The organism is Acidobacteriota bacterium, assembly GCA_016195325.1.
In the GTDB taxonomy this organism is placed as follows: Bacteria; Acidobacteriota; Polarisedimenticolia; order JACPZX01; family JACPZX01; genus JACPZX01.
On sequence record JACPZX010000011.1, the window covers coordinates 1 to 57,671 of the forward strand.

Consider the following 57,671-nt stretch of genomic DNA (forward strand, 5'->3'; position numbering starts at 1 on the left):
ACGGCGGCTGGATCTTGTGGTCCAGTGGGAGCGGCCCCAGGGCGGAAGCTTGAAGCTCCGGATGGTGCTCTCCTGGAATCCATCGACGAAGCAGTTCATGGTCCTCGTCACCAACGTGGGCCGGAGAATCCTGACGGCCAAACAGACGTGCGACGTCTACCGGTTGCGCTGGCAGATCGAGCTCGTCTTCAAGGAGTGGAAGTCGTTCTCGAACCTCCACGAGTTCGCGAGCGCGAACGTTCACCTGGTGGAGGGGCTCATCTGGGCGAGTCTGTGCGCTGCGGCGCTGAAGCGGAGCCTCGCGCACGCGAGTCAGCGGGCCGGCCGAAACGTCGCGATCTCCACCCAGCGTGCCGCGAAGTGCGGTGTCCAGATCCTCGGCGACCTGACGCGCTGCATCCTGGACAAGTTCCACGATCTGCACTCAATCCTCGACGACGCTGTCGAGTTCCTGCTCAACAACGCCGCCCGCGCTCATCCGAAACGAGATCGCGTGTCGGGACGCATGCGCTTCGGGCTCGAATACGTCGGTGTCAGGGCTTAAGGACTACCCTATGAGAGGAAGTAAAGAGGCGCCTCCCCGTTCAGAAGGTAGTTGAGATTCTTGGTGGTGACTCTGACACGAATGCTCCCGTCATCGGTCGCTTGGGTGCCTGATCGGGCCTTTAGCTGACACCTGGCCCGGCAGTTTGTGGGATGTCCTTCATAGACGACTTCGAGACTGAAGTCGACGCCGAAATCATTAGCGCGATCATCACGGGGAATGAGTTGATCCGCAGGGAGACAAGCCTGAAGTGCCTGCCAGCTCTTACGCTCCAGGTCGCTAGATTCTGGCGATGAAGGTAAAGGGCCCAGTGAGCGTCGAGCGCGTTCGCCCTTCTCGTCGCTCACGGTGTTGGCCCCCTCCTCGTCGTCGTGACCGACAAGCCAATGTCGGCCAAGTCCTTCCGGTCGCGCACCGTCGCAAACAATGGGCGTCCCGCGTGACCATCCGAAGCGCCACGCGGTTCTTGGCCGTACATCAGTTCTTCTGTCTTGGCGAAGCGAGTGGAACCCAGAGCGCCGATCGAACCCTGCCCATTGCTGTCACGAGGGGAGTTGCCAGTCGGCCCTTGAGCAAGAAGGCGAGTCGTCATCTGGGCCCGTGTAGTGCCTCAGGGGCCTTCTCCTGCGTGCCCTGCTTCAGCAGCAGGTCAGTCAAGTCTAGAAAGTCGTCGGCTTCCAGTCGAAGCTCCGGACTGAGCCCATTGTTCTTAAAGAACGCGACGAAGACGTTTCGTCCCAACCGCCTGACCTCCTGGATGAGCGGAACGTAATCGCCATCTCCGGCGACGAGCACGCACGCTTGGTAGCTGCCCTGCTGAGCGTGGGCAAGGACGTCCGTCGTGAGGCTCACATCGACACCCTTGGACCTCCCTCCCTTTGGCTTGCGAAAGACCTTGGGTGAGAACGCGAGCGCGAGAAGAGCCTCGCGGACGTCATCCAACTTGATGTCGTCTCCTTGCACCGCAGTGTAGAAGTAGGAACGAAATGATCGGAGGGCGAGATTCAGCCGCCCGAAGGCGAGCTTGCGGTCTCCTGAAAGGCCTTGGCCCGGAAACCAAAAATGGGTGTCCTTCAAGTAGTGCTGACCCGGAATCAGGACTCGTCCGGTCGAGGACGCCACTTCCTGCGCTCGTATGGTGAAGTTCTCGCCATCGACGAACATCATCCACGGGTGGCCCAGACTCGCGGATGTAATCGCATTCGAAACCATGGCCTGGGACCTCCGGAGCGTGCCCAACGTCAGGATACCACGCTGTCGATTATGGCTCGGAAGTTGCGATGCCGGTCAGGGAGTGAAGACGTCGTCTTTGGTAAAGTTGCACCCGTGGGCGAACGGCGCGACGGGCGCTGGTCGATGTTGGCAGCGGGAAGTCATTGACCGTGGATACGTTTTGGAGTATAAGAGAGGCTCCTGCCCGCGAGAGGCGTCGTGGATAGTCTCGCTCTCTCGTTCCCTGGAGACCGCATGCGCCCCGCCGGATGCGTGACGATTTCGATGGCGTTCGCTTGCTGCGTGCGCTTGCCATTTGGGTTTCGCGCCGTTGTTGATTTCACGTCTGCTCCTCCGCTGCAGCATCGCTGCAGGGTATCCTTGGAGCTATGAGGACAACCACGCCGTTCTGTCGATGGAACGTGCCGCGGAGCGCTTTCCTGCTCCTCTTGTCCATCGTGGTTGGGACGACCCTCGCTGCCGCCTCTGTCGGGTGGGGGAACGTCGGTCCAAAGCCACCCGACCGCCATTTTCACGCCATCGCCTACGACAGCGCGCGCGGTCGCGTGGTTCTGTTCGGGGGCGTAGGTGACAGCGGTCTACTTTCCGACACGTTGGAGTGGGACGGCACGGCGTGGGTGAACGTCACGCCCGCGGTCAGCCCGCCCGCCCGCTACGGTCATGCTCTCGCCTACGACAGCTCGCGTGGCCGGGTGGTTCTGTTCGGCGGCAACGGCCTGAACGGTTTCCTTGCCGACACATGGGAGTGGGACGGCACGGCGTGGGTGAACGTCACGCCTGCGGTCAGCCCACCGGCGCGTTTCGTACACGCGTTGACCTATGACAGCGCGCGGGCTCGGATCGTTCTATTCGGGGGACGGTCAGCGGCCGCCCCCTACTACCTTGCGGACACTTGGGAATGGGACGGCACCACGTGGGTAAACGTTACGCCTGCTGTCAGCCCGCCCGCCCGCAGCAACCATGCCATGGCCTACGACAGCGCGCGCGGCCGGGTGGTTCTGTTCGGGGGCAGCAATGGCAGCCACCTTGACGACACGTGGGAGCGGGTCGGGACCGTATGGGTAAGAGTCATGCCCGCGGCGAGTCCGCCTGCCCGAATGACCTATGCCATGGCCTACGAGAGCGCGCGTGGCCGGGTGGTTCTGTTCGGTGGCTATGGCAATGGTTTCCTTGCCGACACTTGGGAGTGGGACGGGGCGGCGTGGGTGGACGTCACGCCCGCAGTAAGCCCGCCCGCACGGTACGGTCATGCCATGGCCTATGACAGCGCGCGTGGCCGCGTTATCCTGTTCGGGGGCCTGAGAGAGGTTTCCCCCTACTACCTTGCCGATACATGGGAATGGGATGGCAGCGCGTGGGTGGGCGTCGCGCTCGCGGTTAGTCCGCCCGCCCGATCTGATCATGCGTTGGCCTACGACAGCGCCCGGGGTCGCGTCGTCCTGTTCGGTGGGAGCCAGAACTACTTCAGTGGACCTTTCCTTGCTGACACGTGGGAGTGGGACGGCACGACCTGGAGCGACGTCACCCCCGCGGTGAGCCCCCCTGCCCGCTCCCGCCATGCCATGGTCTACGACAGCGCACGGGGTCGCGTGGTCTTGTTCGGGGGATGGACGGGGTACAGCCAGTTTTTTGCCGATACATGGGAGTGGGATGGTAGTTCGTGGGTCAAGGTCACTCCGTCGGTGAGTCCACCTCCCCGGGAGGGTCATGCATTGGCCTACGACAGCGTACGGGGCCGCGTGGTCTTGTTCGGCGGTTACAACGGCAACCAATACCTTGGCGACACGTGGGAGTGGGACGGCACAACCTGGAGCAATGTCTCACCCGCGGTGAGCCCCCCCCCTCGAGATTCGCATGCCGTCGCTTACGACAGCGCACGGGGCCGCGTGGTCTTGTTCGGGGGCTATCCCTCGGGTGTCGACACGTGGGAGTGGGATGGTGCTTCTTGGGTGAACGCCACGCCCGCGGTGAGTCCACTCCGCCGCTATGCCCATGCCATGGCTTACGACAGCGCACGGGGCCGAGTGGTCTTGTTCGGGGGATGGACCGGCTCTAACGACTTTTTCGCCGACACCTGGGAGTGGGATGGCACGGCGTGGGTGAACGTGACGCCCGCGCTGAGTCCGCCCGCCCGATCAGATCATGCGTTGACTTACGACGTCGCACGGAGTCGCGTGGTCTTGTTCGGGGGCTGGAATGGCGACCCAGTGGCCGACACGTGGGATTACCCAGGAACGGAGTTCCTGTGCGACGGCCTCGACGACAACTACAATGGAAGTATTGACGAAGGCTGCGATGACGACTTGGATGGTTACTGCGATGCCGCTATGACAGTCGTCGGCTCACCCGCGGTGTGCTCGCTGGGCGCAGGAGATTGTGACGACACGAACCCCTCAATTCACCCATCTGCGACCGAGACTTGTGATGGCAAGGACAACGACTGCGATCTAGTTGTGGATGATGGAAATCCAGGCGGCGGCCTGTCGTGCAACACGGGGCTACAGGGGATCTGCTCGATCGGCACGACGAACTGCGTGGCTGGTTCCATTGCCTGCACTCAGAACCTGCAGCCAGCGGCCGAGGTCTGCGACAATCTCGATAACAACTGCAATGGTCTCATCGACGAGGACGCGGCCGGGCTCGATTCCGATTCCGACGGCGTCCACAACGCCTGCGACAACTGCCGGTTCGCGTTCAACCCGAGCCAGTCCGACACCGACCACGACCGAGTGGGCAACGCGTGCGACAATTGCCTGACCACCTACAACCCCAGCCAGACGGACACGGATTCGGACCAGCGAGGCGACGTCTGCGACAACTGCCCGGCGGACTACAACCCCTCCCAGGACAACGCGGACGGCGATAGGGCGGGAGACGTGTGCGACAACTGCGCGTTTACCCCGAACGATGACCAGGCCGATTTCGACCACGACTTCGAGGGAGACGTCTGCGACCTGAACGACGGCTTGATCATGGTCAACTCGCCGGCCTCAACGTCGGTCCTATACCAACGCGAGCAGGGGTTCTCCTCCTACAACGTCTATCGAGGCGACATGAAGACGTTGAGGACCACCGGGATCTTCACACAAGACCCTTCCTTGGTGCCTGCGGCTGATCAGTTCTGTGGCATGACGACTGGGTCGCTGTTCGATCCGTTCGTACCAGGTCTGGGGAGGGTCGTCTACTACCTCGTAACCGGCGTCAGCGCGGGCTCGGAGGGCTCCCTCGGGAACCGGAGCAACGGGACGCCGCGGCCGAATGACAATCCTTGCCAGTAGACATCAGCCCGCGATCCTCCTTGCCGCCGCGATCGCCGCTCCGAGCAACGAACCCCCCGTCTCCGATCCGGGTAGCATGAGACCACTTCGCTGACGGGAAGCCTTCCACTCCGCACTTCCGAGCGCGACGCCCCGACCCGAGACCCCCTTCCCCTAAGGCTTCCCATGCCCGTGCGGCGGCTTCCCCGCACACGGCCCCGTCGAATCGACAAGCGCACCCTGGTCCACGCAGCTCGCGTGCTTCCCCCGATCGTGCGGCACGCACACCGACACCGTGCCCGAGCACTGCCCCCCGTTGCCATCGTCGGCGGTAAACCCGACGTGGTACACGCGACCATCGAGACGCCCGCTCCGCTCGACGCGCAAAGACGCCGTGTCACCCCCCACACCCGAAGCATCGGGACACTTGTGCCCGTCCCCCGGCGCGACAAGAGGCTCATCCTGCGAGATCGAGTTCACCGTAATGGAGACAGGATCCCCATCCGCGTCGGTGACCCCCCCAACCGAGACGGACTTGAACTTGTGATTCGGCGGCCAGAGAACGCTCGAGGAAGGCGCCGCCGCGCTGCAGTCGGGCGGCGTGTTGAGACAGTCCGGATCGGCCCCATCCACCAGACCATCACTATCGTTGTCGATGCCGTCCGAGCAGGACGGATCCCCCGGCGGACCCTCCACGCCGGAGGGCAGGAACGTCGGCGGCGCGCCGGGCGCGTAGGCGAAGATGTAAGCGGTGACGGAAACCGTCTTGTGGCCCGCGATCGTGAGGGCGTCGCCCGCGGAGTCTCCCCACCAGGAGGCAACCCCCGTGTCGTCGACCGAAGTGAGGCAGGAACTGACGTCCACGCCGAGCGTGGCGTAGTCGAAGGCGTTCAACGCCGAGATGACGCCGCCGACCTTGGCGGCGAGCCCCGAGGCGTCGGGCCACGAAACGTACGCGAGGCGCGTCGGCGGCGTCGGCGCCAGCAGTGCCGGGCCGTTCACGCTTCCCTGGACCGCGAAGAAGGGGAAGGGGGAGTTCCCGACCCCCAGGCAATTCGATGGATCGTCGTCGTCGATGATTTCGAAAGTCGAGAAGGCGGGGGAGGAGAGGACGGCGTCGGTGGCGAGCGGTGCACCGGTGGGGCCGAGGGTCTTGAACGAAGGGCCGTCGTCCTCGGATCCGATCTGGAAGTCCCAGAGGTACCTCACGCCGACCGAGACCGGGATGTCCGCGTTGTTCGTGATCTCGGTCCTCAGCATGACGGCGGAGTCGTTGAACACCGTCCCGACGACGGCGGCCGTCTGCCGGATGAGGAGGAGGTCGGGGGCCGCGGCGACGTCACCGAGGCGGTAGATCGTCGTGAACCCCGTCGGGTGGTTGGGGTCGCCGACCGGGAGCGCCTCCTCGCCGGCGGCAACGTACCCCTCGAGCTCGATCGTCGTCGGCGCGTTGGGATCGAGCGTCAGCCCGTTGCGCTGGACGTAATCGGTTCCGGAGGTGTACGAGCGTATCGTCGTGTACGAGGTGCCCGGGATCCCTCCGCCGAAGAGGACGTTCTGCGATCCGAGCGAGCCGAAGACGGGATGCGTCGAGCCGGTGGTCGCCGTGTAGACGCCGACTCCCACGCCGGCTGGGCTGCTCTGGACCGAGACCCGGTAGATGCCGTCGCCGCTCGTCGCGGCCAGGGCGACGGCGAGGCTGAGCCCCAGCGACGCGCTGCAAAGAAAGATTCGACCCACGATGCGTCTAGTCATCACACCTCACCCCCCGGCGGCCGGACGGAACCCCCTGTCCCATTGCGCGAATTGTATCCAAGTAGGTACACCGGATAGGAGGCGCGGTCAAGTCGAGATATCGAACCCTCTACCGCTTTGGGTGCAAGAGCCCCGCGCGATCGACCGCCTCACCGGCGAGATAGAGCCGCGCGATCGCCTTCAGATTTCCCAGGTCCTCGACCGGGTTTCTGTCCAGCACCAGCACATCCCCCCGGCTCCCCGCCGAAAGACTCCCCACATCGCTCCACCCGAACAGCTCCCGAAAGTTTCCCGTCGCGGCCGCAATCGCCTGACGCGGCGTCAGCCCGATGCGGTGGAGCATCGCGAGCTCCGTGTGCAGCGAGATCCCCGGCATCGTCCCGAACGCCGACGTCCCGCTCCCCGCCAGGTAATGAGCCCCGGCCTGACGGTAACGCTCCTCGATGCGCAGCAACGTCGCCGCGAGAACCGAAGGGGAGTAGTCGGCGGCGATTCTCGGATCGGGCCTGCGCTCCCCCGTCAAGGGATCCGCGGGGAGATGGATGCCGTTCGGGTCCAGGATCGCGGCGACCGGCTCCTTCCACGGGTTCGCGTGCCCCGGAAGGTCCAGATACCCCAGGCTCATCGTCGGGATGAGGCCGACGCGCGACCTCCCGAGGATTGAGGCGTAACGCGCGAGACCTGGGTCGTCCGCGGGAAGCTTCGATAGGAGATCGTAGAACTTCGCCTTCGGCGGGCCGAAGGGATCGGCGGCGACCTCCGCGTGGAGCGCGTCCGGGGCAAGCTGCAGGGAGTACCGGCTCGTGTGCACGAAGGCCTGGACGCCGCACTCGATCGCGGCGGGATAGGGCGTCACGCCCAGCTCGCCGATCGTCGCCATCCCGAGCTGCTTCGCCCGGGCGACGAGCGAGCGCGCCAGCGGCGGCGGGATCGGGTAGTAGACGAGGAGGACCTTGACCCCGCGCCGCGAAGCCGCTTCGAGGTCCGCGAGCGCTTCTCCTTCCGGAAGCGCCACGGCCTTCCCGTCCTTCTCGGCAATCCCGGCGGTGTCGAGCGGGTAGATCCGCGGAGACGGATGCGCGTCGAGGAGCAGCTCTCCGCGACGCTCGTCCGACATGCCGACGATCGACGTCACCCCCATATAAAGGTAGGCGTTCGCCTGCGCCTGGCTGTTCAATCCCGCGAAGCCGTCGATCAGGCCGGGGAGGAGGTACTTGCCGTGGACGTCGACGATGTCGGCGTCGCCGGGGATCGGGACGTCGCTCCGAGCGCCGGCGGCGACGATCCGGCCGCCGCGCAGGATCACCACGGAATCGGGAATGTCGCGCGTCGAGTTCCCGAAATTCGACACGTCGACGATCGTGCCGCCCGCAAGCGCCATCGCGCGCGGCTCGGCGGCCCGAAGCGCCGGGGCGGAGAAGAGGAGAACGAGAGCCGCAAAGGCCGCGGACCGACGCGAGCGGCTCATGGCTCCCCCTCGATCATCCGCGTTCTCGCGACATCGACGAGACGAGGGCGGGCAATTCCTGCCAGGGGATCGCCGTGACGCGCCGTCCCAGCCGGACCGGCCTCGGCGTCGTGCAGACCACGAATCCCCGCTTCGCCCCGTATTCCGCAAGGAAGACCATCAGATGCCGCGCGTCCCGCTCGGAGGGTCGGTCCGTCAGCTTGACCTCGATCGGAAGGTAGCGCCCCTCGTGCTCCAGGACCCAGTCCACCTCCGGGCCGCCAGGGTCGCGCCAGAACCGGAGCCGCGCGGCTGGCGCGTGGATGCGGCAAAGACGGATCAGCTCCAGGCCCACGAACTGCTCGAAAAGATCGCCCACTCGCGAAGGGTGCAGCCGGCGGCCCTCGCCCGCCGCCAGCCGGCGGACGCCGAGATCGAACAGGAGGTGACGGCTCGCCTTCGTCAGCTTCTTACGGGTGGCGCTTCGGGTGACGGGATCGACGCGCTCCGCGACCAGGCAATCGCACAGAATCTCGTAGTAGGTGCGCACGCTCACGGCTGAAACGCCGATCTCCTGCGAGATCTTCGTGTAGTTGGCGATGCGGCCGGATTCCTGACCCGCCAGCTCCACGAACCTTCCGAACAGCCCCACGTTGCGGACGAGGGCCTCCTGCCTGACCTCTTCCTCCAGGTAGGTCTCGACGTAGGAACGGAGGTCGGTTTCCCGGTCCTCCCGGACGCGAAGCCGGCGGATGGCCGGGAGGGCTCCGAAGAGGAGGGCCTCATCCAGGCTTGCCGGGAGGTGCTCTTCAATCGTGAGCGGATCGAGGCGCAGCGCCACCAGCCGGCCGGGAAGCATGTTGAGGTCGCGGCCGCGCCGCAGCTTGCGCGCGGACGAGCCGGTGAAGACGAACCGGGCCTCGTCGCGATCGATGAGATCCTGTGCGACGTCCATGAGGGCCGGCACCTTCTGGACCTCGTCGATGGTCACGAGCGGCTTCCGGCCGCCTCCCCGGGGCCGCGGCAAGGCTCGGATCTCACCGGCCAGAAGGGAAGGGTCTTTCTCGTAACGCTGCCTCACCGTCGGCGCGACCAGGGAGAGGTTGAGGTCCGCCGCCATCTCCGAGAGAAGCGTCGTCTTGCCGGTCTGCCTGGGCCCCAGCAGGAGGATGCTCTTGCCCCGGCGCAGGTGGCGATCGAGAGCGCCCTGGATCGTGCGGCGAAAATGCAACATGTCACTTTGGATTTTCCCAGAAAATCCAAAGAGTGTCAACCCTGCGTGGCGAGGTTCCGCAGCCGTGCGTCGCCGGGGTTCGGCGTTTTCGACGCCGCGATGCCGGCGCCCATGGCGGGCTGCATGACGAACCAGGGGGCCACGATCGTTCCCAGGCCGATCAGAAGAGGCGGCCAGAGCGCGGGAGATCGAGCCCAATCGAGCCCCTGGATGTCGAACGCGCGTCGCGCGACGAGCGCCGGGGCGTCCATCAGCGCGGCGGCTCCCGCACCGATGAACGCTCCGCGCGTGAGGAGCTCGACCATGAACTCAGGTTATCGCCGAGGTTGCGTTCCCCCGTGGCGCGTCGTATACCGGACGTGTGAGAGACACCTTCCCGGAAGTCGAGAAGGTATACCGCGACATGCTCATGCGGCGCAGCGGTGAGGAGCGCGTCCGGATGGGCGCCGACATGTTCGAGGCGTCCCGCGAGATCGTCCTCGCGAGCGTGAAGGCCGAGAGCCCTGACGATCTGCGCGTGCGCCTCTTCGTGCGCTTCTACGGCGCCGACTTCGAGCCCGCGGAGCTGGCGCGGATCGTCGAGGCCATCCGCCGCCACGACTCGTTGACACTTCCGTCCGCCCCCACCGTAGAATAGCCCGCACCATACCCAGGAATGCCCATCCAGGAGAATCCCTCCCTCCATGTCCAAGACCAAGAAGCGCATCATCGTCCTCGTCGTGGTCGGCGCCGTCGCCTGGGGAGGCTTCGCCGCCTGGCAGCGCCAGAAGAACAAGGGAACTCCCGTCACGGCCGGCAAGGTCGGGACGGAGGACATCGTCTCGAAGGTGACCGCCAACGGAAAGATCCAGGCCGAGAACCGGGTGGAGCTGTCGGCGCTCGTCATGGGCCAGATCCTCAACCTCGCGGTGACCGAGGGGGACAACGTCACGAAGGGGCAGTTCCTCCTCCAGATCGACCGGAACCGGGCGGCCGCCGACGAGGCGGGATCGAGCGCGGCGCTGAAAGTCAGCCTCTCCGACCGCGACTCCGCGAAGGCGACGATGGAGCAGGCCGAGCGCGACTTCGAGCGCGCCCGCCGCAACTACGAGGCGCAGATCACCTCCGAATCCGAGTTCCAGAAGGCCCGATCGTTCCTCGAGACGGCGCGCGCGACGTTCGAATCGGGAGAGAACCGCGTCGAGCAGACGCGCGCCGGGCTCGACGCGTCGCGCGACACCCTCTCGAAGACGACCATCCGCGCCCCCATCGACGGCGTCGTCACGACGCTGCGCGTCAAGGCCGGCGAGGTGACGGTGATCGGCACGATGAACAACCCAGGCACGCAGCTCATGACGATCTCGGACATGGCCAGCGTCCAGGCGGTCCTGATGGTGGACGAGACCGACACGCCGACCGTCAAGGTCGGGCAGAAGGCCGTGTTGCACGTCGACGCGTATCCGGGCCGGAGCTTCGACGGCCTGGTCACGGAGGTCGGGCACTCGCCGATCCTCAAGGACGACACGGATCTCCAGGGGCTGACGACGACCTCGGACGCCATCAACTTCAAGGTGAAGGTCAAGGTGCTCGAGCCGCCGGCTGAGATCCGGCCGGGCTTTTCCGTCACGGCCGACATCATCACGGGGCGGAAGGAGAAGGTGGCGGTCGTGCCGCTGGCCGCCGTCGTCGTGCGCGACTCGACGAAGGGTGAGAAGACCGAGGCGGGGACGCTGAAGACGGAGGAGGGGCTCTACGCCCTGCGCGACGGCAAGGCCGTCTTCGTCCCCGTGAAGACGGGGCTGTCGGGAGGGCTGATGGTCGAGCTCTCGGCGGGGCTCAAGCCGGGCGAGGAGATCGTCACGGGGCCCTTCAAGGCGCTTCGCGAGATCAAGGACGGCGACCAGGTGAAACGCATGACCGACGAGCAGCGGAAGGCCGCCGAGAAGGAAGCCGGCGGGTGAGCCTGAGGGATCTCCTCGCCGTCGCCATCCAGGCGCTCCGCGCGCACAAACTGCGCTCGGGGCTCACGCTCCTCGGCGTGATCATCGGCGTGATGACGGTCGTCTCGGTCCTCTCGGTGATCAGCGGCCTCAATGACTACGTGCTCAACAAGGTCGTCAATCTGAACCCCGACGTCCTGGTCTTCACGAAGTACGGCCTCATCCGCAGCCGGAGCGAGTTCATCCTGGCCCGCAAGCGCAAGCCCGTGACGGCGCGCGATCTCGACGTCGTGCGCGCCGAGTGCCGATCGTGCGGCGCCGTCGGCGGGCAGGCGGACCAGGTCGCGACCGTGCACGCGGGGGCGGCGAAGCTCGCGGACGTTCCCTTCACCGGCTACACGGCCAACGCCTCGACGCTCCTCAAGATCGATCTCCAGGCGGGGCGCTTCTTCAACGCGGTGGAGGACGAGCACGCCGCCGCGGTCGCCGTCATCGGCTACGACGTGAAGGACCAGCTCTTCCCGAACCTCGATCCCATCGGGAGGACGCTCTACGTCCACGGATATCCGCTGCGCGTGATCGGCCTTCAGACGAAGCTGGGGAACGTCCTCGGCCAGAACCGCGACAAGGTGATCTTCGTGCCGCTGTCGTTTCTGCAGAAGGTCATGACGTCGAACGACGGGATCTCGATCCTGGTGCGCCCCGCCCGCGGGATGCCGGGGCTCGACGAGACGGAAGGGGAGGTGCGGACGCTGCTGCGATCGCTGCGGAAGACCCCCTTCCTCGCCGAAGACCCCTTCGGGGTCGTGGGCGCCGAGGCGATCCAGTCGCTCTGGCGCTCGATCTCGGCGGCGGCCTTCATCGTGATGATCCTGATCGCCGGCATCTCCCTCGTCGTCGGCGCCATCGTGATCGCCAACACCATGTTCGTGTCGGTCGTGGAGCGCACGCAGGAGATTGGCCTCCGGATGGCCCTCGGCGCGAAGAGGCGCGACATCCGGCGGCAGTTCCTGCTGGAATCCTCGCTCCTCGCCACGCTGGGGGGGGCCGGCGGGGTGATCGGCGGCGCGCTCGTCGCGCTTGCCGTCAGCCAGATCTTCCCGGCCGCCCTCAAGCCCGCCTTCGTGGCCCTCGGCCTCGCGACGGGGACGCTCACGGGGCTCGTGGCGGGCCTGGCCCCGGCGGCCGCGGCGGCGAAGCTGCCGCCGGTCGAGGCCCTGCGCCATGAGTAAGCCGCGCGGCGCGAGGCTCCTCTGGGCGGCGCTCCGGCGCGGCCTCGCCGCCAACGTGCGCTTCGCGATGGGGGCGCTCCTCGAGTACAAGCTGCGATCGGGGTTGACGATCCTCGGCATCGTCGTCGGGGTGACCACCGTGATGGCGATGGTCGCCATCGTCACCGGATTCAACAACAACGTGATCGGCAACTTGCAGGCCTTCGGCGCGAACCGGATCCAGTTCCAGAAGTACGAGGACCGCTTCGGCCCGGGCGGACCGCGGAGCGACGAGGATCGGCGCAGGCACAACCTGACCGTGTAGGACGCCCAGGCGCTGCGCGACGCGATTCCCGAGGCCACCGTGGCGAGCCTCGTGGGCTACTTCGACGCCGTGATCCACGTGAAGAACGGGAGCCTCGAGGCGAACTCCCCGTACCTCCTCGGCGCCGACGAGTTCTACCCGACGGGCACGGCCTACAACGTCGGCCGGGGGCGCTTCTTCACGCACGAGGAGGTCGAGCACAGCGCGCTCGTGGCCGTGGTGGGGTCCGAAGTCCGGGACGCCATCTTCCCGGGGCAGGAGCCGATCGGCAAGGAGATCACGATCGAGGGGCTGCGCTACCGCGTCATCGGCGTCCTGGAGAAGAAGGGGGCGCAGTTCGGATTCTCGCCGGACAACAAGGTCGTCCTGCCGTACGGCGCCTTCGACCGCCAGTTCGGCTTCCAGGTGCGCCGCGACGGCGTGAGCCTGAACGTCGTCCCCGCGCGCACCGAGGACCTCGAGAGCGTGATCGAGAAGTCGGTCGCGGTCCTGCGCGCCCGCCGCAAGGTCCCCTTCAACAAGCCCAACGACTTCGGCCTCGTCACCCCCGACCAGCTCATCTCGCAGTTCCGCGCCATCACCGGCGGCGTCACCGGAGCCATGGTCTTCGTCGCGCTGATCTCGCTGCTGATCGGGGGGGTGGGGGTGATGAACATCATGCTCATCTCGGTCACGCAGCGCACGCGCGAGATCGGCGTGCGCCGGGCCCTCGGCGCCATGAAGTACGACGTCATCGGCCAGTTCCTCATCGAGGCCATCACGCTCAGCTCGATCGGCGGCGCCGTGGGGGTCGCTCTGGGGCTCCTCATCTCGGCGGCGGTGAAGTTCACCATCCCGGCCCTCCCCACCGCGATCCCGCTGTGGTCGCCGCTCGTGGGGCTTCTCGTTTCGGTGGGGGTGGGGGTCGTCTTCGGCTCGTACCCCGCGGTGAAGGCCTCGCGCCTCGATCCGATCGAGGCGTTGCGCTGGGAGTGACGGGGTCGTGCCGGCACGAACCTCTGATACAATCGCTCCACGAACCGTCGTCACGTCCCTGGGTCTTCGCGTCAAGCGATGGGAGGTCAGTGATGTCGAGACACGCGCGTTCGGGAAGTCTGGTGATGGGGATCGCGGTCATGGTTCTTGTCGCCGGGGCCGTGCTGAGCTCGGGGGTCATCGCCCGTGCGGCGACCCCTGAGAGGTGCGCCGTCGCTCCGGCCGGCATGAGCCAGGAAGCGCCGGCGTCAGGAAGCCAGGCCGCTCCGCGGCTTCTGCCGGTGCGGCTGCTCCTTCACACCCGACTGCAACACGAGCGCCGACTGCGGCGGCGGCGTGTGCAGCAAGGCGCCGAGCTGCTGCTGAGCTCTTGACGAGGGCGGGCGCGTGCGCCCGCCCCATTCTCCCACTCTGTCGCCGCTCGAGGTGAGAGTTGCTGATCCTCGCGTCCGTCCTCGGTCTGCTCGCGGCCTCGCACCCTCCTGCGAGCCCGACCGGCGCGACGGTCGTCCCATTCATCGTCTCGCCGTCGCGGCTTCTCTACCCGAAAAGCGCGCGTCGCGCCGGGTTCGTCGTCACGGTCCGGCTGGATCCGGCCTTTCGCGACCAGACCTCGAATGATCCGGAGGAGCATCTCGTCCTAGAACTCTCCACTGATGATTGGACGCCGAAGAGCCTCGGGGCGCTTCCGTTCTACTCGTCCTACGGCATGTTCAGTCTCGGACTTGTCGATCTGACGGGGGACGGCTTCGAGGAATTGGTGCTCGTCACCGGATCGGGGCGCGGGACCAACGTGCGCCAGGAGACGCTCGTCGTGTATCAATGGGTGGAGTCATCCTTCCATCCGATCCTCTCGACGCCGTTCTCCGGATTCTTCGGTCTTGGCACGTGGCGATATGAGCCCCATTTCCTCGACGTGACGGGAGATGGGACCACCGATCTCAGATTGGTGCTCTCCCACGACGATCCGGATCAATCGCCGCTGAACAACCCCGAAGCGATTCCGAAGATCACCCTGCGCGAGTTCGCGTGGGATCGTCGCATGGGCACGCTGAAGCTCGTCCGCGAGGAAGGCGCGCCCGAAGGAGAGGCGAAGGTCGCGCCCGCCCCAACCGGGACCGATTGCGGCCCGCCGAGCATGACCTTCGGGGTTTCGATCCGCGGGCGGAGACAGGATCTCGTCCTCACGCAACAGGAAGTCGACGCTTCCGCCCGGTGGAAGCCCGGTGACGAGGGGCAGGCTCCTCTCTCGATCGGTCGCGCCGCGCAACTCGCGTTCGCCGAGGTGCGCCGGTACTTCCATCATCCGGAGGCGTGGCACCTCCACGAGATCACGTTGATGCCCTACTGCTCCGCGCGCTGGTTGTACCAGGTGTCATGGGGTGGCAACTCCCGGAATGATACGAGCCGGCTCACGCTTCCCGTCCTGATGACCGGCGCCGCGGTATCGCTTGACGGCCTCACGTCTCTGAGCGCGGGTGAAGGACAGGCGACTTCGGCGGCTGACTTTCAGGTGGAGGCGAACGAGGCCAGGCCGTGCGTGCGGCCCCCCTTCGGCCTCCCCAACCTGGTCGACGGTCGCCTGAGACAGATCGAGGTCCCTGCCAAAGACGTCGAGGCCTCGCCGGCGTGGGATCCTGCAACAGGAGCAGAGATTCCTGTTTCAGTGGATCTGGCGGCTCGCCTCGCGACCGCGGAGTTTCGTCGGAGCTTTCCGAATCGCGAGAGCTGGCGCCTCGGCTCGATCTCGCTCCGACCGCTCTGCGACAGCCGTTGGCTGTACGAGGCGTGGTGGAGTCCCGAGGGGACGGGCGAGGAGGGCCAGATCGCGATTCCCGTCCTCCTGTCGGGGAAGGCGGTGCCGCTCGACAGCCTGCGACAGTGAGGTGATCCTGGGTGAGGCCTGCGGAAAATCGAAGAGGTGGAGCCGGGGCCGAAGCCGTCAGATGCCTGCGCGGTGAGCGTGGCTGTGATTGACCCCGCATCCAGTTCGCGGTATATGTACGAAGCCCGCTGAGACACACTCCCGCCGTCGCCATGCTCCCACCACGCCGAACACAGTTGCCCTCTCTCCTCCTCTCACTGCTCATCTTCGCCACGACCGCGGCCCCCGCCGCGGTGGGATGGCAGAAGACCGATCGAAGCCCGCCAGCCCGGAACGCTCACTCCCTGACCTACGACAGCGGGCGGGGGCGCACGGTTCTCTTCGGCGGGTTCACCGGCACCGACTTCCTCGCCGACACTTGGGAGTGGGACGGCGACAGATGGACGGAGCGGACGCCCGCGACGAACCCCGAGCCGCGCTACTGGCACGCCACGGCCTACGACGGCGCGCGAGGGCGAGTGGTCCTCTTCGGGGGGGAGAACGCCACCTTCCATCCCCTTGCCGACACCTGGGAATGGGACGGCTCCGTCTGGGCGAAAATCACACCTGCCGTGAGCCCGCCCGGCCGCGAGCATCATGCGATGGTCTACGACAGCGCGCGGAAGCGCGTCGTGCTCTTCGGCGGGTACGACGGAAGCGCTCTCGGCGACACGTGGGAGTGGGACGGTTCCGTCTGGCTGAACGTCACGCCTGCTGTGAGCCCGCCCGGTCGTCGCGGTCATGCCCTTGCCTATGACAGTCGGCGGGACCGCGTGGTGCTCTTCGGCGGGTACAACGGGATCACCCTCGGCGACACGTGGGAGTGGGACGGCTCCAACTGGATGAACGTCACCCCCGCAGTGAGCCCACCCGCCCGAGCCGATCATTCCCTGAGCTACGACGCCGGGCGCGGGCGCGTCGTGCTGTTCGGGGGCGGTGTCAACGGCCTCGACGACACGTGGGAGTGGGATGGCGCCGCGTGGGCGAAGCGGACGCCCGCGGTGATCCCGCCGGCACGATCCGATCTCGCTCTGGCCCACGACAGCGCGCGCGGCCGGGTGCTTCTCTTCGGGGGTTCCGGCAATCACGCCCTCTTCGCCGACACGTGGGAGTGGGACGGAGCGATCTGGGTGAACCGCACGCCGGTGGTGAGCCCGCCTTCCCGCCTTGCGTCGGCCATAGCGTACGACAGCGGGAGGGGCCGCGTCGTGCTGTTCGGGGGTTCCCGGGGCGGCCCGGTGGGCGATACCTGGGAGCTTCGCGGGGACGCGTGGATACATCGCGATCCCGCGGCGAGCCCGCCGGATCGTTTCGAGCACGCCCTGGCGTACGACAGCGGGAGGGGCCGCGTCGTTCTGTTCGGCGGATCCAACGGGAGCGATCTTGGCGACACATGGGAGTGGGACGGCGCCACGTGGCTGAACCGCATGCCGGCGGCGAGCCCGCCCGCTCGCCAGGGCCACGCCCTCGCGTACGACAGCGCGCGGGGGCGGGTGGTTCTCTTCGGTGGATACCTTGCCAGCGGCACCCCCCTCGGCGACACGTGGGAGTGGGACGGCGCCGTATGGGTGAACGTCACCCCCGCCGTGAGCCCGAGCGCCCGGCGGGAACATGCCCTCGCCTTCGACAGCGTGCGGAAGCGCGTCGTTCTGTTCGGTGGATACGGCGGCAACTATCTCGACGACACGTGGGAGTGGGACGGCGCGACGTGGGTGGCGCGTGAGCCTGCGACAAGTCCACCCGCCCGCGCCTTCCATGCCATGGCGTTCGACAGCGTGCGGAGCCGCATGGTCATGTTCGGCGGGTGGAACCGGGACGGTTTCCTGGCCGACACGTGGGAGTGGGACGGCGCCGCGTGGGTGGAAGTCACGGCGCCAGGGGGCCCTCACGACACCTTCGAGCATGCCATGGCCTATGACGGCGAGTTGCGCCGCGTCGTCCTGTTCGGGGGCGGGACTTTCTTCCGCGTCGGCGACACGTGGGAGTACGGCCCGCAGCCCGAGACGGCTTGCGACGGACTGGACGACAACGGCAACGGAGCGATCGACGAACGCTGCGACGACGACGGCGACGGCTATTGCGACGCCGGAATGGCCGTCACCGGGTCACCGTCGGTCTGCGTCCACGGCGGCGGAGACTGCGACGACGCGAATTCCGCCGTGCATCCGGGAGTCGTCGAAATGTGCGACGGCGTGGACAACGACTGCAATGGCCTCGTGGACGACGGCGTCCCCCCGGCTCCGACCACTTGCGGCGTCGGGGCGTGCGCGGCGGTCGGGCAGGCGACTTGCCGGAGCGGATTGTGGGTCGACGGTTGCGTGCCGGGGAATGCGGTTCAGGAGAGCTGCAATGGCGTGGACGACGACTGTGACGCGACCGTGGATGGGGGGAACCCTGGAAGCGGCGCCGCGTGCAGCACCGGTTTGCCGGGGATCTGCGCGTCGGGAAGGACGGACTGCCGTGACGGAGCGCTCGCGTGCACGCCGGATCGCCCGCCGTGGACGGAAACGTGCAACGGCCTCGACGACGATTGCGACGGTGTCACCGACGACGTCCCGGGGGGTTGCACGCTCTTCCTGTCGAACCCTCTCGACGATGACATTCTTGACTGCACCTCCCCGATGACGTCGCAGCCGACGATTTCCTGGAACAAGGCCCAGTTCGACAGGCTCAAGGTGTTCATCAGCACCGCATCGAGCTTCAAGGCGTCGAAAGGGATCTCGAGCCCGACCATGACCACCACGTCGTGGACAGTGCCCCGAAAGAGCTGGGTCAGCCTCTGCAAGAAGGCCGCGAACGGCGGATTTCTCTTCATTACGGTCCAGGGGGTCGACGTCGACGCGCCGGCGAAGGATCCCCTCAAGAGGTTCTTCAGTCCCGTCGTCGTCGCGGTCGTGCGGAAGTGACCTGACATAACCTGTCGATGGCCGTCCGAACCTTCTGCGGCGAATCGAGCCCGCGTGCCGCATCCGCGCTGGTGTAACCTTGCCGCGCGACCCATGACTCTCTCCCGCGGACACCGGCTCGGCCCGTACGAGATCCTCGACCCGCTCGGGGCGGGCGGCATGGGCGAGGTCTACCTGGCGCGCGACACGCGCCTCGAGAGAACGGTCGCCATCAAGATCCTCTCGGCGCACCTCTCCGACAAGCCCGGGGCGCGGGAGAGGTTCGAGCGCGAGGCGAAGATCATCTCCTCGCTGAACCACCCTCACGTCTGCCGCCTCTTCGACGTCGGCTCGCAGGACGGCGTCGCCTTCCTCGTCATGGAATACCTGGAAGGGGAGACCCTCGCACAGCGCCTGCGCAAGGGGGCGCTCCCCCTGGAGCAGGTGCTCCGTCTCGGGATGGAGATCTGCGAGGGGCTCGAGCAGGCGCACCGCAGCGGGGTGGTGCACCGAGACCTGAAGCCCGGCAACGTCATGCTGACGAAGTCCGGCGTCCGCCTGATGGACTTCGGCCTCGCGAAGCCAGTGGCCCCCCTGGGTGAAGCCTCCTCGATCGAGACGAGGGGCCAGGCCCTCACCGAGGAGGGGGTCGTCATGGGGAGCTTCCAGTACATGTCGCCGGAGCAGGTGGAAGGGCGGGACGTGGACACCCGGAGCGACATCTTCTCTCTCGGGGCGGTCCTCTACGAGATGACGTGCGGCAAGCGGGCCTTCGACGGGAAGAGCCCGCTGAGCGTCGCCTCGGCGATCCTCGAGAAGGAGCCCGAGCCCCTCGCCGCGCGGAGCCCGGCGCCGCCGCCCTTCGAGCACGCCATAAGGACCTGCATGGCGAAAGATCCCGAGAAGCGGTGGCAGACCGCCCGGGATCTCGCGCATCAGCTCGAGTGGATCGCTCGAGACGGGTCGAGAGCCGGCGCTGCGACGCCCGCGGTCGCGCGCGGGGCCTCGCGCGAGCGGTTGGCCTGGGGGCTGTTCGCGCTTCTGCTCCTCGCGGGGCTCGTGTACGCCGTCGCGGGGAGGCGCGTCGCGTCGTCTCCCAGGCAGGCGCGGCATTTCTCGGCCGCGCTCTCCGTCACCTCGCGCGATCTGGCCCTGACGGAGGACGGGAAGCTCCTCGCGTTCGTCGCCGCGGAACCGAGCCTGGGGCGGAACGTGATCTGGGTCCACGAGGTGGGATCGAGGACGGCGCGGCCGCTCGGCGACACGATCGGCGCCTCCTATCCGTTCTGGTCGCCCGACGGCCGCTTCATCGGCTTCTTCGCGGACGGAAAGCTGAAGAAGATCGACGTCGCGCGCGCGACCGTCCAGGTGATCGCCGACGCGCGCACCGGGCGCGGCGGGACCTGGAATCGCGACGGCGTCATCGTCTTCTCTCCGGACGCGAACACGACGGGGCTGTATCGCGTCTCCGCTTCGGGCGGCGTGGCGACCCCCTTCACGAAGCTCGACGGGACGACGGGTGAGACGAGCCACCGATGGCCCTGCTTCCTCCCCGACGGAAAGCATCTCCTCTATCTGGCGGCCAACTTCGGCGGGAAGTCCGAGGCGAACGCGATCTACCTCGGAGCGCTCGACTCGGACGAGCGGAAGATGCTGGTGCAGGCCGCCTCGAGCGTCGGCTACGCGCCGGGCTACATCCTCTACGTCCGGAACGGCGAGCTGGTCGCTCATCCGTTCGACGCCGATCGGGGGGAGATCCTCGGCGCTCCGATCCCACTCTCGGTGCCGATCGCGCGGGTGGGGACGGTTGCCCACGCCGCCTTCTCGGTCTCGCAGACGGGAACGCTGGTGTACCAGGGGAGCTCGGCCGCGGGCTACGCCAACCTGACCTGGTTCGACCGGGCGGGTCGAAAGCTCTCGACGCTGGGCGACGCCCGCGAGTCCTCGAACCCGAGGCTCTCCCCCGACGGAAAGAGGGTCGCCGTGGACATCGTCGACGGCTTGGGCAACATCGACATCTGGACGATGGACTCCGAGTCGGGAAATCTCGAGCGGTTCACGTTCGATCCAGCGCTGGAGGCCCTTCCGGTCTGGTCGCCCGATGCGAGCTCGATCGTCTTTTTCTCGCTCAAGGGAGGCCCCGGGAACCTCTACGAGAAACCGGTGGGCGGATCGGGATCCATCGAGCTGCGCCTGGCCTTCGCGAGGCGCGTCCAGACCAACGACTGGTCCCCCGACGGCCGGTTCGTCATCTTCAGCGCGCTTCGGACGGAAACGGGCTGGGATCTCCTTCTCCTGCCGAAGGAAGGGGAGGGCAAGCCCATCCCGTTCCTCGAATCGAAGTTCGACGAACGGGAAGGGCAATTCTCCCCGAGCGGGAGGTGGGTCGCCTACACGTCCGACGAGACCGGTCGGACGGAGGTGTACGTGACGTCCTATTCGGGCGGAAGCGTCGGCTCGAGCGGGAAATGGCAGGTCTCGTCGGCCGGCGGCTCCCAGCCCCGGTGGCGCCGCGACGGGAAGGAGATCTTCTACCTCACTCCCGACAACAAACTGATGGTGCGGGCGGTCGGATTGGCAAAGAGCCTCGAGCTCGGCCCGGCGATCGAGCAGTTCCAGACCCGGCCGCGCGAGTTCGTCTCGGCGCTCGACGTCTACACGTACGACGTCTCGCCGGACGGCCAGAGGATCCTCGTCAACTCCGCGCTCGAATCGGCCGCCCCATCGCCCATCTCGGTCGTGATCGACTGGGCCGCCGAGCTGGAGCGGCGCTGAGGCGGTTCGTGATCGCAGCAGGGCAGGGGACGACTCTATCGGACGCGTACGCCGTCGATCCTACCGATGGCCGCCACGCGCGTGACCGCCCCCGCCGCCACCCCCGCGGTATCCGCCACCTCCCGTCGGGCCGTGGAATCCTCCACCCGCAGGGCTACCGTGGAACCTCCCGCCCGTGGAGTAGCCGCGAAATCCTCCACCGGGCACGCCGTGGTAGCCGCCACCCGTGAAGGGGCGAGAGGGCGGCGCCATCATATGGGGGGCGCCGTGCGGCGGCGCGGAGAAGTGCGGTGGGCCCGAGAAGCGAGGCGCGGGCTGGAAGCGCGGTGCGGGGTGGAAACTCTGCGGAGGCGCGGCCCTGGGCGGCTGCTGGAGACGAGGCGCCGGGCCGGGACGCGCAGGACCGACTCTCGGCGCGACGGTGCCGATCGAACCGTGGCCGGTCGGCCCGCCCGGGCCGGACGGAGCGCGCATCGGAGCGGGATGAACCTGGGCGGGCCCCCTGAATCTTCCGCCACCGGGCCCGCCTCCCGGCCCCGGAAACCTTGGGGTCGAGAAGGCTCTCGCGTGCGAGCCCACGTAACCGCCGCCGCTGAAATGGTGGAAGTCGCATCCGTGCCCCACCACGATGAAGGAGCTATGGCAGGGGAAGATCGTGTGGAATCCGAAAGAGCTGACGAACCCGAACGAGAACCACGGCCCGTAGAAGCCGGAGAAGAATGGATTGTAGACGGGGTAATAGACCGGTGCGTAGAGCGGATAGAACGGGTAGCCGTAGTCATCCGGAGGAGGAGGTCCGACCGGCACGGGAACGTACTCCGTGACCGTCTCCGGCTCGGCGGCCTGATCCGCGGGCTCTGAATCGGTCGGGGTCGAAGTCTCCGGAGCAGGTGCGGTCGATTCGCCCGTGTCGATCATCGCGTCGATGATCGCCTGGCTCGCGCCGGCCTGGCGGAGAGCGGCGATGTCGTCGGCCGTCAGGTCGTAGGGGGTGCGGGAGCTCTGGATGGCGGCCAGGATGGACGGCTCGGATCGCCCGGACTTCAACATCTGGACGACGTCGTCGCGCGTGAACGGGGCGGCCAGAATCGCGCCGCAGAGGACGAGCGAAAGGAGGAGCGCTAACGGGGGCTTTCGAATTCTTTCAGCCATGGGCCTGACCCGATCCTGGCCGAACTCTAGGGGAGCACCTCCGTGGCGTCAACCCCGGCGGGGTCTATCATGCTCTTCGCGTCGCCGGCCGGATGGAGGCGGTTCACGATGTCCTACGGGAAAATCAGGATGAGCACGATGGTCCCGGCCCTCGCCCTCATGCTCTCGACCCTGGTTCCAGCCTCCGACGCCCCACCCCGTCCCACCCCTAAAGGAAGCGCCGACGAGATGGTGGCGGCGCTCAGGGCGAAGGCCCGGAAGCTCAACGGGTTCCTGGCCGACATGTCGGTCCAGGCGGGAGGGACCTCGCAGACGGGGACCCTCCTCTTTCTCGCCCCCGCCTCTCTCCACATGGAGATCAAGGTGGCCGGTCTGGGAGATCAGAAGGTGATGTCGGACGGCCGCATCCTCTGGACCGTCACCCCCGACGCGCACCTCGCGACGAAGATCGATCTCGAGGCCGTCCAGAAGGCGTGGCACCGGCCCCTCCCGAACCAGGCCTCGGCGATCAGGGACGTCTTCGAGGTGATGAAGCCCGGGACCGTGCGCTACGTGAGGGACGAGACCGTGGGCGGGGAGACGACACGGCTCTTCGAGGGGGTGCCCGAGAACGGCGTCAGCGGCCCGCACCCCGCGTCGCTTCCCGATCGGATCCGTGCGTGGGTCGGCGACGACGGGCTGCTCCGGCGCCAGGTCCTTCAGAAGGGGGAGCAGGTCATGATGGACGCCACGTTCCGCATCACCGACAGGAACCCGCGCATCGGCCCGGGTCTCTTCAGGTTCGAGCCGCCGGTGGACTATCAGATACAGGATCTGACCGACTCGACGGTGAAGGCGCTGCAATCGATCGAGTCGCCTCCCAGGTGAGTGAAAGCGCCGCGGGGCGGCAGGAGCCGGACCCGCGGCGAGAGAGGATCAGGAGCCGATCGGCTCCGTCAGCAGTGGTACTGGCAGCCGTACACCGGGCTGCAGCCGAGGAAGGTGCAACCCTCCGGCGGCGCAGGGCACTGGCACCTGTTGCCTCCGCCGGCCTCGACCCTGGACGCGGTGAGGAGCGCCGCCATGGTCACGGCGAGCATCACCAGGACGATGACCGCGAAGCGGTTCCGGACGAGTCTCTTCATCCTCGATCCTCCTTGTCCATGAGAGAGCCCGCGCCACGGACTCCAGTTCGCCGCGCGGCCTCTCGATGTTCGCGCGCTCTCCCCGCCGCGTTGGCCACGGCGCGGGAGGCGCGGCACGTCAACAGGGGCACAGGGTAGATCAGCCGCGACGGGAAGGCGCGGCTCCCAACCTCGGGAAGCCGGGCGCCTCGCCCTCGAGCCTCTCGGTCCGGGTCTTGCAGCGCAAGCTCCCGCTCCAGCTGAATCACACTTCCGGGGGACGAAATATGAACTCCGAGTCACCGCCGACAATCGGCTTCCAGCGAAGGCTCGGCCTCGACTCGGTCATGGCGTTCCTTGTCGGTCACGTGATCGGGATCGGCATCTTCCTGACGCCGGCGGGGATGTCGAAGTCGCTGGGATCGCCGGTGCTGGTCGGCATCGTCTGGGTCTTCATGGGATGCACCGCGTTCTGCGGAGCGCTGTGCTTCGCCGAGCTGGCTTCACGGCATCCCGACGCGGGGGGGCCCTACATCTATCTCCGCGAAGCGTGGGGGAGCCTGCCGGCGTTTCTCTACGGGTGGAAGAGCCTGTTCGTGATGGACCCGGGGCTCACCGCCGCGCTGGCCGCCGGCTTCGCGGCGAACGTGGCCGTGCTCGTGCCTCTGTCGCCGAGGGGGGCGCGGGGCGTCGCCGTGGCGGCGGTGCTGGTCCTCGCGATCGGGAACCTCCTCGGGACATCACGCGCCGTGGGCGTGGTTCGACTCCTGACGGCGGCGAAGGTCGCGTTGCTCGTTCTCCTCATCGTCTGGGGGTTCGCATCCGGGGCCGGACACTGGGGGCACTTCCTCCCGCTCCTTGGCCGGCGCCCCGGATCGAGCTCGCTTCCGGCGGCCCTCGGCGGCGCGATCGTGGCCGCGTTCTTCTCCTATGGAGGATGGTGGGAGGTCAGCAAGCTCGCGGGGGAAGTGCGGGAGCCCTCGCGAACGCTGCCGCGCGCCCTCGCACTCGGCATCGGCGCGCTCACGTCGCTCTACCTCCTGACGAGCGCCGTGTTCGTCTATCTGGTCCCCATGGACGCCGTCGGCTCCGGGGAGACCTTCGCCGCGCAGGCGGGAGCGGTCCTCATCGGCCCGCGGGGGGCGCAGATCTTCGCGGCCCTCGTCGCGCTGTTCGCCCTCGGCAGCCTCGCCCCCGTCATGACACTCTTCCCGCGCGTCTACTATGCGCTCGCGCGCGACGGCGCTTTCTTCCGCGCGGTGGGCACCTTGAATCCGCGAACCGGCACGCCCGCACGGGCCGTCGTCGTGCAGGCCGCGCTGGCGACGGCGTTGCTGGCGGTCGGGACGTTCGGCGAGATCGTGGCCTACTTCATCTTCGTGACCGTGGCCTTCCTCGGCCTGACCGTCGCCGGCCTCTTCGTGCTGCGGCGTCGCGAGGCGTCGCCGGGGTTCGCGGCGCCGGGCTTTCCGATCCCCGCCGTCGTCTTTCTGGTGAGCATCGCGGTCGTGCTGGCGCTGCTCGCGATGGGGGCTCCGAAGCAGGCGGCTCTCGGCTCGGGAGTGGTGGCCCTGGGAGTTCCGGCGTACTATCTGAGGAGGAGGTACGCATGACCTGGATCAGGACCGTGCCCATGCTCGAGGCGAGCGAGGAGTTGAAGGCCGCCCGGGAGGCGCAGCGGAAGCTCTACCCGAAGGAGTACGAGACGCCCGTCCATCCGACCGGCGACGGGAGCTCCGAGATCGTCGCGTCCCACTCGCTGATCCCGGAGGCGCTCCATCACGCCTTCGCGACCTTCGGCGCGCTGATGTCTCCTGACCTGCCGCTGACGCGCCGCCAGCACGAGATGATCACGACGGTCGTCTCCGCGACCAACCGGTGCCATTACTGAATCGAGTCCCACGCAGAGTTTCTGCGTCGCGTGACGATGGACGAAAAGCTGGTGGCGGCGGTCCAGAGGGACTTCCGGACGGCGGAGATCTCCGCGCAGGACCGGGCGATGCTCGAGTACGTCGAGACGCTCACGGTGGACGCGACGCGCATCGGGAGGGACGACCACGAGAGGCTGCGCGCCGCCGGTTTCGACGACAGGGGGATTCTGCAAATCACCCTGATCGCCTCGTGGTTCAACTACATCAATCGCGTCGCCGACGCGCTCGGCGTCGGCCGGGACTAGCCGCGCCCTCGGGCGGACCGGCCTCATAGACGCTACGCGTCTTCGGTCCGCCGATCGTAACTCCTCCTCATCGGCGAGGTCCGGGTCGAGTCCCTCCATTCCACCTCCATTAAGAATGTGAAGCTTCGGTGTCACTCCGCGCGGCGAAAGCTCTGGCCCGCGGCTTGCTGATGCTCACGCACTCTGCGTCCGTCTTCCCCTTCGACAACTGGAGATTCGACATGATGTTCCCGCGTCCGTCGCTCATGGCGACAATCGTTCTGGCCATCGCTCTGTCTGCCGCACCGTCGCAGGCCGCCGAGTCCGCGGATGCGACGCTCACAGGCGTCGTGCGCAGCCCCGCGAAGGCCCCGATCGCCGGCGCCACCGTGACCGCCACGAACCAGGCGACGAAGGCCTCGCAGACCGCGACCACCGGTGCCGACGGCAGCTACACCCTCTCGCTCCCGCCGGGCTCGTACAGCGTGAAGGCGGCGGCGTCCGGCTTCCGTGTGGAAGCGCGCCCGGCCGACGTGGCCGCGGGCGCTCCGGGCCATCTCGATTTCTCGCTGGACCCGATGCTGAGCGAGGTGGTCACCGTCACCGCCATGAAGCGCGAGACGGCTGCCATCGACGCGCCCATCTCGGTCGCGACGCGCACGGAGCAGGAGATTCGGGATCACGGGGTCGAGAACATCGAGGGGCTGGCCGCGGACGTCCCGGGCTTCACCGTGCAGAGCCTGGGCCCCGGTCAGAGCCAGGTCGCGATGCGCGGCGTCTCCGCCGGCCAGATCGCGCGCGACCAGCCCGGCGTGAAGGAGCAGGTCGGCATCTACCTGGACGAGTCGCCCGTCTCCCTCTCGCTCTTCACCCCCGACCTGGACCTGGTCGACGTGAACCGCGTGGAGGTGCTGCGGGGGCCGCAGGGAACCCTGTTCGGCTCCGGCTCGGTGACCGGGACCGTCCGCTACGTCACGAACCAGCCCCAGCAAGACTCGACCGACGGGTTCGTCGAGCTCGGGGGAGGCCTCGTCGAAGACGGGAGCGGGACCGGCGACATCAAGGCCGGCGTCAACGTGCCTCTGGGGCACACGGTCGCCGCGCGCGTCGTCGGGTACTACACCCATCTCTCCGGGTTCACCGACGCGGTCCAGCCCAACCTGAGCGTGGATCGGAACGTCAACGACGGCTTCCGCAAGGGCGCGCGGGCGGCCATCACGTGGGCTCCGAACGCCGGCTTCTCCATCACGCCGCGCGTCGTCTACCAGCGGGTCGAGTCGAACGGCTGGAACCTCTCGGACGCCTACAACATCCTCGCCAATCCCTTCACCACCACGCGCCCGCCCGTGGAGCTCGGCAAGCGGCAGGAGTTCACGCAGCTCGGGGAGCATTTCCAGGACGACTACGTGCTCGCCGATCTCGACCTCCGTTACAACTTCCGCGGCATGACCCTCACGTCGATCACCTCGTTCATCGACCGGGACATCAACATCGTCCGCGACACCACCGCGCTGACGGCCAGCTTCACGGGCGGCAACATCGGGTTTCCGGAGCCGATCTACACGCTGAGCTCGCCGCTGTTCGACAACACCCACGGGGAGGACTGGACGCAGGAGCTCCGCCTGTCGGGCGGGCAGAAGCGCGTGCAGTGGTTGGGGGGCGCCTTCTACAGCCACGCGGTCCGCGACTACGGCCAGAACGTCTCCGTGCCCGGGTTCGAGAATGCGACCGGCATCCCGACCAAGGGGCTTCTCGCCCCAAAGGACAGCATCTATTTCTCCCAGCTGGGGTACCACCTCGATCAGATCGCGTTCTTCGGCGAGGGCACGGTCTCGGCGACCCCGCGGTTCAGCGTCACGGGCGGCCTGCGCTGGTACCACTATGCGGAGGACAAGACGGAGCTGATCGACGGCGTGTTCGGCAACATGGCAGGGAACGGCGTCAACGTGATATCGCTGCCCGGCACGACCAGCGCCGACGGCCTGGCGCCGCGCGTGATCGCGACCTACAAGCTGTCGGACGACGCCAACTTCAACGCTCAGATCTCGCGCGGATTCCGCCTGGGCGGCATCAACGATCCGCTCAACACGGTGCTCTGCTCGCCGCAGGACCTGATCACGTTCGGCGGCCACGACACATGGGACGACGAGAAGGTCTGGAATTACGAGGTCGGCTACAAGTCGAGCCTCATGGGGGGCAGGGGATCGTTCGACGCTTCCCTGTTCTACATCGACATCCACGACCTCCAGACGACCGTCACGGCGGGCACCTGCTCGTCGCGTCTGGTCTTCAACGTGCCGCACGCCCGCAGCCAGGGGGTCGAGGTCGCCTTCAAGGCGGCGCCGGCCCACAACTTCGACCTCTCCGTCTCCGGCAGCTACAACGACTCCGAGATACGCTCGACGCTCACCTCGACCGATCCGAACGGCGTCGTCAGCGTCGTGTCGGGGATCGAGAAGGGGCGGCGGCTCCCGTCCGTGCCTCAGGTGCAGGTCGCGACCTCCGCCACCTACAAGTTCGACGTGTCGGGGGGCTCGCAGGTGTACGTCACCGGCACCTGGCAGCACATCGGCTCGCGCTTCACGCAGGTGGGCGACCAGGACCTCGGCAGGCTCGACCTCACCACGTTCGGGCCGAACACGATCGGTGGTCCACTGACGGCCAACGCCTTCAGGTACAACCCGGAGCTGCCGGCCTACGACCTGCTCAATTTCCGCGTGGGCCTGCGGCGCGTGAAGTGGGACATCTCGGCGTACGTGAACAACGCGACGAACCAGCTGGCCCTCCTGGCGCTGGACCGCGAGCGCGGGACGCTGGCCCGCCTCGGCTACCTGACGAACCAGCCTCGAACCTTCGGCATCACGACCCGCTACAACTTCTGAGGGGCGCCGGGAGCTCCGCGAGAGGGATCGATGGGTGAAGATCCTTGACAGATGAGGATATCCGGGTAATCTGGGACACCGCCCCGCGCTTTCTCGAAGGGGCGTGTCTCGTCCAGACAGAGGTGAATGCATGAACCACGTCCGACACAACGCGCTGATCGCGGGAGCGGCGCTGCTGTTCGTCGTCGTCGCGGGCCTGGCGGGAGCCAGCGAAGCCGGCCGCGACTACTCCACCTGCATCAAGACCTGCAATGCGGCCAACCAGATCTGCAACGCGCAGTGCAACACGGACTGCAAGGACCTGTGCGCCAACGTCACCAGCTGCGTGACGCCCTGCGTCACGAACTGCAAGGCCACCTGCGCGGCCGGGCTGACCGAGTGCAAGCTGGTCTGCCAGTCGATCAAGAACAATCCGTCACCGACATCGCCCTAGGTCTGCTCTCACGAGCCCCGAGCCGTCGCCGTCACGGCGAGGCTCGGGGTTTCCTGCGTTCGGGGGGCGCCGTCCCCCTCACGGTGATTCCGTCAGTCCCGGAGAACAACACCCCCATGCGCCCCCTCGATCCCGAGCTCGAAGCCGCGGTCCGCGCCCGCGATCTCATGACCGTGCGGAAGAAGCTGGACGACTCGTCGCCGGCCGACATCGCGACGCTTCTCACCGAGGTCTCCGCGGACGATCGCGCGCTGCTGTTCCGATGCCTACCGCGCCCCCTCGCGACGGCGACGTTCGAGTACCTGTCGCGCGCCACGCAGAGCGGCCTGCTGAAGGCGCTCGCGCACGAGGACGTCGCCACGATTCTCAACGCCATGGCCGACGACGACCGGACGATGCTCCTCGAGGAGCTCCCCGGGGCGGCGACGAAGCGGCTGCTGACGCTCCTCACGGACGAGGAGCGGGCGGTGGCGGTCAAGCTTCTGGGGTACCCGGAGCGGAGCGTGGGACGGCTGATGACGCCGCACTACGTCGCCGTCCGGCCCAACTGGTCGGTCCGTCAGGTGCTGGACTACGTTCGCGAGCACGGGCACGACAGCGAGACGCTGAACATGGTCTACGTCATCGACGCCCACGGGGTGCTCGTCGACGACATCCGGATGCGGAGCTTCCTCCTCGCGCCGGTGACGAGAGCCGTCTCGGACCTGATGGACCGGCGGTTCGTCGCCCTCGCGGCGACCGACACGCGGGAGAAGGCGGTTGCCGACTTCCGCCGCGCGGATCTGCCGGCGCTCCCCGTCACGGACTCCCAGGGCGTTCTCATCGGCATCGTCACCGCGGACGACGTCCTCGACGTCGCCGAGGCCGAGGCGACCCGTGAGATCCAGAAGATCGGAGGATCGGAGGCCCTCGACGAGCCCTACATGGACATCTCGTTCGGCCGCATGGTGAAGAAGCGGGCCGGGTGGCTCGTCGTCCTCTTCCTGGGCGAGCTGCTGACCGCGACGGCGATGGGCTTCTTCGAGAAGGAGATCGAGCGCGCCGTCGTCCTGGCGCTCTTCGTGCCCCTCATCATCTCGAGCGGCGGCAACTCCGGCTCGCAGGCCTCGACGCTCGTGATCCGCGCGCTCGCCCTCGGTGAGGTGCTCGCTCATCGGCATCGTGCTGTGGGGGACGCTCTCCGGCTCGATGCTCCCTTTCATCCTCCGGCGATTGGGGTTCGATCCGGCGACGTCCTCGGCGCCCTTCGTCGCGACCCTCGTGGACGTCACCGGTCTGGTCATCTACTTCTCGGTCGGGATGCTGATCCTCCACGGGACGCTGCTCTAGGCGCGCGCTCTGCCGGCTCCGGATAATCGGTCACATCGATCCGGTCGCTCCCCACTCGGAGTTGGTGAGCTCCGCGCTGTTTCACGGAACCCCGCTCGTGGCACGGAGAACATCGAGATGGCCTGTTCATGTCGGTGGTCGTATTCTCATCCAGCGCGTCGTCCGCATGACAAGGAGGGACTATGAGAGCGATGCGTCCGGTGGGATCCATGCTCGCGGTCGTGGCCGTTCTCGGCTTCGGTTGGGGGGTGGCGCGGGCGAACTGTCGCCACATCTTCGGCGGCGAGGCGATCTTCCAGTGCGCGGGGACCGCCTGGTTCGATCCGGCCCCCTTCCCCGTCACCTTCGACCCGAACGAGGTCCCCACGAACATCACGGCGGTCTTCTGGCAGGTGGGGTTCGGGAACCAGACTCTCAACGACGCGTCGGGGACCGCGGGGACGGGTATCGGGGCTGGCGGCGAGTTCAACGGAAACGATCAGGGGAACTGGAAGCCGGAGCTGCGCGACGCGCACGCGTTTCTCGCCCCGCTCTTCACGAACGCGCCAGGGCCGGGGTCCGTCTGCCTCCGGAGCAACAACTGGGGCAACACCGGCATCGACGGATGCGTCGACAACCCGCGTGACGCCGCGCTGCCGGACACCTTTGACGGCTTCCTGAACCCGCTCTTCGACGTGCAGGTCTGGACCGACAGCGGACATACGGATTTCGTTCCGAGCGGCCGCTGGATCCAGGACTCGCCGATGATGGTCCTTCTGCGCGAGGGAACGGGGAATTACTTCGCGGTCGCGGCGGTCTCCACGCTGCAGCGAACGGTCCTCAGTGGCGTCCGCCCGGGCTTCTACGATTTCACGGACGTGTCGACCGGACAGGTCAACCCGATCACCGGGGCGGGAAACGTCGTCCCGTGGCAGTCGGTCCCCGGGGTCAAGGGGACGGCCGATCCCCTCGGCCTCGTCCGCGGGGTGGGATCGGATCCGAACGACGTGCCGAACGGCCGGAACGTGCTGCTCGGCTGGAACGACGCCGTCATCTACTCCGACAACGCCACGCGCCCCTCGACGAACGCCACCGTCTCGGGCGGGATGGGGACGGCCGAGGTGGGGCCGCTGGTCCGGTACGTCGTCGAGTCGCAGACACCGGTCGATCCCAACAACCCCATCGGTTCGCTCAACCCGAGCGGGTGGAGCGCGGCCGAAACGCATCACAATCCGGACAACTCGGCGCTGATTCACGTCCCCGCCGGCACGTGCGTCAGGCTCCACACGTACTTCGGCCACGAGCCGGACACCTCGACGGTCTCCGTCGCCAACTGCCGCCTCGGTCACTGCGGCGACCTCGGCTACGACGTCGCGTCGCCTCCCTCCTGCATCGCCGCACCCCTCGCCTCGGAGACGCCGATCGATCTGACGGCTGTCCGCCTGCGAACCGGGGTCGTGTCGATCTCGTGGAAGGGGTCGGGCGAGATCACGACCACGTCCTACCGGATCGAGTCGGTCGGCAAGAGGGGAGTGACGGTCCTCGGGACGGTCCAGGCGACGGCGACCGGCACCGGGATGGCCGCCAGCTACACCTTCCCGATCAGCATCACGCAGATGAAGGGAGCCCGCACCATCCAGGTCGTCGCTCTTCCCTCGGGGGCGACGCGGAGCATGATCATCCGGTGACGAGCCCGCGTACCTGAAGATTCACGCGAAGATCGCCCCGAGTCGGCGCGAAGTTGGCGCGGCTCGGGGCTTTTTCTTTGCCTCAGATCCCAGCATGTCCATGCTCTGCCGCACCTCGCCGGCCTCCGGTAGTGTTGCGCGTCGAAGGAAACGCGCCTCGGGGGCTCGGACACTGGCCGCCACCCGAGGGGAGAGAGTGGAGGTCACATCATGCATTCGAACCGAAAGCCGGCTTCGGCCGCGGGCGTTCTCGCGGCGGCCATGGTCTTCGCGATCCTGTCCACGTCCCCAGCCGACGCCAACACGGTGACCGTCGGCCTCAACAACACCCCGTGCGACGAGACGGCCCTCAGGAACGCCATCCTGAACCCGCCGGGGGGCACGGTCAGCTTCAGCTGCGGCGCGGGCCTCGTCTCCATTCCGATCACTCAGCCGATCGCGATCGCCGTCGACACCATCATCGACGGCGGAGCCCGGATCAGCATCGACGCGGCTGTTGGGAACGGGCCGGCGTTCCAGGTCTCCTCGAGCGTCTCGCTCAAGCTCGCCGGGCTGAACGTGAAGTCCTTCAACGCGGGTTCCGGCAACGGCGGCGCCATCGTCAACAACGGCACGCTCACGCTTCAGCAGGTGGGCCTCATCAACAACAACGCGGGGTCCGGCGGAGCCGTCTACAACACCGGCTCGCTCGTCGCGACCGACTCCACCTGCAGCGGGAACTCGGCCACCAGCGGCGGCGCCGTCTTCAACACGTCCGGCGCGAGCGCGACGTTCGTGAGCAGCACCTTCAGCGGGAACTCCGCGACGTTCGGCGGAGGTCTCTACAACAACGGCGGCACGGCCGACTTCAACTCCGTGACGTTCGACCTGAACAGCGGCTTCGCGTTCGGCTCGGGGATCTACAACGCCGGGGCTGCGACATCGGTCGGCGTTCGCAACACCATCGTCGCCCAGGGCCTGGGGCCGCAGTGCAACGGCCCGATCGTCTCGAACGGCCACAACCTCTCCAGCGACAGCAGCTGCGGCTTCAGCGCCCTCAACAACGATCTGGTCAACGTCAATCCGAATCTCGGCCCGCTCCAGAACAACGGAGGCTTCACGAAGACGCATCTGCCGTCGGCGGGAAATCCATTCAGCCCCGCCATCGACGCGGGCGATCCGAACTGCCCGGCCTTCGATCAACCGGGCAACGCGAGACCCTTCGGCCCCGCCTGCGACGTCGGCGCGGTCGAGAACCAAATCCCGCCGCACGCGTGGTACGTGTCGACGCTCGGGAGCGACGCGAACACCTGCAATCTGAAGAACACTCCGTGCAAGACGATCAACGGCGCCATCAGCGAAGCTCAGGGGGGGGACGCGATCTTCGTCGCCGAGGGCACCTACACGATTCCCAAGAGCCCGCAGGGGGTCCCCGTCGTGGACGTCACCAAGAGCCTGACGATCTCCGGTGCATGGGATTCGGGCTTCAACACGCAGCCCCAGAAAGCCATGTCCGTGATTGACGGTCAGAAGTATCGGCGCGGCATCACGGTCGAGCCGAGCATCTCGGCCGTGATGAGCCGCTTCATCGTCAGGAACGGCTCCCACGGCCTGTACGGAGGGGGAGCCTACGTCGCCGGGTCGTTCACCGGCAGGGAGATGGTCTTCTCGGCCAATGCGGCCCCGTACGGCGGCGCGCTCTACGTCGCGAACGCGCCCGCCAATGTCGGCCTCGAGGACAGCGGCGTCTACTTCAACGACGCCAACAGGGGCGGCGGTCTCTTCCTCGCCGGCGGAAAATCCTTCATGCAGAACGTCACGGTCGCGGAGAATACGGCATGCCTGGATGCCACCGTGTGCGGCGCCGTCGGCGGGGGCGGGGTCTACATCCAGAGCGGCACCGTGTGGCTGTACTACAGCACCGTCGCCGACAACGTCGGTGAGATGGCGATCGCGCAGGGCATCTACATCGAGAACCCCGCGACCGGCTTTGCGATCCTCAACAGCGCCATCCTGTCGAACAACGCCGTGTGCCAGAAGGACATCCTGACGGGGAACTGGTCCCTCAAGAGCGATCAGGATTGCAACGCAGGCGTGTCCGGCTTTGGATCGAACGTCGAAGCCGGCAACTCCTGCGGCCTGAACTCGGGGACGAACAAGATCGGCAAGGGGTGCGACCTGAATCTGGGACCCGTTTCGATTCTGGGACCCCTGGCCGGCAACGGCGGCCGCAGCTTCACGTACGCGATCATGCCCGGGGATCCGGCTTACGACTACGGGCGCGCCGCGGGCCCGCCGAGGGACCAGCGTGGCGTCTCGCGCCCGCAGTTCGCGAACTGGGACTCCGGCGCGTACGAGTGGAACGGGACCACCTTCTGTCCAAACTGCGCCCAGCCGATCGGCGTCAGGCTCGGGGGTCTTCAGGGGATGAGCCTCGTGATCGACATCCCCCTGGGAGCGACAGGGTCGATCCCGAACCCCCAGGGTCAGTACACGCCGCGAGACGCCCCGTCCCGCGACGAGCCTCTGGGATTCCCGGCGGCCAGCTTCGACGTGCGCCTCTTCGGGCAGAGCCTCGCGTCGCCGGGTCCGATCGAGGCGACGATGCTCGACATCCCGATGACGCTCACCGCCAGCTTCACGGAGGAGTCCGGCTTCGGGCCGATGCAGCAGGAGCAGATGAGCTTCGTGCATTACAACCCGGCTTCGGGAGCCTGGGAGCCGCTCCCGACGATGCTTGATCCGGCGATGATGCAGGTCAGCACGCAGACGCCGATGCTCGGCGAGTTCGCGCTCGCGCTCGTCGGCGACACCGACGGGGACGGCGTCCCGGACTTCTTCGACAACTGCCGGGGGGTCTCGAACCCCGGCCAGGCCGACGGCGACCGCGACGGGGTGGGGGACGCCTGCGACTGCGCTCCCACGAACGGGACGGTCTTCGCGCCGCCCGCCGACATCACGAACCTGGACGTCACGGAGATCGCCGGAGGGGGGCTCCAGTTCACCTGGACCGATCAGGCCCCGACTTCAGGGAGCGGGACGGTCTACGACGTCTTCTCGGGCTCCGCCAACGCGCTCCGGCCCGGGGGGAGCTTCGCCACCGGAAGCTGCGCTCTCGACAACCTGACGACCCCTTCGTTCACGTACAATAATCCGGGTCCGACCCAGGGCCAGGCGATCTACTTCATGATCCGCGCCCAGAACGCCTGCCCCAATGGGACGGGGAGCTACGGCAACGGGAACAGGGACGCGACCGCCAGCCAGACCCCGACGGCGTGCAACTGAGGACCGGGGAACACTGAAGGAAGCCCCGATCGCCTCCACGCGATCGGGGCTTCGCTCACGGCTCTTTCAAGAGCTTCTCCACTGCCCCGGTGAGCTTTTCGGGCGCGACGAACCCCTCGAACTTTTCGCAGATGACGCCCCGCTTGTTCACGAGGAAGGTCGTCGGATGCGTCATGACCTGATACGCCGTCTCGAGCCCGCCCGGCTCTCGGCCGGCATCGCGGTCCGGTCAGTTGATGTTCGACCCGGGCCCTCGAATCCCAGCATGTTCATGCTCTGCCCGCGGCGGGGGTTCGATGGTACTCATAGGGCTGCCGCGGGAGCCGAGAATCCCGAGAGGGACGACCCGCCGAAGGAGAGGAGAGATCGAATGAAGCACCGTCGCTTGAATCACCGGGCCGTCGCGAAGATCCGGGCGGCATGGCTCGCGTTCGCCCTGGCGATGGTCGCTCCGTCATGGGCCGCCGCCGGCTTCGACGGGGTCACGCTCGCGGCCTCCCCGGGGACGGGTCCCGGCCAGATCCGGCTGGACTGGATCGGCGGCGATCCGATCTTCTCGATCTACCGCTCGTCGCTCAAGGGGTCCGTGGTCGCGCCCGGGAACTTCGTCGGGGAGTCGAACGGACACACCTTCTCGGACACGCCGGGAACCGGGAACATCTTCTATTACGTCGTCACCAGCCCGTGCGTCTACAACCCGCCCGAGATCTGCGACGGCATCGACAACGATTGCGACGGCATCACGGACAATCCGGGGAGCGAGGCCTCGTGCAACCTGCCGAACGCCGTGCCCGCGTGCTCGCGCGGACGGTGCGTCGTCGCCGGGTGCCTGACAGGGTTCGGCGACTGCGACGGCGCGGTCGCGAACGGCTGCGAGGCGCCCACCAACCTGGCGCAGTCCAACTCGCCGGACATCTTCGGCGGGGCCGACGTGATGCCGGGCTACGCGCGGGTTGCGTCCATCACGAACTGCGGGGGATGCGGCCAGACGTGCAATGACGGGATGGGGTGCACGACCGACCTCTGCGTGCCGGTCGCCTCGGCGGGCGGGGCGACGGGCTCGTGCCGGCACTACGACCGCTCACAGTGCGCGTCGGCGCGCTGCGCGGGGACGCTCCAGCCGGGGGCGCCGCCGCCGGCGGAGCCTTCGTGCGCGGGACAGGACAATGACGGCGACGGCCTGCCGGAGGCGTGGGAGACGGCGCTCACCGACCCCTACACCGGAGCCAACCAAACGGCGGGCGTGGACCTGAACTGCGACGGGGAGGTCAGCGATTCCGACGGGGACCTGATCTGGCACGAGCCCCCTGCAGGCGACAACAGGAAGGACATCTACCTGAAAATCGACTACATGGCGCCGAGCGGATCGGAGACCGTGAGCCACGCTCCGGACCCGAACGCCCTCGAGGCCGTGGTGGCCGCCTTCGACAGGGCCGGGATGTCGCTCCACATCGATCCCTTTCTGTCGGAAGTCCCCCACCACGCGTTCATCACCTTCCCCGACGCCTCCCCGACCGGGTCGTGCGGAACGCTGCCGGACGCCGTGAGCTTCTACGGCCCCGTCTACAAGGGGGACCCCGCGAACTTCGATCCGCGCAGGAGAATCGGGTACCACTACGCCGTCTTCGGGCACGACAGCTGCGGCGGGAACTCCTCCACGGAGGGAGGAAGCGGGATGGGGGAGATCTACGGAAATGACAGCGTCATGTCCCTGGGAAGCCTCACGTTCTCGTCACCCGACCAGAGAGTCAGGGCCGAGGCCGGAACGCTCATGCACGAGCTCGGCCACAACTTCGGGCTGTGCCACGGCGGGGCGGGGGATCCCAACGCGGCCTCCATCTGTTCGAATGCGGATGTCCCGCTCAAGCCGAACCACGTGAGCTCCATGAACTTCGCGTACGAGCTGGGCGGCATCGAGCGAGCCGCCATCCCGGGGACGCTCGGCCCGCTGGATCCGAATCTGCCGGTCCGGGTCGATTTCAGCTACGGCGTCGAGCCGTGGCTCGACGAGGGCTTCCTCGACGAGTCCGTCGGGCTCGGGGTGACGTCGCCACCCTTCAACCGGGACATCGCGTGGCACGTCTGCTTCGGCCAGCTCGTGAGGGCGCCGGCGAGCGGTCCGATCGACTGGAACTGCGACGGCTTCTTCGGCCCGCCGATGCCCGTCGACGTCAACGGCGACGGCCTGATCTCGATCCTCACGAGCTCGGACGAGTGGGGGAGCCTCGCGTACGGATTTCAGTGCCGGAGCACATTTCAGAATTAGGCCGATCACCTCTTGATCTGCGCGGCCCAGTTCTGGACGAGTGTGATCGTGGCGGGCGTTTCATCCCGGAGCGCGACGTTCAGGAGGAATCGCTGCCCGTCGGGGGAGATGTCGTACGCCCAGTCGGTGCCGGGCTTGAGGTGGACGTCGAACGCGCGATTCTCTCCCCATGGGCGGTGGATCGCGTACGCGTCCAACGAGTCGGGACGCGGCGAGATCTACGTGAAGCCCTTCCCGGGGCCGGGAGGGAAGTGGCATGGCGTGGGCAGCCTATCGCAGACCGAGCTGTGAATCGACGAGCTCCTCCCACGTCCTGATCTCGTCGCGATACCTGGCGACGTCGTTCTCCAGCTCGGAGACCCGCTGCTCGGCCGCCGCGAGCTTGTCCTTGAAAAGCTTTTCCTGCAGGTCCAGTCCGGCCCGCTCGCGGGAGGATTCGCTGTCCGGCTTGCGCGCTCCGGGCCGCTCCTCCCGGCCGATCTCCTCGCCGAGCTGCTCGCTCCGGGCCTGAATCCCCTTCAACGCGTCGCCAAGGCCGTTTCGCTCGGCCGTGGCGCCTCGGAGCTCCGTCTCCCGGGCCGAGAGCGCGCGCTCCTTGATGTCGACGCGCTTCATGAGGAGATCCGTCTGCTGCTTCTTGAGCTGCTCGCGGAGCAGCGAGGCGATCTCCTGAATCGATCGGTTCAGATCGCGAATTCCCTGGGCGAGCTCCTGCGGCCGCTCGGCCTGGGGCGGCTCGGCGGACGAGGAGAGCGCGCCCGAAAAAGTTGCGACGGCCACCGCCGTGATGAGAACCCGTATCCGCTTGTCGAGCATCGAAGCCCTCCTTGTGCGACTCCCCAGTCTACCGCTCTGGCGCGACCCGCTCCTCGACGACACGCCCGTCCGATGAATCCTTCATCGGCGGGATGTCGCGCACACGCAGTGGGTCGAAGGCCGCACTCGTGATGGGAATCGCCTGAGTCGCGGCCTGCGCGAATGTCCATCCCGGCGTCCCCGGCACGCCGAGCCTCGACATCCCCGGCGATCCGTGGGATCAGGACTGTGCCAGCGGACCGACCTTCGACCCCAAAGCGTCATGGCAGGGACACGGGGCCTTCGTCTCCTGCGTCGACAACGCGTGCGGGGCGCTCAGGAAGACAGGTCTCCTCACGGGCAAGCAGTGCGACGCCATCGTGACGGCGGCCGCGCGGTCGCAGTGGGGAGGGCCATAGGGAGCGAAACAGCGGTCAGGGACGCCGGTCCCGGGGCCGCCGCATCAACCAAAGGGATCGCGCACGTCGAGAAAGTCGAACTTGCGGAAGTCGTGATCCACCGTGTAGAGGACCGTCACCCCGTGCTGACGGAGGATGGCGGCGAGGTGCGCGTCGGGTACGAGGTTCCCCCGGATCGGCACTCCGCTGCTCACCGACCTGTACACCGGCCAGAACCCTTCCTCCTCCGAGAGGGCGCGCACGTGGGGGAGCGCGAGAAGCGCGGCCACGTTGGAGACCGCCTCCGTGTGGGTGAGGGGCTCGTCGAAGATCGATGGATGGGTCGCGACGCGGAGGTAACCGAGGATCGTGGGCCAGGCGAGGCACATGACCTCTCCGCCCCGCGCCCGTTCCCGGAGGAACCGGATCGCGCGGGTGTGCCGCTCGCTCGCCGAATCGCTGGCGTAGAGGAGGACGTTGACGTCGACTGCGAAGCTCACCGGCGCCGCTTTCCTCGCGCCGGCGGCGGCTCCATGAGCTCGAAGATGGACTCCCGGTCGGCGAGATCGACTCGCGACCCCATGCGGCGGGCGGTCCAGTGGAATTCCACCGGCCCCTCCGACTTTGATGGGTTCCTCTTCAAGGCCACCGCAAGGAGGTCGGAGACGAGTCGCCCGAGCGACTTCCTCTCACGCAGCTGAAGGCGCTTCAGCTCCTTCAGGACCGGGGCATCGATGTCGAGGGTCGTTCTCATGATGCGCTGATGCTAACGCATGGCGCATCAGATGTCATGCTCGCCGTAGCCGCCTACTTCACCACCGCCGCCACCGTCACCGGGCTGATGAACTTCTTCAGCGGGTCGGTCCTCGGCGCGAGGTTGTCGATTCCCTGGATCCGGATGAAGAGCGATCCGCCGTTGACCGCCTTCTTGCAGATCGAGTTCCACGCCTTCGCCTTCACGTGCCACGATCCCGTGACGATGAGCGCGCTCCCGCTCGTGACCCGGGCCGACGACGGGAAGGTGGGCATCGTCGAGATGAAGACCTTGAACTTGTCGTAGCGGTCCACGTTCCAGGTGATCGTCGGCTGGGACGTCAACGGCGACGTGCAGTCGAGCGGCTCCCCCGGAAGCGGCCCGGCGACGAAGAGGGTGCACCCCCCGGAGACGTCGTCCACCTGGCCGTCGCAGTCGTCGTCGACGCCGTCGCAGACCTCGGTCCCCGGCGCCCCAGCGGCGCACGTATCGCTTCCCGCCACGCAGCTCCCCGCCGCCGCGCAGCGCCCCATTCCGCAGGAGGTCGCGAAGCCGTCCACCGTCCCGTCGCAGTCGTTGTCGAGGTTGTCGCAGACCTCCGCGGTGGGCGTCATGAGAGCCGCGCACTGGAGCGAACCGTTCGTGCAGGTCTCCGTTCCCGGTGAGCAGACCCCCATCAGCCCGGTGGCGCAGGGGGCGCCGCCCCCCGGGTTCCCCTCGTCCGTCATCCCGTCGCAATCGTCGTCGATGCCGTTGCAGACCTCGGTCTGGGGCGTGAGCGCCATGCACGAGTCGGCGCCCGCGACGCACGTCCCGGTGGACGCGCAGGCTCCCGAGCCGCAGGCGGTCGCGAAGCCGTCGACCGTCCCGTCGCAATTGTTGTCGAGATTGTCGCAGACCTCGGGCGAGGGGTTCGTCGTGCGGACGCACATGAGCGCTCCGCCGGTGCACGTCTGCATGCCGGGGCCGCAGACCCCCGGCTGCCCCGTGGCGCACGCGGCGCCGCCGCCGGGATTCCCCTCGTCCACCTGGCCGTTGCAGTTGTCGTCGACGCCGTTGCACACCTCGGCGGTGGGGGTCCCCGCCACGCACGAGTCGACGCCGGCGGCGCACGTTCCCGTCGAGGCGCAGGCACCCGCGCCGCAGTGGGAGGTGAAGTTGTCGACGTTGCCGTCGCAGTCGTCGTCCACGTCGTTGCAGATCTCGGCCGCTCCCGGATGGATGTTCGGATCGGCGTCGTTGCAGTCGTCGCCCACCGCCGCGTAGCCGGGGGGCTGGTTGCACTCGAACTGCGTGCTGCCCGGATCGCCGTGGTGGTCGCCGTCGAGGTCCTGGAACCAGGTCGTCGGCGTGCACGGCGCCACGCAGAGGTCGAGGCCGGTCTTGACGCCGCCGGGGGGGATCGTGATCGGGTCGAAATCCGGAAAGGTCTTCATGTTGTAGCACTGAGCGTCGAACCCGGGAAGCATGGAGCAGGCGCGCAGCGACGGAAGGTCGCTCGTCGAAGGGAGGCCGATCAGCGTGAAGCCGCCTCCGAAGAGGGAGTTCGGATCGAGATCGCCCAGTGAGCACGCGTGATCGACGCCGTCGTCGACCATGAGACCGAAGGTCCCGAGATCGTCGGTGCAGGACGCGGTCTGGGTCGAGACCCTCCCCTTGGCCTTCGCCGCGAGGCCGAGGATGAAGTCCACGCCCGTCATCGGGGTCGACGGCGACGTGGCGGGGACGGGGTCCGCCTCGCAGGGGAAGAAGGTCCCGTTGGGGTCGTTGGTCCACGACTTGAAGGTCATCACCGGGGCGGTCGTCCGCGGGTTGGGGGGCCCCGTCTTGATGAAGAAGCCGTTGGGATCCGGCAGGACGTGGAGCTTGTAGGTGCCGTCCGGGCAGCTCGTGGCGGCGGTCGCGAAGAGTCCGGCCGCGTGCGTCGCAAGCACCGTCACGTCCCGCAGCCCCTTCGCGCTCTTGTCGGCCAGCGTCCCCGAGATCGTCACCGCCTCTTCGGCGGTCAGGTCCTGAGTGATCCCCACCGAGGCGACGGCCACGTCCATCACCGTCGGCCCGATGAGGGCGACCTCGGGGTCGAGGTCGGCGTTCAGCGTGCTGGTGCTGTTCATGGGAGCGATGATCGAGAAGCTCCCGTCCCCCGCGGTCGTCTTCCTGTCGTTGTCGGGGCAGCAGGGGCTGGTCGTCACCGAGAAGACCTCCGCTCCCGCCATCGGCGTGCCGTCGAGGGCGCGCGTGAACGTCCCGGAGATCGGCACCCCCTTCGCGAGCTTGAGCCCTCCGACCGGGAGGCTCGAGCCGAAGACGAGGACCTGCGTCGAGAGGAAGGCGTGCGTGGTGTCCCCCACCGGGGGGCTCATCGTGAAGGTCCAGAGGCCGCCGGCCAGGCGGACCGAGTAGTCGCCGCTCGGGTCGGCGACCGCCTCCTCGTGGCCGGAGCCGCTCTCGAGGTCGAACGTGATGCGCGTGCCGCCGACAGGCGCGTTCGCCGAGTCGAGGACGGTGCCGGTGACGAGCGTTCCCGCCTCCAGGACGATGTTCGCCGTCGCGGGGGTCGGCGAGGTGGTGACCGGCGCCGATCCGCTCGCGAGTCCGGCGGTGTTCGGAGGGAAAGTCAGAACGAGATGGCTTCCGGCGCGGCTGTGGAGCGTGTAGCGTCCGTTGGGATCCGTCCCCGTGAAATCACGAAGGACGAACTCGCCGCATGCGTCCTCGAGAAGCACGACGAGGGCGCCGCTCACGGCGCTCCCCGATCCGATCTTCACCGTGCCGGTCACCGTGTCGCTCCCCTGCGCGAAGGGGGAGAAGTCGACCCTGAAGTAGAAGCCGGTCGAATCCACGCCGTTCGCCCGCACGACGACGTCGCCGTCCCCGGCCGTCGCCGGGACATGCGTGATGACGAGGCCGCGGACGAGATCCACGGTGACCGGCGTCGCCTCGACGGTGCCGCCCGACGCCTTCGTGAAGAAGACGTGGACGGGGGTCGCGAGATCGCTCACCTCGAACATCACGGGGGCGCCGGCCTGCGCGTGCGCAGGACGATGGAAGACCTCGCGGAAAACCGTGGGGGCGGCGAGGGCGGGGGAGGCGGCCGGCAGCGCGGCGAGGACGAGCACGACGGGAAGAAGGGATCGGATCGCGCGGGGCGGCGGGCGCACGGGGGACCTCCTTGGCGATTCGGTCGTCACCTGAAATCCTGCAGGGAAGGCGGGGGAAGTGTACGGCGACTCGTGCCGTCCGGGCAATGGGACTCGTCCCGCACGATTCGCGAACCGGCCGGCCGGCGTCTACCCTCCCACGAGTTCAACCGTCAGGCTCAGGGCTTCCCCGGCCGGAGCCGGGTCCATGGGAGGGATGCCCGTGACGCACCGCGCCGCTCGCGTGAAACGGGTCCTCGCCGAACTCCCGTCGATCGTCTACTGGGAGGGCCGGCACGTCGTGCGCACCGCGCGGCGCTTTCTCCTTCCCGTCAGGCGGTGCCGCGTCGGCGGCGTCCGGGTCGCGCTCGCCGTCTCCTCTTCCAGCGAGCACTATCGCGCGGACACCTACGCCACGAAGGAGCCCGAGACGATCGAGTGGCTCCGGGGGCGCCTCGTGGACGGCGACGTCCTCTTCGACGCCGGGGCGAACGTCGGGCTCTACTCCCTCTACGCCGCGAAGCTCAGGCCCGGGTGCCGCGTCTACGCGTTCGAGCCGGAATCCCACAGCTTCTCGAGCCTGACCAGGAACATACTGATCAACCGGCTCGAGAACGTGACGCCGTGCAGCCTCGCCCTCTCCGACCGCGAGTCGTTCGAGCTCTTCCACGTCTACGGCCAGGAGCCGGGGTCCGCGCTGCACTCGCTGGGCGCTCCGAGCGAGCTGCGGAGCGAGCCGCCCACGATCCGGCAGGGAACGGTCGCCACGACGCTCGATCGTCTCGTCCTCTCGCACGGCCTCCCGCATCCGACGCTCCTGAAGATCGACGTCGACGGGATCGAGGAGAGGATCCTCGACGGCGCGGCGGCGATTCTCGCGTCGGGGAGGCTCCGATCGATACTCGTCGAGGTGACGCGCCGCGGGGACGCGGAGACGACATGGGCGGAGCGCAAGCTCACGGCGTTCGGCTACTCGCTCACGGCCCGCAGCGCCTGGACGATCGAGCTTCGGGGCCTCAAGTCGCAGAACTTCGTGTTCGATCGGTGAGCGCGGGTCCGCGTTCCGTTCGGGGCGGCCCTGAGGACGTGGACGCGGGAGCCCGGCGTGTGCGAGGCTCCCTGCGAACATCCGGTGGACCCCCAGCCCGAACGATGTCTCCAATCCCTCGCGAAGCCCTCGAGTCGGCCCTGCTCGGGACGCTCGCCGAACTGCGGCGGCAGCACGGCGAGGCTCCGCTCGAGCGCGTGGGCGAGTTCGTTCGCATGGTGCTCGGGAGGGCCCCACGTCCCGTGGGCGATCCCCTTCAGCGCCCCGAGCTGTACTTCTTCCCGGGGCTCGACGATCGCGCCTGGCCCGACGAGGTGGTCCCCTGGATGCCACGGCTCGAGGCAGGGTTCGCCGCGGTCCGGAAGGAGCTCGACGGCCTGATCGCGTCCCGGGCGGAATTCGTCCCGTACGTCCACGGAGACGGCCGCTCCTATCGCGCCGAGAAATTCCGGATCGCGCCGCAATCAGGGCAGTGGACCGTCTACGATCTGCACGAACCTTCCGCCGAGGAGCGTTGTCCCGGAACGGTGGGCCTCCTCCGCGACATCTTCCGCTACGATCTCGGCGAGCCGGTCACCGCGCAGTTCTCCGCGCTTCGCCCCGGCGCGCGGATCGCCCCCCACTGCGGCGCCGCCAACTTCTTCCTCACGGCTCACCTGGGCGTCATCGTGCCTCCCGGTTGCCTCATCCGGGTCGGAGCGGAGAGCCGGAGCTGGGTGGAGGGGAGAGGGCTCGTCTTCAACGACTCGTTCGAGCACGAGGTGAGGCACGACGGCGACTCGCAGCGGGTCGTCCTCATCGCGAGGTACTGGCATCCCGCGTTGTCAGCGGTCGAGATCGAGGCCGTCGGGACCCTTCACGGACAGGTGATCGAGGCGGCGGGAGGGACCGAGGAGAGCCAGCGGGCCGCCCTCGCCGCCCTTCGCGGCGTGGGGTGATCGCCTCCGGCCGTCGGGGTCTCAGGGGGGCGGTCCTCAGCGTGCGGCGCGGTCGGCGCGATCGAGCCAGCCGCGCAGGAGCTCCGCGACCGCACGGACCGCAGGCTCGCGGACGAGGTCGAAATGATCTCCCGCGACATCGTGAATCTCGAGGCCGCCGGCGGCGATCGAGCTCCACCCCAGGGTCGGATCCTCGGGCTCGACGCCGTCCGCGGCGGCCCGGATGAGGAGCGCGCGGCCGCGGAACGTGCCGGGCCTGTGGCGCGCGAGCGATTCGAGGTGCCCGCGGAACAGGGCTTCGGCCTGCAAGCGCGAGGTGTCGTCCGGCGGCCAGGCGAGCATCTCCGGCGCGAGGAGCCCGGGCGGCGACGACCCGTCCCCGCCGCCCTTCGCGGATTCACCGGTCGGCGCGTGGGCGTCGACGAGCGCGACGAGCGCTTCGCCGGCGCCTCCCCGGGAGAGGGCTCCGGCGATCTCGAGCGCCAGCACCCCTCCGAACGACCAGCCCGCGAGGCGGTAGGGGCCGGAAGGCTGCGCCCGACGCACCTCCCGCGCGTAGCGCTCGGCCATCTCGGCGAGAGAGGGCGCGACCTCGCCGTTTCCCGTGAGGGCTCCGGACTCGAGGCCGAGAATCCGGCGACCGGCTCCGAGACGACGGACGAGCGGCGCGTAGCTCATCAGATCGCCCCCGATCCCGTGGGCGAGCCATAGCGGGGGCGTCTTTCCGGCCGGCTGGAGCTCGACGATGCGCGGCGAGGAGCGCGAGGCTCCGCTCCGGGCTCCGTCGAACGCCCTCGCCGTCGCCCCCGAGGCGGATTCGGACTCGCGAAGCGACGCGGCGAGGGCGGCGATGGTGTCGTGCTGGAAGAACGAGGCGATCGGAAGGCGCACACCGATTTCCCGCTCAATCCGGGCGGCCAGCCGGACGGCGAGCAGCGAGTGTCCCCCGAGATCGAAGAACGAGCTCAGGACTCCCACCTGCTGAATTCCGAGGAGCTCCGACCAGATCCGCGCGAGCGACCGCTCGAGCGGGTCGCGCGGCGGGATCCCCTTCGTTGCGTCGTCCGCCTCGACCGGCATCGCCGCCAGCGCTCGTCGATCGAGCTTGCCCGTCCCGGTGCGCGGGAGCGGGCCGCCGCGGACGATGACGCCGGGGACCATCGCCGCCGGGAGCCGCGCCGCCGCGAATCGACGCAGGTCGGCGATCTCGATCCGCTCCCCGTCGCGCGGGGCGACGAAAGCCGCCAGGATCGCCTCGCCCGCGGCGGCGGGGCGCGCCACCACCGCGGCCTCCGCGACCGCAGGGTGAGACGCGAGCACCGCCTCGACCTCCTCCGCTTCGACGCGGACGCCTCGGATCTTCACCTGTCCGTCGCGCCGCCCGAGGAACTCGATCGTGCCGTCGGGAAGCCGTCTCCCGACGTCGCCTGTCAGATAGAGCCGCGAGCCGTCGTCCGCGAACGGATCGGGGACGAAGCGTTCGGCGGTTCGATCGGGGAGGTTCAGGTACCCGCGCGCGACGCCGGCGCCGCCGACGGCGATCTGCCCGGACACGCAGAAAGGAGCCGGCTCCATCCGGCCGTCGAGAATGTGGACGCGAGCTCCGGGGATGGGGCGGCCGATCGAAACTCTCGCGCGGGGTCGCCGGTCGCGGACCTCGTGGACGGTGCTCCAGACCGTGGCCTCCGTGGGGCCGTACTCATTGAAGAGCCGCGAGCCTGGAAGCCTCGCCTCGTGCCGGACGACGAGCTCCGCCGGACACGCTTCCCCGGCCACGATTGCCGTGCGAAGCGAGTCGAGCTCGCCGCCGGACGCCGCCTCGAGCAGCGCGTCGTAGAGCGCCGGTATCCCGAGGAAGTGCGAGGCGCGGTGACGGGCGATCAAGCGGGCGAGCGCCGGCGGATCGGACACCTCGTCGTCCGCCGCGACGATCAGCGCGCCGCCGTCGAGGAGCGTCCAGAAGATCCCGGCGACGGACGAATCGAAGGCGAACGACGGGACGAGGACGAAGCGGTCGACCGGCTCGCGGTAGACGTCGGCGCGGGCCGCGGTGGAATGGAGGAGCCCGGCGTGAGTCACCTCGACCCCCTTCGGCCGGCCGGTCGACCCGCTGGTGTACAGGACGTATGCGAGATCGCCGGGACGCACTGCGGTGCCGCGCCCCTCCCGCGCCCCGCCAGAAGCCGGAGGTCCGTCGAGGACGAAGATCGGCGGACCGCGGCGCGGCAGGCGGCCGGTCGCCGCCGAGGTCGCGAGCACGACCGCGGGGCGCGCGTCCTCGAGGACGGCCGCGATGCGCGCTTCGGGCCAGGCGGGGTCGATCGGCACGTACGCGCCGCCAGACCGGAGCGTGCCGAGGATTCCCACCACCATCTCGACGGATCGTCCGGAGCAGACCGCGACGAGCGACCTCCGCACGGCGTCCATCGCGCGGAGCCGTTCCGAAAGGATCCCGCTGCGTTCCTCGAGCTCGCGGTAGGTCAGGCGCTCATTCCGGAAGGCGACGGCGAGGGCGTCGGGAATCGCGCGCGCGCGGTCCACCAGGCGCTCGTGGAGCGGCATCCACGGCCCGCTCCCGATCCCTCCGTTCAGGGCGACCCCCCAGCTCGTGGCGGCCGCGCGGACGAGCTCCTGGCGCTCCTCGTCCGTCGAGAGGGCCAGCTCCGAGAGGCGTCGTGAAGGGGTCGACGCGATCGACGGCAGGAGCCTCCCGAACTGCCCCGCGAGCGCACGCATCGTCGCGGCGTCGAAGAGATCGGTGCTGTACTCCAGCATACCCGCCACCTCCCCCTCCGATTCGGCGAGCGAGAGGGTGAGATCGAACTTCGACGTCGCGGGATCGAGGTCGAGGAACGTCGCGGATATCCCCGGGAAGCCGGGCGCTGCGCTCGCCGCGCGCTGGAAAGCAAACATGACCTGGAAGAGGGGCTGACGGCTCAGATCTCGGGCGGGTCGAAGCTCCTCCACGATCCTCTCGAACGGAACCTCCTGTCGCTCGAACGCCTCGATCGCCCCCCGCCTGACGCGCGTGAGAAGTTCCGTGAACGGGGGATCTCCGGAGAGATCCCCCCGGAGCGGGAGCGTGTTCGCGAAGAACCCGATCGTCCCCTCGAGCTGACGGCGGGGACGTCCCGAGACGGCAGTCCCCACGCAGAAGTCGGTCTGGCCCGACCAGCGGTGGAGCAACGTCTCGAAGGCCGCCAGCAACGTCATGAAGAGCGTCGTGCCGCATGTGCGGCCCAGCTCCCGGAGCGCCGAGACGATCTGAGGATCGATCGAGACCGCGACGCGCGCCCCGCGGAAGCTGGGAAGGGCGGGACGGGGGCGGTCGGCCGGAAGATCGAGCGCCGGAGCGCCGGCCAGCGCCTCCCTCCACCACGCGATCTCCGCGTCGAGCGCGCCGCTCTCGAGCGCGCGCTGCTGCGCCGCGGCGTGATCCGCGAACCGCGAGACGGGCGCCACGAGGGGTGACGAACGGCCTTCACGCAGGGCCCCGTACAGCCCCGCCATCTCGTCGAGGAAGATCCCGGTGGACCACCCGTCCGCGACGGCGTGGTGAAAGTTGATCAGGAGGAGATGCTCGTCGTCCCCCAGGCGCGCCAGCCGCGCGCGCGCCAGAGGCCCTCGCTCGAGATCGAACGGCGCTCTCGCCTCCTCCTGCGCCAGCGCAAGCGCCTCGGTCTCCCGACGGACGGGGTCGAGCGCGCCGAGGTCGACGAGATCCATGCGCGGGACGCCCGCCGCGGGTTCGGGGGCGTCGCCGTCGGGGGCCGGGTGGACGATCTGGAACGGCTCCCCTGCTTCCTCCCCGAAGGTGGTCCTGAGCGGCTCGTGACGGCGCACGATCCCGTCGAACGCGCGGCGGAAGGCCGAAACGTCGAGGGATCCCCGCAGGCGAAGGGCCGCGGGCACGTTGTACACCCCGCTCCCCGGCTCCAGCCGGTCCAGGAACCACAGCCGTCGCTGGGCGAACGAGAGCGGGATCCGGCGATCGCTCGGCGCGCGCCGTTCAGCCGCGGTCGCCGACCCGTCGGACCGCGCCGGCGGCACCGGTCTCGCCGCCGCGCGAATCCTGACGGCGAGCTGCGCGATCGTCGGCGCGTCGAAGAGCGCCCCGACGCGGATGTCCGTGTCGAGCGCTTCGCGCAGGCGGGCGACGAGCTGCGTCGCGCGGATGGAGTCGCCGCCGAGCTCGAAGAAATCGTCGCGCACGCCGATCCGGTCGAGGCGGAGGACGTCCCGCCACATCGCGGCGAGGCGGATCTCCAGCGCGTCGGACGGCGGCGCGTACGCCACCGCGAGGTGGGGGCGGTCCGGGCCGGGCGCGGGCAGGGCGCGCGTGTCGAGCTTTCCGTGCGCCGTGAGGGGGAGCGCGTCGAGCGGGACGAACGAGGCGGGGACCATGTGCGCGGGGAGAGTCGCCTTCAGGAAGTCCCGGAGCACGGTCCCGGACACCGTGCCCCCCGCGCGCGGGACGAAGTACGCGACGAGGCGGCGATCGTCCGCCTCGTCCTCGCGCGCGACGACGGCGCTCGCCGCCACGTCCGGGTGGCCGGCGAGGGCCGACTCGATCTCACCGGTCTCGACGCGGAATCCGCGCACTTTGACCTGACGATCCGACCTCCCCAGATACTCGAGATCTCCTTCCGGCCGGCGCCGGGCCCGATCGCCGCTCCGGTACATTCTCGCTCCGGACGCGGCCGCGAACGGATCGGGGACGAACCTCTCGGCGGTCAGCTCCGGCCTGTTCAGGTATCCGCGCGCGACCCCCGAGCCCCCCACCCACAGCTCTCCGATCGCCCCCGGGGGAGTCGGCTGCCCCTCGCCGTCCAGCACGTAGGCGCGCAGATGATCGAGCGGCCTCCCGATGGCGCTGGCCCCGCCGGCCTCCACCTCGGCGCGGCGCACATCGTGCCAGGTCACGTGCACCGTCGTCTCGGTGATGCCGTACATGTTCACGAGCCGCGGCGAGCGGTCGCCGTGACGCTCGACCCAGGGGCGCAGCTTCGCCGGGTCGAGGGCCTCGCCGCCGAAGATCACCCATCGCAGAGCCTGATCGCCGCGCGGGCGCCCGGCCTCCGCGCGCATCAACTGGAGGAACGAGGAGGGAGTCTGGTTCAGCACGGTCACCCGCTCCCGCTCCAGAAGGCTCAGGAACTCCTCCGGCGATCGGCTCACGCGGTGCGGGGCGATCACGAGCCGCCCGCCGTGGAGCAGCGCCCCCCACATCTCCCAGACGGAGAAGTCGAACGAGAAAGAGTGGAAGAGCGTCCAGACATCGTCGTCCCCGAACCCGAACCGGGCCTGCGCGCTCTCCATGAGGCTCGACACGTTGGCGTGGGTCACGACGACCCCCTTGGGGACGCCCGTCGAGCCCGACGTGTAGATGACGTACGCGGCATCGTCCGGGTGCATCGACCTCTCCCCGGCGACCTCGGCGATCCCGGCGGCCGCGGACGAAAGCTCCTCAAGAGTGACGACCTGCGTCGCCGCCGCGGTCGTGGGGAGGAGGTGCCTCGAGCCGGGTCCCGCCACCAGGACGCGGGCACGGCTGTCCTCGATCAGCCACGTGAGGCGCTCGCGCGGGTATTCCGGATCGAGCGGCACGTAGGCCGCTCCCGCCTCGAGCACCGCCAGCGCGGCGACGGGAAGGTCCGCCGATCGCTCGAGCAGGAGCCCGACGAAGCTGCCCCTCCCGACGCCGAGCCGCCTCAGCCCCGCCGCCGCGGCGCCGGCGCGCCTCCTCAGCTCGCCGTACGTGAGTCGATCCGCGCCGGACACGACGGCCGCGGCGTCGCTCCGGCGCGAGGCCTCCCCGGCGAACCACTCGTCGAGGCGCCGCGGCGCCGTCCCCGACCGCGGGATTTCCGTCGACCCTGAGGTCGCCGCGGCGCGCTGAAGCGGGGAGAGGAGGGAGATCGAAGCGTGCGGCTCGCCGGGGGCGCGCGCCATCGACTCGAAGGCCCGCGTGAAGCAGGCGGCCGCCTCGCGCACGAAGCCCTCGTCAACGACGTGGGACTGGAAATCGAATGCGAGGCCGAGAGCTCCGGTCTCCTCGTCCATGTTCGCCTGCGTCGTGAGCGGGAAGTAGGTGTTCTCGTTCCCGGTCGCCTCCACGACCTCGCACCCGGTGAGCGCGTGAAGCCTCCGGTAGATGTGGAAATGGGTGAAGTTGAAGACCGTGTCGAAGAGATCCGCGCCCCCCGCGATCCGCTTGAGATCCGCCATCGGGTAGCGGCGGTAGGGGAGCATCTCGCGTTCCGCGTCGAAGGCACGCCTCACGAGATCCAGCCAGCTCCCTCCCCTCAGGTCCACGCGGAAAGGGACGAGGTTCAGGAACGGGCCGACGATCCTCTCGCCGTCCGCCGTCTCCGGGCGCCCGTTCGCAAGGAGCCCGGTCACCGGTCTCCGGGCGCCGGTCAGGTGCCCGAGCACCTTCATCTGCGCCGCCAGGAGCACGCTCTTGATCGGGACGCCGGCCTCGCGCGCGGCGCGCTTGAGGCCTTCGGCGACCCCGGGCTCGATCGGGAGATCGATCCTGAGGACGCGCGGCGGCCCCGAATGGCCGGCCGGAGCCGCACAGGGGAGCTTCCGCCTCTCCTCGAGGGCCAGCGCGCGCTCCCAGTAGCCGCGGCAGTCGACGGAGGCGATCGCCTCGCGCTCGAGAGCGACGTAGTCGCGGTACGTCGCCCGCAGCGGATCGCTCGCGGGCTCGGCCGCGCCGCCGAGGTAGAGCGTGAAGAGCTCCGTCAGCAGGGTTGCAACGCTCCAGCCGTCGAGAAAGGGCTCGCTCATCGTGAGCTGGAAGGAGCTCTCGGTTCGCAGGTGGACGTGGAACCGGAAGAGAGGAGCGCGGCTCCACTCGAACGGGCGGCGCATCTCCCCTTCGATGAACCGGCGGATCGTCTCCTCCTGCGCCGCGGTCCCGAGGGGCCGCAGATCCACGAGCGCAAGCACGACTTCGGATTCGCGGTGCACGATCTGGAGAGGCTCGGAGAAGCCCGCGAGATCGATCGACGTGCGGAGCATCGGATGGCGCGCCGTCAGGCGGTGGAGCGCGTCCGCGAGCGCCCGCGCGTCGTAGCGCGCCCGGACGTGGAGCGAGTTGAGATAGACCGTGTAGTCCTCGCTGCGCTCGCTGTGGTATCGGAGCCCCGCCTGGAGACGCGAGAGCGGGTACGCGTCCTCGGCGCTCTCCGGGAGCCGGGCGCGATCCTCCGCCGAGACGAGACCGAAGGGCGGGGGACCGGCGGGGGCGTCGGCGGACGGGTCGATCCGTGTCGCGACGCCGGCGAGCCCGCGCAGGGTCTGGTGCCCGAACATCTGGGGGATCGAGACGGCGAGGCCGCGCTCCCGCGCCCGGCTCCGGACCTGGATGCTCCGGATGGAGTCGCCGCCGAGATCGAAGAAGTTGTCGTCCCGGCCGACCCGATCCAGCCCCAGCGCCTCGCGCCACACCTCCCCGAGGATCTCCTCGGCGCGCCCGCGTGGAGGCGCGTAGGGAACGGAGAGCGCGGGTCGCGTCCCCTCGGGCGCCGGAAGCGCCGCACGGTCGAGCTTCCCGTGCGCCGTCAGGGGGAGCCGGTCCACCGGGACGAAGGCGCTGGGGATCATGTGCTCGGGAAGGAGCGCGCCGAGGTGAGCGCGGAGCTCGTCCACGCCGGGACCGCCCTTCGAGCCCGCCGCCACGACGTAGGCGACGAGCCGGCGATCTTCCCCGTCGTCGTCTCGCGCGACGACGGCGCACTCGCGCACGCCGGGATGCTCCGCCAGGGCGCTCTCGATCTCTCCGCATTCCACGCGGAATCCCCGCACCTTCACCTGGTGGTCGAGGCGCCCGAGGTACTCGAGGTCTCCGCCGTCGATCCATCGCCCTCGGTCGCCGCTCCTGTACATGCGCGCCCCGGGGCGGCGCGTGAACGGGTCGGGAACGAACCGCTCGGCCGTCAGCCCGGCGCGATCGAGGTAGCCGCGCGCCACGCCGGCGCCGCCGACGTGGATCTCGCCAGGGACGCCTATCGGCGCCGGCCGGCCCGCCGCGTCGAGCACGTAGACGCGCAGGTCGGGAAGCGGCCGGCCGATCCGGCTCCCCGTCCCATCCCGCGTGTTCGCCGACCTGACCCTCCGCCACGTCACGTGCACCGTCGTCTCGGTGATCCCGTACATGTTGACGAGCCCCGGGCGCTCGTCGCCGCGCCGCGCGCACCATCCGCGCAGCATGGACGGCTCGAGCCTCTCCCCTCCGAAGATCACCCAGCGGAGGGCGAGTTCGCCCCCTCTGCGCTCCTCGTCGGCGCGCGCGAGCTGGCGGAAGGCGGAGGGGGTCTGGTTCAGCACCGTCACCCTCTCTCGAGCCAGGAGATCGTGGAACGCCTCCGGGCTGCGGGCGATCTCGTGCGGCACGATCACCACGCGCCCGCCGGAGAGCCAGGCTCCCCACATCTCCCAGACCGAGAAATCGAACGCGGGCGAGTGGAAGAGTGTCCAGACGTCGTCCGCGTCGAAAGCGAACAGAGGCCCGGCCGCGCGGAAAAGCCGCAGGACGTGGGCGTGGGTCACGACGACCCCCTTCGGCTTTCCGGTCGAACCCGAGGTGTAGATGACGTACGCGGCGCGCGCCGGGTCGTCCGCGGCGGGGAGATCCGATCGGCCGGGTGCAGGGGCCGGATCGCCGGGGGCGGCGTGCGCGTCGCGCGGCGGGGCGAGATCGTCCAGGATCACGGCGCGCGCGCCCGCGGGGATCGCGGCCCGCGTGGAACGGTCGCACAGGATGAGCCGCGCGCGGCTGTCCTCGATCAGATAGCGGAGGCGCCCGGCGGGGTATTCCGGATCCATGGGGACGTAGGCGCCCCCCGCCTTCAGGATGCCGAGCACGCCGGCCGCGATGGTGAGGGAGCGCCCGACGCAGAGGCCGACGCGCACCTCCGGCCCCACTCCCTCCGCGCGCAGCGTCGAGGCGATCGCCTCGGCCCTTGCCTCGAGCGCCGCGTAGGTGAGGGCGTCGCTCCCGCAGCTCACCGCCACCCGATCCGGCGCCGCGCGCCGCACGCGCTCGAAGCGCCCGGCGAGATCTCCCTCGACGAGCTCGGCCGTCTCCGTCGGAGGCGCGTCGCCGTTCCATGCGTTCAACACCTGCGCGCGCTCTTCGTCGGCGAGGAACGGGATCGTCGAGATCCGGCGCGCCGGATCGGCCGCGACCTCGATCGCGAGGGTCGAAAACCATCCGGTGAGCCGGCGAGCGGTCGCCGTGTCGAAGAGATCGCTCCGGTACTCGAGCGATCCGAGGACGCCTCTTTCCGCTTCCTGGATCTCGAGGGCCAGGTCGAACTTCGCGGCGGCCCCCTCGATGGCGAACGGCGACACCTCGACGCCGGGAAGGCGAACGGCGGCGCCGGGAAGGTTCTGGAACGCGAAGACGGCCCCCGCGAACGGCGTCCGGCCGAACGCGCGGTCGGGGCGGAGATCCGCGACGACGCGCTCGAACGGCCACTCCGCGCACTCGTGAGCCGCGAGCACCGCTGAGCCGGTCCGGCGGAGGAACTCCCGGAACGTGGGATCGCCCGACGCGCTCGATCGCATCACGAGCGTGTTGACGAACAGGCCGACGAGGTCTTCGGTCAGCGGGTGCACCCGTCCCGCGGTCGGCACCCCGACGCAGATGTCGTCCTGGCCGCTCCAGCGGTGGAGGATCGCCTGGTAGATGGCGAGGAGCGCCGCGAAGAGTGTCGTCTTCTCCTCTCGCGCCAGCCGGCGGATCGTCTCGATCGCCCCGGGGTCGATCTCGAACGCGACCGTCGCGGCCGGCGCGGCGGCCGCCGCCCGTCGCGTGCGATCGAGCGGGATCGCGATCTCCGCCGGCGCGCCGCGGAGGCGCTCCGTCCAGTAGCGGCGTTGCGTTTCGAGCGCCCCCGACTCGAGCCGGGCGCGCTGCCACAGCGCGAAGTCCCCGTACTGAATCGGCAGGTCGGCGGGAGGCGCGACGTCTCCGGCGAGCTGCCCGGCATAGAAGGCGGCCAGATCGGAGACGAGGACTCCGATCGACCAGCCGTCGCTCACCGCGTGATGCATGGAGAGGACGAGCAGATGATCGCGCGTGGAGATGCCGATGAGCGAAGCCCGGAAGAGGGGGCCATGCGCCAGGTCGAAGGGGCGGTCCGCCTCCCGGCGGGCGGCCCCGGCGGGATCGCCCCTCGGATCGATGCGCGCGAGCTCGACGGGGGCGGGGGGCGCCACGATCTGCCGCACGATGCCGTCGATCGGCGCGAACGTCGTCCGCAGCGTCTCGTGGCGGGCGACCAGCCGCCCGAGGCTCAGCTCGAGCGCCCGCGCGTCGAGATCCCCGCGCAGGCGGAGAGCCAGGCTCAGGTTGTAGGCGGGATCCCCGGGCGAGAGCTGATCGACGAAGAAGAGCCGCTCCTGCGCGAACGAAAGGGGGATCGGCTCCCCGCGGGGTCGCCTCGGAATCGCCTCCGCTGCCGCGGCGCGCATCGCCCGCTCGCGCAGCCGGCGGAGGAGCGCCGCGCGATCGCTCCCTTCCGGGCCGCCCGAACGGCCGTCAGGCGGAGCCACGCTCGACTCCGTTCTCGGGGCGCGGTGCCCGCGGCACGGGCGCGGGCTCGCCGGGAGCGGGGGGGACGGGATCGGGCACTCCGGCGGCCGCGGCGGACCCGAGCAGCGCGCTCTCGATGCGGCCGGCGAGACCGCGGATCGTCGGGGCGTCGTAGAGATCGCGCAGCTCGACGACGGGACCCAGCCGCGCCCGCAGCCGGGAGATGACTCGGGTCGCGAGAAGGGAGTGGCCTCCCGATTCGAAGAAGTCGTCGTCGATTCCGGCCGGAGCCGCCGGCAGGAGATCGGCCCAGATCCCGGCGACGTCCTCCTCGATGGGAGTTTGGGGCGCCACCGGCGGCGCCGCGCCGGCCGGCCGGGTCGCCGTCGGGTCCGGAAGCGCGGCGCGATCGACCTTTCCGTTCGGCGAGAGGGGGAGGCGCTCCAGGATCACGAACGCGGCCGGCATCATGAACTCGGGCAAGCGCTCGCGGAGATGCTCGCGCCAGCGCCCTATCGAGTCCGGATCGCCGCCCGTCGCGGCCACGTACGCGACCAGGCGCAGCTCCTGGCGCGCGTCGCGTCGCGCGACGACGGCGCACTCCCGGACGTCGGGATGGGCGCCGAGAACCGCCTCCACTTCGCCGGGCTCGATCCTGAAGCCCCGCACCTTGACCTGGGCGTCGGCGCGCCCCAGGAACTCGATCCGTCCGTCCCCGCGCCAGCGGGCCAGGTCTCCGGTCCGGTAGAGGCGCGATCCAGGCGAGCCGTACGGATCCGGCACGAATCGATCGGCCGTCGCGTCGGGGCGGCCGCGGTAGCCGCGCGCCACGCCGTCGCCGCCGATGAAGATCTCACCCGCGATCCCCACGGGCGCGGGACGCCCGCTCCCGTCGAGAAGATAGACGCGCGTGTTGGCGACGGGCCGGCCGATCGGAACCGTCGGTCCTATCTCGCGGGGGTCGTTCATCGCGTGCGCGGTGGCGACGACCGTCCCCTCGGTGGGGCCGTACGCGTTCACGAGACGCAGTCCCGGCACCGCTTCGAGGACGCGGCGCGCCGCGACGGCGGGCATGACGTCCCCTCCCACGACGAGCTGCCTCAGCCCCTGGAGGTCGTCGGGGCGCTCGTCGACCATCGGCGGGAAGAGACCCGTGATGAGGATGGCCATCGTCACGCGATGCTCGCGCAGGACGTCGCCAATCTCCTCCAGCGACGGTTTCGCCGAGGGGTGGAGGACGAGCGTGCCTCCGTTCAACAGGCACCCCCAGATCTCCGCGGCGGAGGGATCGAACGCGGGCGAGACCAGCTGGAGGACGACGTCGTTCTCGTCGAGGCGCGCCCAGTTGGTGTCGCGCGCCATGCGGACGAGACCCCGGTGGGAGACCTCCACGCCCTTGGGCTCCCCGGTCGATCCGGAGGTGTACATCACGCAGGCGAGCCGATCCGCGCGCGTCGGCACGGAGACGGCGGAGTCGAGCGCCGGATCGTGCGCCGGGGGGGAGGACTCCGCGGGGGGACCTCCCGCGACGCCCGCCGGCCCGTCGGCAGATCTCTCGTCCAGGAGGAGCGTGCGCGCGTCGTCGCCCGAGATCAGCGGCGCCGTCGAGCGCGTGGCCAGGACATGTCGAGCGCCCGAATCCCGCAGCATGTAGGAGATCCGCGCGGGCGGGTACGCCGGGTCGAGCGGGAGGTAGGACCCTCCCGCCTTCAGCGCGGCCAGCATCCCGATGAGCATCTCCGGCGATCGCTCGACGCAGATCCCGATGGGACTCTCGTTTCCGGCGCCGAGCGAGACGAGACGATCGGCCAGGCGGCCGGCCGCTCGATCGAGCTCGCCGTAGGTCAGGCTCCTTCCCCCGGAGCGCACCGCGACCGCCCCGGAGCGGCGCGCCGCCCGTTCGGCGAAGAGCGCGTGAACGCTTCTCCGTGGGTAGCGGTACGAGGGAGGCCGGTCAGGGCCCTCGCTCTCGGGCCTGTTCCACTCGACGAGCACGCGCTCGCGCTCCGCGTCCGGCAGCATCGAGAGGGCGCGGAGCGGGCGCTCGCCGTCTCCCGGCAGGTCTTGAAGGAGCGTCGTGAGGTGGTCCATCATGCGCGCCATCGCGGGCGCGGCGAACCGCTCGGCGGCATAGACGACCTGGAGCGCGAGCGACTCTCCGGGGGCGGCGGCGAGCGTGATCGGGTACGTCGTCTTGTCCCACGCCACGAGGTCCCGAACTTCCAGGCCGGCGAGCCGTGAGCCGAAATCGGGCCCCGCGGGATAGTTCTCGAAGACCACGATCGATTCGAAGAGCGGCTGCCCGCGCGGGACGTCGCTCCACCGCTGGACGTCGGAAAGCGGAACGTGCTGGCGTCTCAGGAGCTCGAACTGC

General features: G+C 68.8%; 37 protein-coding genes and 1 pseudogene (1 of these 38 running past the window's edge). 24 read left to right on the forward strand and 14 right to left on the reverse strand.

Features of this window, described 5'->3' with window-relative positions:
• Window positions 1-49 precede the first annotated feature (49 nt).
• The gene (locus HY049_01765; protein MBI3447638.1) at window positions 50-544 is read left to right on the forward strand and encodes a transposase; all 495 of its coding nucleotides are present in this window, start codon (window positions 50-52) and stop codon (window positions 542-544) included.
• Between the two features lie 8 nt (window positions 545-552).
• On the opposite strand, the gene HY049_01770 is transcribed toward HY049_01765, so the two are convergent.
• Both HY049_01770 and HY049_01775 read right to left on the reverse strand, forming a co-directional pair.
• Entirely contained in the window at window positions 553-891 is a 339-nt protein-coding gene (locus tag HY049_01770) for a DUF4365 domain-containing protein (GenBank protein ID MBI3447639.1), read from the reverse strand.
• 241 nt (window positions 892-1,132) lie between these two features.
• Complete coding sequence (locus tag HY049_01775) at window positions 1,133-1,756, reverse strand: NYN domain-containing protein (protein ID MBI3447640.1); 624 nt, start codon at window positions 1,754-1,756, stop codon at window positions 1,133-1,135.
• Window positions 1,757-2,145: 389 nt separating this feature from the next.
• On the opposite strand from HY049_01775, the gene HY049_01780 reads away from it, so the two are divergent.
• Window positions 2,146-5,055 carry a hypothetical protein gene (locus HY049_01780; protein ID MBI3447641.1) on the forward strand — a complete coding sequence of 970 codons (2,910 nt, stop codon included), beginning with the start codon at window positions 2,146-2,148 and terminating at the stop codon, window positions 5,053-5,055.
• Window positions 5,056-5,208: 153 nt separating this feature from the next.
• Here HY049_01780 and HY049_01785 read toward each other — a convergent pair whose 3' ends face one another.
• The 4 genes from HY049_01785 to HY049_01800 all read right to left on the reverse strand — a co-directional run bounded on the left by HY049_01785 (window position 5,209) and on the right by HY049_01800 (window position 9,775).
• Window positions 5,209-6,789: a hypothetical protein gene (locus HY049_01785; GenBank protein ID MBI3447642.1), complete on the reverse strand. Its 1,581-nt coding sequence runs from the start codon at window positions 6,787-6,789 to the stop codon at window positions 5,209-5,211.
• A gap of 109 nt (window positions 6,790-6,898) precedes the next feature.
• Window positions 6,899-8,257 (reverse strand): hypothetical protein, encoded by a 1,359-nt coding sequence (locus HY049_01790; protein ID MBI3447643.1) that lies wholly within the window; start codon window positions 8,255-8,257, stop codon window positions 6,899-6,901.
• Between the two features lie 13 nt (window positions 8,258-8,270).
• Window positions 8,271-9,470 (reverse strand): ATP-binding protein, encoded by a 1,200-nt coding sequence (locus tag HY049_01795; GenBank protein MBI3447644.1) that lies wholly within the window; start codon window positions 9,468-9,470, stop codon window positions 8,271-8,273.
• A 35-nt stretch (window positions 9,471-9,505) separates the two neighbouring features.
• A complete protein-coding gene (locus HY049_01800; GenBank protein ID MBI3447645.1) occupies window positions 9,506-9,775 on the reverse strand; it encodes a DUF2938 family protein in 270 nt (89 codons plus the stop codon).
• Between the two features lie 56 nt (window positions 9,776-9,831).
• Between HY049_01800 and HY049_01805 the strand changes: the two genes are divergently transcribed.
• The 9 genes from HY049_01805 (at window position 9,832) to HY049_01845 (ending at window position 21,424) form a co-directional block, all read left to right on the forward strand.
• Entirely contained in the window at window positions 9,832-10,107 is a 276-nt protein-coding gene (locus HY049_01805; GenBank protein MBI3447646.1) for a hypothetical protein, read from the forward strand.
• 46 nt (window positions 10,108-10,153) lie between these two features.
• Window positions 10,154-11,410 carry an efflux RND transporter periplasmic adaptor subunit gene (locus HY049_01810; GenBank protein ID MBI3447647.1) on the forward strand — a complete coding sequence of 419 codons (1,257 nt, stop codon included), beginning with the start codon at window positions 10,154-10,156 and terminating at the stop codon, window positions 11,408-11,410.
• A complete protein-coding gene (locus HY049_01815; GenBank protein MBI3447648.1) occupies window positions 11,407-12,621 on the forward strand; it encodes an ABC transporter permease in 1,215 nt (404 codons plus the stop codon). Before HY049_01810 ends, HY049_01815 begins: the two co-directional genes overlap by 4 nt.
• On the forward strand, window positions 12,614-12,925 hold the full coding sequence (locus tag HY049_01820; protein MBI3447649.1) for an ABC transporter permease: 312 nt from the start codon (window positions 12,614-12,616) through the stop codon (window positions 12,923-12,925). The genes HY049_01815 and HY049_01820 overlap by 8 nt, the downstream gene beginning before the upstream one ends.
• A gap of 39 nt (window positions 12,926-12,964) precedes the next feature.
• Window positions 12,965-13,900 carry an ABC transporter permease gene (locus HY049_01825; GenBank protein ID MBI3447650.1) on the forward strand — a complete coding sequence of 312 codons (936 nt, stop codon included), beginning with the start codon at window positions 12,965-12,967 and terminating at the stop codon, window positions 13,898-13,900.
• A gap of 92 nt (window positions 13,901-13,992) precedes the next feature.
• The gene (locus HY049_01830) at window positions 13,993-14,274 is read left to right on the forward strand and encodes a hypothetical protein (GenBank protein ID MBI3447651.1); all 282 of its coding nucleotides are present in this window, start codon (window positions 13,993-13,995) and stop codon (window positions 14,272-14,274) included.
• A 59-nt stretch (window positions 14,275-14,333) separates the two neighbouring features.
• Window positions 14,334-15,785 (forward strand): hypothetical protein, encoded by a 1,452-nt coding sequence (locus tag HY049_01835; protein MBI3447652.1) that lies wholly within the window; start codon window positions 14,334-14,336, stop codon window positions 15,783-15,785.
• A gap of 176 nt (window positions 15,786-15,961) precedes the next feature.
• Window positions 15,962-18,670, forward strand: coding sequence for a hypothetical protein (locus tag HY049_01840; protein ID MBI3447653.1), 2,709 nt, complete (start codon window positions 15,962-15,964; stop codon window positions 18,668-18,670).
• 93 nt (window positions 18,671-18,763) lie between these two features.
• On the forward strand, window positions 18,764-21,424 hold the full coding sequence (locus tag HY049_01845) for a serine/threonine-protein kinase (GenBank protein ID MBI3447654.1): 2,661 nt from the start codon (window positions 18,764-18,766) through the stop codon (window positions 21,422-21,424).
• Window positions 21,425-21,484: 60 nt separating this feature from the next.
• Here HY049_01845 and HY049_01850 read toward each other — a convergent pair whose 3' ends face one another.
• A complete protein-coding gene (locus tag HY049_01850; protein ID MBI3447655.1) occupies window positions 21,485-22,576 on the reverse strand; it encodes a hypothetical protein in 1,092 nt (363 codons plus the stop codon).
• Between the two features lie 42 nt (window positions 22,577-22,618).
• On the opposite strand from HY049_01850, the gene HY049_01855 reads away from it, so the two are divergent.
• Entirely contained in the window at window positions 22,619-23,443 is an 825-nt protein-coding gene (locus tag HY049_01855; protein MBI3447656.1) for a hypothetical protein, read from the forward strand.
• Window positions 23,444-23,511: 68 nt separating this feature from the next.
• Here HY049_01855 and HY049_01860 read toward each other — a convergent pair whose 3' ends face one another.
• A complete protein-coding gene (locus HY049_01860; protein MBI3447657.1) occupies window positions 23,512-23,700 on the reverse strand; it encodes a hypothetical protein in 189 nt (62 codons plus the stop codon).
• 266 nt (window positions 23,701-23,966) lie between these two features.
• On the opposite strand from HY049_01860, the gene HY049_01865 reads away from it, so the two are divergent.
• The 10 genes and pseudogenes from HY049_01865 (at window position 23,967) to HY049_01910 (ending at window position 37,966) form a co-directional block, all read left to right on the forward strand.
• Window positions 23,967-25,292: an amino acid permease gene (locus HY049_01865; protein MBI3447658.1), complete on the forward strand. Its 1,326-nt coding sequence runs from the start codon at window positions 23,967-23,969 to the stop codon at window positions 25,290-25,292.
• Window positions 25,289-25,570 (forward strand): carboxymuconolactone decarboxylase family protein, encoded by a 282-nt coding sequence (locus tag HY049_01870; GenBank protein MBI3447659.1) that lies wholly within the window; start codon window positions 25,289-25,291, stop codon window positions 25,568-25,570. Before HY049_01865 ends, HY049_01870 begins: the two co-directional genes overlap by 4 nt.
• 30 nt (window positions 25,571-25,600) lie before the next feature.
• A complete protein-coding gene (locus HY049_01875) occupies window positions 25,601-25,855 on the forward strand; it encodes a hypothetical protein (GenBank protein ID MBI3447660.1) in 255 nt (84 codons plus the stop codon).
• Between the two features lie 128 nt (window positions 25,856-25,983).
• Window positions 25,984-28,716, forward strand: a complete 2,733-nt coding sequence (locus HY049_01880; protein MBI3447661.1) for a TonB-dependent receptor — start codon at window positions 25,984-25,986, stop codon at window positions 28,714-28,716.
• Between the two features lie 130 nt (window positions 28,717-28,846).
• Window positions 28,847-29,149 (forward strand): hypothetical protein, encoded by a 303-nt coding sequence (locus HY049_01885; protein ID MBI3447662.1) that lies wholly within the window; start codon window positions 28,847-28,849, stop codon window positions 29,147-29,149.
• 116 nt (window positions 29,150-29,265) lie between these two features.
• Window positions 29,266-30,478: pseudogene (mgtE, locus tag HY049_01890) on the forward strand (magnesium transporter).
• Window positions 30,479-30,660: 182 nt separating this feature from the next.
• Window positions 30,661-32,145, forward strand: a complete 1,485-nt coding sequence (locus HY049_01895; GenBank protein MBI3447663.1) for a hypothetical protein — start codon at window positions 30,661-30,663, stop codon at window positions 32,143-32,145.
• A gap of 210 nt (window positions 32,146-32,355) precedes the next feature.
• Window positions 32,356-35,409 (forward strand): hypothetical protein, encoded by a 3,054-nt coding sequence (locus HY049_01900; protein ID MBI3447664.1) that lies wholly within the window; start codon window positions 32,356-32,358, stop codon window positions 35,407-35,409.
• A 370-nt stretch (window positions 35,410-35,779) separates the two neighbouring features.
• Window positions 35,780-37,675: a hypothetical protein gene (locus HY049_01905; GenBank protein ID MBI3447665.1), complete on the forward strand. Its 1,896-nt coding sequence runs from the start codon at window positions 35,780-35,782 to the stop codon at window positions 37,673-37,675.
• 48 nt (window positions 37,676-37,723) lie between these two features.
• Window positions 37,724-37,966, forward strand: coding sequence for a PD40 domain-containing protein (locus tag HY049_01910; protein MBI3447666.1), 243 nt, complete (start codon window positions 37,724-37,726; stop codon window positions 37,964-37,966).
• Here HY049_01910 and HY049_01915 read toward each other — a convergent pair.
• The 4 genes from HY049_01915 to HY049_01930 all read right to left on the reverse strand — a co-directional run bounded on the left by HY049_01915 (window position 37,946) and on the right by HY049_01930 (window position 42,783).
• On the reverse strand, window positions 37,946-38,491 hold the full coding sequence (locus tag HY049_01915; protein ID MBI3447667.1) for a hypothetical protein: 546 nt from the start codon (window positions 38,489-38,491) through the stop codon (window positions 37,946-37,948). The genes HY049_01910 and HY049_01915 overlap by 21 nt on opposite strands.
• Before the next feature lie 442 nt (window positions 38,492-38,933).
• A complete protein-coding gene (locus HY049_01920; GenBank protein MBI3447668.1) occupies window positions 38,934-39,368 on the reverse strand; it encodes a PIN domain-containing protein in 435 nt (144 codons plus the stop codon).
• The gene (locus HY049_01925) at window positions 39,365-39,622 is read right to left on the reverse strand and encodes an antitoxin (GenBank protein ID MBI3447669.1); all 258 of its coding nucleotides are present in this window, start codon (window positions 39,620-39,622) and stop codon (window positions 39,365-39,367) included. Before HY049_01925 ends, HY049_01920 begins: the two co-directional genes overlap by 4 nt.
• A 53-nt stretch (window positions 39,623-39,675) precedes the next feature.
• Window positions 39,676-42,783, reverse strand: coding sequence for a hypothetical protein (locus HY049_01930; GenBank protein MBI3447670.1), 3,108 nt, complete (start codon window positions 42,781-42,783; stop codon window positions 39,676-39,678).
• A gap of 202 nt (window positions 42,784-42,985) precedes the next feature.
• Here HY049_01930 and HY049_01935 point away from each other — a divergent pair, with 202 nt between their 5' ends.
• Both HY049_01935 and HY049_01940 read left to right on the forward strand, forming a co-directional pair.
• Window positions 42,986-43,810: an FkbM family methyltransferase gene (locus HY049_01935; GenBank protein ID MBI3447671.1), complete on the forward strand. Its 825-nt coding sequence runs from the start codon at window positions 42,986-42,988 to the stop codon at window positions 43,808-43,810.
• Window positions 43,811-43,914: 104 nt separating this feature from the next.
• Window positions 43,915-44,748, forward strand: a complete 834-nt coding sequence (locus tag HY049_01940) for an aspartyl/asparaginyl beta-hydroxylase domain-containing protein (protein ID MBI3447672.1) — start codon at window positions 43,915-43,917, stop codon at window positions 44,746-44,748.
• Between the two features lie 36 nt (window positions 44,749-44,784).
• On the opposite strand, the gene HY049_01945 is transcribed toward HY049_01940, so the two are convergent.
• Both HY049_01945 and HY049_01950 read right to left on the reverse strand, forming a co-directional pair.
• Window positions 44,785-55,317, reverse strand: a complete 10,533-nt coding sequence (locus HY049_01945; protein MBI3447673.1) for an amino acid adenylation domain-containing protein — start codon at window positions 55,315-55,317, stop codon at window positions 44,785-44,787.
• A protein-coding gene (locus tag HY049_01950) for an amino acid adenylation domain-containing protein (protein ID MBI3447674.1) crosses the window boundary here: on the reverse strand, window positions 55,304-57,671 show its 3' end. 5,546 nt of this gene lie beyond the right edge of the window; 2,368 of the gene's 7,914 nt are visible here — the last part of the coding sequence; the start codon falls outside the window, past its right edge; its stop codon occupies window positions 55,304-55,306. The genes HY049_01945 and HY049_01950 overlap by 14 nt, the downstream gene beginning before the upstream one ends.

What these genes read in the sequence shown, in the direction of transcription:
- HY049_01845 (MBI3447654.1), top strand. Translation starts at nt 18,764, where the DNA reads ATGACTCTCTCCCGCGGACACCGGCTCGGCCCGTACGAGATCCTCGAC.
- HY049_01785 (MBI3447642.1), bottom strand. Translation starts at nt 6,789, where the DNA reads ATGACTAGACGCATCGTGGGTCGAATCTTTCTTTGCAGCGCGTCGCTG.
- HY049_01775 (MBI3447640.1), bottom strand. Translation starts at nt 1,756, where the DNA reads ATGGTTTCGAATGCGATTACATCCGCGAGTCTGGGCCACCCGTGGATG.
- HY049_01850 (MBI3447655.1), bottom strand. Translation starts at nt 22,576, where the DNA reads ATGGCTGAAAGAATTCGAAAGCCCCCGTTAGCGCTCCTCCTTTCGCTC.
- HY049_01800 (MBI3447645.1), bottom strand. Translation starts at nt 9,775, where the DNA reads ATGGTCGAGCTCCTCACGCGCGGAGCGTTCATCGGTGCGGGAGCCGCC.
- HY049_01795 (MBI3447644.1), bottom strand. Translation starts at nt 9,470, where the DNA reads ATGTTGCATTTTCGCCGCACGATCCAGGGCGCTCTCGATCGCCACCTG.
- HY049_01830 (MBI3447651.1), top strand. Translation starts at nt 13,993, where the DNA reads ATGTCGAGACACGCGCGTTCGGGAAGTCTGGTGATGGGGATCGCGGTC.
- HY049_01865 (MBI3447658.1), top strand. Translation starts at nt 23,967, where the DNA reads ATGAACTCCGAGTCACCGCCGACAATCGGCTTCCAGCGAAGGCTCGGC.
- HY049_01860 (MBI3447657.1), bottom strand. Translation starts at nt 23,700, where the DNA reads ATGAAGAGACTCGTCCGGAACCGCTTCGCGGTCATCGTCCTGGTGATG.
- HY049_01940 (MBI3447672.1), top strand. Translation starts at nt 43,915, where the DNA reads ATGTCTCCAATCCCTCGCGAAGCCCTCGAGTCGGCCCTGCTCGGGACG.
- HY049_01870 (MBI3447659.1), top strand. Translation starts at nt 25,289, where the DNA reads ATGACCTGGATCAGGACCGTGCCCATGCTCGAGGCGAGCGAGGAGTTG.
- HY049_01820 (MBI3447649.1), top strand. Translation starts at nt 12,614, where the DNA reads ATGAGTAAGCCGCGCGGCGCGAGGCTCCTCTGGGCGGCGCTCCGGCGC.
- HY049_01925 (MBI3447669.1), bottom strand. Translation starts at nt 39,622, where the DNA reads ATGAGAACGACCCTCGACATCGATGCCCCGGTCCTGAAGGAGCTGAAG.
- HY049_01900 (MBI3447664.1), top strand. Translation starts at nt 32,356, where the DNA reads ATGCATTCGAACCGAAAGCCGGCTTCGGCCGCGGGCGTTCTCGCGGCG.
- HY049_01790 (MBI3447643.1), bottom strand. Translation starts at nt 8,257, where the DNA reads ATGAGCCGCTCGCGTCGGTCCGCGGCCTTTGCGGCTCTCGTTCTCCTC.
- HY049_01780 (MBI3447641.1), top strand. Translation starts at nt 2,146, where the DNA reads ATGAGGACAACCACGCCGTTCTGTCGATGGAACGTGCCGCGGAGCGCT.
- HY049_01905 (MBI3447665.1), top strand. Translation starts at nt 35,780, where the DNA reads ATGAAGCACCGTCGCTTGAATCACCGGGCCGTCGCGAAGATCCGGGCG.
- HY049_01810 (MBI3447647.1), top strand. Translation starts at nt 10,154, where the DNA reads ATGTCCAAGACCAAGAAGCGCATCATCGTCCTCGTCGTGGTCGGCGCC.
- HY049_01885 (MBI3447662.1), top strand. Translation starts at nt 28,847, where the DNA reads ATGAACCACGTCCGACACAACGCGCTGATCGCGGGAGCGGCGCTGCTG.
- HY049_01895 (MBI3447663.1), top strand. Translation starts at nt 30,661, where the DNA reads ATGAGAGCGATGCGTCCGGTGGGATCCATGCTCGCGGTCGTGGCCGTT.
- HY049_01915 (MBI3447667.1), bottom strand. Translation starts at nt 38,491, where the DNA reads ATGCTCGACAAGCGGATACGGGTTCTCATCACGGCGGTGGCCGTCGCA.